The sequence below is a fragment of the Micromonospora humida genome (assembly GCF_016901255.1).
Lineage (GTDB): Bacteria > Actinomycetota > Actinomycetes > Mycobacteriales > Micromonosporaceae > Micromonospora > Micromonospora wenchangensis.
The window spans coordinates 1-57,671 of the sequence record NZ_JAFEUC010000002.1 but is presented as its reverse complement, the minus strand read 5'-3'; the positions used below and the strand labels follow the sequence as shown (position 1 = coordinate 57,671).

Sequence of the window (57,671 nt, the reverse complement as noted above, 5' to 3'; positions counted from 1 at the left end):
GATGTTCTCGAAATACCAGTCGCTGCCGGTGTTGTAGGTGTGGTTCCGGAAGTTGTAGCGGCTGCTCGCGTTGCCACCCCAGCGGGCCACCGGCGTGCCGAGTTCGGCGACGAGCGCGGGATCCCCGCCGTTCATGCCGTAGATGTCGGGGCTGATCCGGTGCCGGGCGGCAGAGACGTCCACGGTCAGGGCGGGCCCGTCGGTGGCGGCCGCGGCCGGGCCGACACCCGCCTGGGTCGCCAGCAGACCCACCACGAGGGATCCGGCCAGCCCGATCACCATGGCCGGTCGTGGCTCACGCCGTCGTCGCACACCCATCGGAGCCTCCTGTCACCGATCGGCCGCCAGGCCGAACCCCCACCCACATTACGGGTCACCACTATCAAGTCAATCGATTCCTTGCATCGACGACCGACGATCTCGATATAGCCGGACGAGCGGGGTGGCATTTCATCGACATCGATGCAAAGCTGTTCACGTAGCTGCGCGTGTCCACCCGGACACACTGGGCGATGGTGGTGGTTCCGTTGGAACAACTTCCGCTGTGGGGGTCGAGCACCGACGTGCCGCCACCCCCGAGGCCGGTCCTCACCCGGCCGGTGACGCTCCGCCTCCTGATCACCGTGAAGACGGCACCCAACCCCTCCACCAGCTACGGCGAGACGGTCTGCGTCGGCGCGCTCAGCCTGGCCCCGCCCTGGACGGGGTGGATCCGGCTCTACCCGATCCACTTCCGCGAACTCGCCGCCGACAGCAGGTTCCGCCCGTACGACATCGTCCACCTCGACGCGCTGCCGGCCCGTCGGGACCCACGCCGCGAAAGCTGGCGGCCGATCGTGGACACCATCACCACCGAGCAGCACCTCGCCAGCGGGCGGTCCCGGCGCACCCTTCTCGACCCGCTCGTCGAGGACTCCATGTGCCGGCTCAACGAACGGGCCCGTGACGACCACGGCGCGCGGTCGATCGCCCTGGTCCGCGTCGCCGACGTCGCCAGCCTGAAGGTCGAACGACGGGACGGCTGGTCGCCGGAGGACCGCAGAAAGATCGCCAGCTACCTCAACCAGCTCGACCTGCTGGAGCCGTCCAGGCGCAGCCCGCCGGAGGCGCCGCGATTCACCGGCACCTACCGCTACCGGTGCGCGGACCGCCGATGCCGAGGACACCGGCAGACCCTCTGGGACTGGGAGTTCGTCGCCCTGCAACATCGCCTGACGCAGCTCACCGACGCCGAGGCCGAAGACCGGCTCCGACACAGGTTCTTCACCCAGCTCTGCGCCGCCGACCGGGACGTGGCCTTCTACGTCGGCAACCAGGCGGCGAGACCGCAGTCGTTCAGCATCGGCGGCGTCTACGCACCGCGCCGGTCCGCCACCCGGTACCGGCTACGCGTCAACCGATGATCTCGGTCAACACGTCGGCATGGCAGGGGTCCTCCGCCCGGCACCAGCACGCCAACCGCTTCCCGGCCAGCTCCCGCCGCGCCCGTTCCACCAGCTCCGGCTGCCCGGTCAGCCACTGCCGGTACAGCCGCAACGCCTCGGCCCGGCCGTGCTCACGAAGGCTGAACGGATTGGCCCACGGAGAACGCCGCAACCCGAACCCCTGCCGCCCGACGTAGACGGCACCGGCCGGCACCACCGGGTGGTAGAGGTCCCCCTGCACGCGAACCCGTGACTGCGCCACCATCCGCCTTCCCGTCGGGCTACCGGGCGTCGTCGCGCTGACGCCGCACCCGTTCGAACTCGGCGACATCCGCCATCCAGGGACCGTACCGGTCGAGCGCGGCGCAGCCACCACGGATGAAGGCGCTCACCAGCGTCCGGTACCCGCCGATCCCGTCGACCAGGCTGTACTCGACCCGGTACTGCGGGTCCGCCCCGCCGTCACCGAGGCGCACCGTCGTGATCCGGGCGAGGGAGTCCGCGTAGAAGTGCAACTGGACCCCCTCACCGCGTTCCTCGTCCTCGATGGTGAACACCTCGTTGTCCGCGGCGGAGCGATCGGCGACGAACTGCCAGAACTCGGCGGAGGCGGACCGCGAACCGTCCCGCACCCAGGTCTTCTGTCCGCCCTTGTCGTCGGTGAACGACAGGGTCGTCCTGCGCGTACCCCCGCCGGCGTCGGCGTGGTCGCCGACGGTCCCGTCGTCATCGTCGACAGGCGTACTCCGGGCACGGTCCGCGGCCTCCGAGCACATCAGGAAGCTCACCGTACGCACCGCGTCGTCGGCGAGCCCCGGGTACGCGCGACGCACGGCCGCCTCCACCGTCGACGCCAGCCGATCCCAGTCCCGCTTGTCGGTCGCCCGGTTCCCCCGGCGCGGGTCGAGACCGATCCGCATCCCGGCACCCGCCCGCTCGGCGGTGGCGATCACCCGCAGGACCTCCGGCAACAGTGCGGGGTCGACGGCGTCGGGCAGCCGTCTCGGCAGGGTCGCGCCGTGCAGATACTGGCCCGTGTACCGCAGAACCTGCGCGTCGAGCGGCCCGAGGACGACGCCCCGCCCGGCGCGACGACGTTCCGCGTGGTACTCCTGAACCCGCTTCTCGTCCGCCCGCTCCGTCGCCGGGCGCAGCGCCGCACAGAGCTGACCCCGGTCAAGCAGATCGAGGTCGGCCCCATGGGCGACGAGCCGGCCCCGGTCCCACCCGATCCGTCGGAAGAGCGCGTCGACCTCCGCGGGCGGGGCGAGCAGAACCGGATCCAGGAGCGCGACGGCGGCGTTCTCGTCGAGCCGGCCCCGGGTTCCGGCCGCGTCACACAGCGGCAGTACGGCGCTCCACAGCAGCAGGTGTCGGGCCAGGTCCTCCCGGATCACCGCAAGATGGGCCGCGGCGACCGGAAACGTGAAGGTCCGGGGCTCGTGGTTGGCGTCGGCCCCGGCGGCGAGCATCAGCCTCAGCTCGCCGTCCTCGCGAATCACCCGCGGAAGCCAGCCGCTACGCGCGAAGACGACGTCGCTCACGACCACCGCGCACACTCGACCTCGAGGCGCGGATCGGTGCGCACCCACACCTCACCCCCGGTGGCCCCGGCCGGTGCGTCGACCCGCTCCAGACCGAGAAACTCGATCAGTTTCAGCACCGTGGCCCGTTCGGCCCGGTCCTCGTCGACATCATGCGTGTGGAAGAAGACGTAGTACCGGTCGCTCGGGTCGACACAGCCGGAGTCCGCCCAGATCCGGGCGACCTCCTGGAGGGCCGCCTCTTCCGTCGTGATCGTCGCGGCGAAGGCGGCACCCCGGGTCTCCGGCGACACGTCGAGGGCGGAGAGGTCGGAGAACCACTGACCGAAGCGGTCGAGGCCCGCGTAGCCGTTCTCGAAGAACAGCATGGCGCTCGGCAGGTAGCGGTTGGCCCGGCCGGCCCGGAAATGTTCCGCCCGGGGCTGGTCCGCTCCCCTGATCCGGGAGATCACCCCCTGACGGGGCATGAGCACCACACTCTGCCCCGCCTCTTCGTCCCTGATGGTGTAGGTCTCGGCCTCCCGCCCCCGGAAGAACGCGGAGAAGGCCAGGTACGCCTCCTGGGGGTCACCCACCGAGACCTGCTGGTCGTCGCCGTCACCGGCGGTGAAGACGAACTGTTTCGGTCCGGGCTGGTAGGGACGGGCCATGGTTCGTCCTCCGGTTCGGTGCGTACGTCCCGCCAGGCTAGTTGATCAGGGCAGACCCGCCTGCGGCCCTGGTCACAGACGTACCGCGCGCAGGGGTCGAACAGTCGACGTCGGCCATCTCCTCGACCGTCTATGGTCGAACAGCTCACATCCCCGGAGGTAGCGCATGGCCGAAGCCCAGCTCGATTCGTATCGCCGTGCGGCGCTATTCGTCGACTTCGAGAACGTGTACATCGGTCTGCGCAACTCGAGCCCCGACGCGGCTGCGGCGTTCGCCACCGACCCGGGCCGCTGGGTGCGGTGGATGGAGCAGGATCTCGGCCCGTTCCGGGTCGACGACGACGAAGTCCCGCGGATGCTGCTACGCCGGATCTGCTACCTGGAGCCGAGCCATTCCGGCAAGTTCCGTTCGTACTTCACCCGGGCCGGGTTCCGGGTCGTGGACTGCCCGTCGCTGACGAGCATGGGCAAGAACAGTGCCGACATTCACATGGTGCTCGACATCCTCGACACCCTCACCCACCCGACCCGGTTCGATGACTTCGTTGTCCTCTCGACCGACGCGGATTTCACCCCGGTGTTCATGCGGCTGCGGGAGCACGACCGGACTTCGGCAATGCTGGTGAGCGGGCCGACCGCCGCCGCGCTGCAGTCGGTATGCGACTTCGCGATTCCGGACATCATGTTCATCGAGGAAGCCCTGGGCCTGAGCCCCTCGCATGCCGAAGTGGAGCAGGTCCGCACCCCCGTGCCGCAACCACGCGCGACCACCGCTGCGCTGGCCAACCACCACAGCGACAGCGTGCGAAACCGCATCGAGGCGACGGTGCGGCAGCTCGTGGCACAGTCGACGACACCGGTCGACCTCGCCTCCGCAGCACACTACGTCCGCAAGGCCCTGGGACGGGAGGCGACAACAAACTGGGCCGGGGCGGGCGGATTCAAGCAGTTCGTGGCGACGATCCAGAGCGACAGCCTGGTGCTGGAGCCGCGCCATCCCGGCTGGCTGCTCGACCCGGCCAGACACGAACTGGTCAAGCCCGCAAGCGCGCCGGAGATCGCCGAACGAGTGAGCCGAGTCGTCGGAGCGCCGCTGATCGGCACAGACGCCTACCGAGCCCTGTTCCGGTCGATCGCCGACGAGGGCCGCGCCAACCCCGCCCTACCACAGGCGCAGGCGGAGGAGGTGATCCGTGAGGCGTGCGGCCGGCGGGGACACACGGTCACCAGGAGCGCTATTCACTTCGTGCTCATCGGCCTGAAGTACAGCGGGGTCGACTGGCGGGAAGCACGGCACGACGCGGCGCACCTCGCCTCGGAGTTCGCCGGTAACGTACTGCGGCTGACGGTCAACGCCCGGATGGAGTTGTCGGAGGCGGAACGGACCGCGGTGCGCGCATGGATCCAGGACGAACACCCGCCGGAGCGCTGACCTCCACGCCGGCCCCGGCACGGCCGGAAGGTCCACCACCGGCTAATCCATGATCACGGGCCACACATCCGGCTGATCACCCCCACCGGCCGACACCACGCCAACCGGTTCCGGCCGGGCGACCGGTGGACGCCGGTGGAGATCAACCGATGCCGTCGACCGCCGCCCGGAGCGCGTTGATCGACGGATCCCAGGTGAAGTTCAGGACGGGCAGGCCGGAGGCCGCAGCGTTGCTGTCGCCTCCGAGGACCACCGCCCGTGGCTTGGCGGTGCCCTGCGGGACGACGAGATACCAACTGCCCCGCACATTCGCGATGAACACTTCGTCAACCTCCTGGTCCGGTGGGTTCGGGTCGGTGGCGTCCCCGACGTGGTTCTCGAAGTCGACGGTCGCGCCGAAGTTCGTCGGAGAGCCGGTGTTCAGCCAGAGGCTGGTGTGCACGTGCGGTCCCACACCGGACTCGCTGCCGTTCGCCGACGAGCCGGAGTACGCGATCGTCTGGCCGCGGGACACGCGTTGGCCGGTGACGACGGCGATCCGCGACAGGTGCAGGTGCCGGGTGTAGTTGCCGTCGTCGTGGGCCATCCCCACCACGCGTCCGGTCGCGGTGGAGGTGTCGGTCTTCACGAGACGGATCGTGCCGTTCGCCGCAGCCACCACGGGAGTTCCGGCGCCGACCGCGTAGTCGGTGCCCGGCTCCCCCGAGGGCGGCGTGCGGTTCCGGTGGTCCTGCCACGAGCTGGAGATCCGGACGTTCCCGCACGGCCGCTGATAGCTGCCGGCGGCCCGAGCGGTGTCGGGAAGCAACGCGAAGGCGGCCGACACCCCCGACGCCGCCAGCGCGACGCTCGTGATGAACCCGCGTCTCGTGAGCCCTCGCAGGTAGGCGATCCCACTGAGCTCGTCGGGTCGTGGGCCGCCGTGGCAAGGAGGGTCGGGGCACGGCCCCCCACTCGGGATCATCAATGCAACCTACGGCCCCGCCCGGCACGGGGCAAGGTCGCCGCTGGGGTGCGGACCGGACCGTCCGCAGCCGTTACCGACACCGGGCGACCCGGGTCCGCACCGGGTGCGGGTGACGTCCGGGGTTCAAGGGGCGGTTCAAAACTACATAGGTAAACATCAAGGCCCTGCCCAGCTATACGCTGGTCAGGGCCTTTTTGTGGTGCGCCGCCAGGGACTCGAACCCCGAACCCGCGGGTACCGAACGTCACGGCCGCAAACCTGTCATTGATCGTCGGAACCCATCACTGACCTGGACAGACACAGCCGCCAACTTATCGGCTCCTGTCATTGATAGTTGACCCTTGACTGCAGTTTTCGGGGGGTAAACGGGGGCACCGCTGACCGTTGCCGGGAGGCCGTCGGCCCCCGCCGCCCAGCGAACGTAGGCGCGGTACCCGACTACGGTGATCTTGTGGGTCGCGCCGCAGTCGGCCATCGAATGACCGTCAACGAACCTCGCTGAAGCCGTCGGGCTCGACACTGGCGACCCAACCTCAGCGGTAGATGATGCCGTCTGAAATCGTCGCCCTCGGTCGCGTCGGGTCTAATCGTCGTCGACGCACGGCTAATCCACCGCATTGAGCTGATAAATCCGGTTTGACGGGAGCGGAGGTAGGTACCGGACCCAACCCAATCCACTCAAGCGCATCATGCAGCGTTCCTCGATGTCGATGGCGGCATCTCGCCTGGCGCGAAGGGGAGCGAGCTGCGCAGCAGCTCCTCCCGTCGAGCCTACGCCGGTATAGAGTTGCTGCTGTCGATTGATACTGACTTCGCAAACCGGAACCACAGGGGGCCACATGGAGGGTGGACACGGAATACCGTTCCGAACCTGGAACCCGGTCGAACGCGAGTGGATTCTCACCGTTCCCAGCCGTGCGCCGCTCGCCGCCCACACGGACCTGCGGGCGGGCAAGAACTCCGAATGCCCGTTTTGCGATGTCTTCGCGCCGGACGACGCCGATCAAATCCGCGTCGTTCGCAGCAAGCATCCCATGGTTCCAACGATTACCGGGCCAGAGCATCCGCGCGTCAACCAGCACTCGGTGCTGATATACGCCAAGGACCACGACCAGCGGCTCGGCACGATGTCCGTAGGCCGCTGCCGGGATCTCCTGGTGCAGATCGCACTGCTGTCCGACCAATTGATGACGAACAGCAACATCGAGGCGGTGTGCGCGACCGAGGCGGTCGGCGGCCATTTCGGCGTGACGGTGGGACATCCACACGCTCAGGTGATCGGCCTCGAGTTCGAGCCTCGCAACATCTCCATGGACGACGCCGATGGCTGCCGTCTCTGCGCCGGCCGCAGCGGCCGTCACACCGTCAGGGAGCTGCCTTCGGCAGTCGCCGAGGTGCCGCCGTGGGCACGGCTTCCGTTCGAAACCGTTATCTACACCAGGCGCCATGCTCCTTCGCTCGGCGCGACGAACAGCGACGAGCTCGCCGACATCGCCCAATTGATCTGGGAGATACTGGGCGCGTACCGCTCACAGACGCAGGGCGAAGTACAGTATCTACTGGCCGTCATGCAGGCACCGCGCAGTCGCCTGTCGACCCACCACCTGCGGGTCGAGCTCCTACCTCTGCACAAGCCCGACGGCAGTCTGAAGCGACCGGGCGTCCTCGAGACGATGTTCGGTGTCTACATCAATCCAACCCGGGCGTCCGAGTCGGCCGCACATCTGCGCCTGCTGCTCAACGAAGGAGCAGACAGGTGACCCTCAAGCCAGTGAATCGCATTCAGATGATTGGGACCCAGCGGTCCGGATCGAATCTCGTCCGACTGGTTCTGAACGGCACCGACGAAGTGGTCGCGCCTCCCTCAGCTCACGAGTACCGCGATTTCGCCGACCTGTACCGATACTACGCGCCGCACGGGCCAGACAAGCTGCTCCGACTGGCCGACGATATGTCGCAGCTAGTCCGGCTGAACGCACTTCCTTGGCCCGAGGCGGACTTGACCGGAAAGACCATCGCGAGCCACGCGACTGGGCGGACGCTGTCCCATGTCGTCATCGCGATGTACGATGCGCTGGCACTGCAGACCGGGTCCACGGCCTGGGTGAACAAGTGCCTTGAGAACCACCGCTACCTGCTGGAGCTGATTACTGCCCGGCCGGATCTTCGGGTGCTGCATCTCGTAAGGGACCCGCGAGATGTCGCGCTCTCGTTCCGCAAGGCTCCGATCGGCCCAAAGGACCCGTGGGTCATCGCCCAACACTGGCTTAACGATCAGCGTTCCATCCGAGAGCTGCGGGAGAACCTCATGACGAAGGGCGCTCATTGGACCACTGTTCGTTACGAGGATGTCGTCGTCGACCCGGAGGCGCAATTCGAGTCGATCTGCCGCGAGTTGGGTGTCGCGTGGACATCCGCGGCACTGCGTTTCCACTCCTCGAGGGATGCCGTGACAGCCGCCAGCCTGTCACCACTGTGGGAGACGCTGGCCAAACCGATCGCCAGGGACCGGGTCGGTGGGCACAAGAGTCCGAGCCATCGGCAGTTCGTCACACATGTCGAGGAAATCGCGTCGGCCGAGATGCGGACTTTCGGATACGAGCCGGTGTACTGCCGTCATCCCATCACGCTCTCAAAGAGTCAGTTTGCGCAGGCGAAGCTCCGGGACAAGCACCTTCGGCTGTCCGCCACGCGGGCCCGGCCCTTGGCCACTGAGGAGCTCCATACCCGGCGTGATCGTTATCTCGAGAACCTGCGGCTACGCCTAATCGAAGAAGCGGGCTGAAAATTATGGCAGGCCGGTTGCCTATGGATCTCTGTAACGCACCACGGGAGTGGCATTCGTGGATAGATGAACAAGTCGCCGAGAATGATCCTGGCTTCCCCATCGACACTGCGGCGGAATTACACGCGCACGTGGCCCGGCAACTCGGCCCTGAAGCTCTGGAAACGCACGACTGGTTCTACACGGCCGGCAGCGGCGCCGTAATCGACCGGCTGCTGACGGAGGTGCCGACCGGCGAGCGCGGCACCGTCCTCCCGGCGTACCAGCGAGTCGCCGCTGCGCTCGCGGACACCACGACCTCGATAACGATCGAACCGTCGAACTGGTCGAACGCCACATTCGAGGCGCCGAGGCTGAATGCCCGGGTGTTCGTGGTCAATCCCCTGCACGCCAATCCGTTGGCCGCCACCCTCTCGACCGCGTATATGGCCGCGATCGCAGGATACGCGGCCGACACCCGGACACTGCTCGTGGAGGACGATCCGTTCCGCGGTCTGGATGCCACCGACGGTCTCCGGCCGTCACTGCTCTCCTTCTATCCCGAGGGAACCGTCTACCTCGGGAGTTGGACGAAGGTGCTGGGATGGCCGGCCAAGCTCGGTTTCGCCGGCTGGCCGAGAACGCTCCGGCCCTTCACGCGGCCATGGCCGGTCCCGGCCGGACGAGGACGACCGCATGGCCCGGTCGGGCTGGCGTCGTTGCTGCGCTCGGGCCACGACGGGAACATCCGCGCTCGGCGGCATGCGCTGCTGACACGACGCCGCGCTGAACTGATCGCTCTCCTGCGCGAACTCGGCCTGTCGTTCGTCCCGCCGACGGGCGGCGCGCACCTCGCTGTGCTCAGCAGCGATACCGAAGGTCTGCGGCGGCGGCTGGTCCACGCAGGCATCGGCGGCTTGGCGGCGGACGACTTCTATCCACGCAGGGTACTCGGACCGGTGCAGCCGTTCGTGCGTCTTGCTTTCTCGGACGTGCTTGCAAGCGAGTGGCCCGGCCTGCTCGCCCAGCTGAGGAATGTCTTGTCAGTGGTGGACAGGTGATGTGGGCGCTGCGCGCCACGCGCCTCTTCGACGGAGAACGCGTAATTGAGCGCCCACTCCTCCTGGTGGCGGGCGGCGCGATCATCGCCGTCCGCGAACGCGGCATCGCACCGGTGGGAGTGCCCCTCACCGACCTCGGTCACGTCACACTCCTTCCCGGGCTGGTCGACGCCCATGTCCACCTCGTCCTTCCGGGTGACCCGGATCCGGTCGGCGCCGTAGACGTCTCCGCCGATGAGCTGATCTCGAACGCGCGCCGCGCCGCGAATGCCTGTCTCGACGGGGGTATCACCACCGTCCGGGACCTCGGCGATCGCGACTACGTGACGGTAGGCGTGCGCGCCGAGTCGGCTCGTGACCCGATGGCGGGCCCGCAACTGCTGGTCTCCGGTCCGCCGATCACCACGGAGGGCGGCCACTGCTGGTTCCTCGGCGGGGCCGTGACTGGCCGATCGGCTCTGATCGAGGCGGTTCGAAGCCGGGTAGCCCGTGGTGTGGACGTCATCAAGATCATGGCGAGTGGCGGGGAGATCACCCCGGGCAGTCGATCGTGGCAGGCGCAATACACCGTGGACGATCTGCGGATGGTGGTCACCGAGGCGCACCGTTCCGGCCTGCCCGTAGCGGCGCATGCGCACGCCGTGAGCGCCATCGAACGCGCGCTGGCTGCCGGCGTCGACACGATCGAGCACGCGACGTTCCGCACCCGGGACGGCGTCCGCCCCGACCCCGGGTTGATCGATCGGCTGGCAGCGGCCGGCACGCCGGTGACCGTTACCACCGGGTTCTCGCCGGAAGGTCCGCCACTCGACGCCGCCGTCCGGCTTCGCACGGCGGCAGCCCTGAGGGCCGCCGACGACATGAGGCGCGCGGGGGTGCGGATAGTGCTGGCCAGCGACGCTGGCATATCAGACCAGAAGCCACACCGGCTGTTGCCCTTCGGGATCATCCGCCTGGTCGAGGCCGGCTTTCCACCGGTCGAGGCGTTGCGGGCAGCGACCGCGACCGCAGCCTCCGCCTGCGGTCTGCCGCGCAAAGGTCGCGTCGTTCCCGGCGCCGATGCGGATCTGCTCGCCGTGGACGGTGATCCGACCCGTGACATCCGTGCCGTTCTTGCCGTCCGGGCGGTCTACCGGGGAGGCCAGCAAGTACGTTACTTCGATCCAGAAAAATGGCACGATACCCGATCCAGGCGCTCGGGATACTGATCTTTGCTACGTGCCGAACGCTCGCGAGCGGTGTGGGCGCCCGGCAGGAGGACGACCGTGTTGTGATCGTTTCATATTCGAGGGGTTTCGTTTTCGTGTCCAATCCCAAAGCGGCGTCGACCAGCATCGAGTCCGTCCTGGAGGTGTTTCAGGAGAGACCCGACCTAAATGCGCGGAAAAGGCCCGGTTTCTACACGGCCCGCCATATGCCAGCCACGGAGATTCGAGAGAACCTCGGCCAGAGTGTGTGGGACGGTCTGTTCACCTTCGGAGTGGTCCGGCATCCCCATGATTGGTTCGTCTCCCAGCTCACATACAACTATCGCCGGTTGAGTCGCCCGGTGCCCCACGACCGGCGGATAACGGGGCGGGATGTGTGGCAAGTGCACTCGCTGCTGACCGACCGGCGCGGGCAGCCCGCTAGCGCCAGCGCAAGCCAGTGGGCGTTTCTCTGTTCGGCCTCGCAACAGCCGCTGGTCGGGCATCTGACGACGCTCGACGACCTCGACGACACCTGGGCCGAGTTGACCCGCTTGACCGGGACGGTCGTCCCGCGACCGGCCCGGCTCAACCGCACCCGCCATCCCGCTTGGAACGACTGGCTCGATCCCGGCGCCTGCAAGGTCATTGAGGACGTGTGGGAACCGGACTTCGCGCTCTACCGGCAAGCGGCTACGAAGCCTTCGCTCTAGCGTGTCCCTTGGTCGCCGGCCAGCGCGCGGGCCACGGCCTCGCCGGCCGCCCGTACCTCATCGTCCGGCCAAGGCTGCAGGACCTGAGCCCACGTGCTGAGGAAGGTGCCGCGGAACTGCTGGCGTCCCAGCGGCCGGGCGAAGAACCACGTATGGAAATGGGCGTGCCCGTCGCCCGACCGATAGAGATGCACCCGGGCGACCGTGCCTAGGCTGAGGATCGCGCTTTCTATGCGAGCGCAGAGGATCCCGAACTCGGAGGCCAACTCGGCGGGCATCTCGCTGAGCGACTCCCAATGGTCCCGAGAATGCAACATCACGGTTCCGGGCAGAGAGCTCGGAGAGTGCAGGCGAAGGCGCCAGTGGGTATCCGTCCAGAGGAACCTGCTGTCGTCCGCCGTGCAGAACTCGCACGTCGCCGGCCCTTCATCCCCGGGCCGGCCGAGTTCCGGGCGCTCCGGCTCCAGTTCCTGCGCGACCGTAGGCGGGCGGAACGGAAACGTAGGGTACGACGTCAAGTCGGACAGATCACCCTTGATCCGGAACCGTTCGTTTCGCGAGCGGTCACCCGTCTGCATGACCGGCTGAATCGGGTGAACACCGGCCACATCGTGGCCGGCGCCGTTCAAGTCGTGAGACATGCCGCTCTCCAATGGTCGAGCGAACGCGCTGTCGCCTGTACGGTGGTTTCCTTGGACTTGAAGCAAGCGTTCATTATCGCGAAGAAGCCGAGTCGTCGCATAGAGGAGCCATGGTGAACCAGCGTCGCGACCACGACTACAACGAAGAGGCGCGCACCTACGACGCAACCCGCGGTGGAGACCTGCGGGCCATCGCCGCGGCAGAGGCGCTGCACGCGCTCCTTCCCGCCGGCGTCCCGGTCCTCGACATCGGCGGAGGCACTGGCATCGTGGCGGACTTTCTCGTCAAGCTCGGCCATCCGACGACGGTGATCGACTCGTCGCCCGAGATGATCCGGATGTGTGAGTCCCGCGGTACGGTACCCACTGTCCTCAGTGACGCCACGGCGATGCCGTATGAGAACGGCTCCATCGACAACGCGATCATGATCTGGCTTCTGCACATCGTCGACGACCCGGCGCCGTTCATCACCGAGGTCGCGCGCGTACTCAAATCGGGCGGCCGCTTCATCACCACTGTGGACAAGCTCATGAGCAACAACCCGGATCACGACCGGGCACGTACCGACGCCCCCGAGCTCATCTCACGCCTCTGCCGGGAGGTCGGCTTCGCCGAGGGCCCTCGGTCCAGCTTCGTTGGCCACGGCCAGCGCAACGACCCGCTGTACCAGCTTGCGGTCTTCGACCGGCTGTAGACGCTGCGGCGGCCGGCGCGATGCCTGACCACGAGACCACTCCTGCGGCCTGGTGGGACACCTTCGTGCCGCCGGTCGGTTCACTGCAAACTCTCGACGGCCTCGGCTCCCAGGTCCGGGGCCGCCGGGTTCTGATTGCCGCCGACATCGACGTGGCCCGGCGGCAGACCAGCAGCGAGTCGCACTTCAAGATCGAGCGATTGGCCCGGACAGTTCGCCGTCTGGTCAACAATGACGCGACTGTACTCATCCTGGGAACGCAGGGCAGTAACTCGGTCCGCGTGCTGGAGCCCGGCAACACCCAGGGCCTCGAGTGGCACCGGCAGGCGATGGAGCGGGTCTTGCCCGGTACAGGCGTTGCCCGCTTCGACGCGATGGACGACGCACTGTCCGCCGACCTTGAGCCCGGCACGGTCACGCTGTTGCCCAATCTGGCCGAGGTGAGCCGGGAAGACACCGCCTTTGCGACCAACTATGCGCCGCCCGGCGACGCGGAGGCTGAGATGGTCCGGCAGCAAGCGTGCGAACGCGCGCTGCTGCCGACGCTGCTACGGGACCGGTTCGACGTGTTCGTTCTCGACGACTTCCGCTCGGCCGTCTGGATGCTCCCCTCCAACGTCGGGTTGGCCGCCGGCAAACCATGTGCCGTGGGGCTCGGCCTTCAGGAAGATCTCGAGAGCCTGGTGCGGCTCGTTGAGCACAGCCGCGCCCTGAGGGAGGCCGGCAAACTTGGCCGCATCTGCTACGTCGGCAGCTCACGTCCGCAGGATGTCGCGACCGCCTGCATACTCCTCGCCAACGGCCTCTTCGACCGAGCGCTCTTGGGCCCCATGCCGTCTCTCATGGTCTACCGCGAGCTTGGCTTCGCGTTGGGCGCGGGACCAGCCGCCGACCTCGAGTCGCTCCTGCAGACGCACCGTCCGATCGAAGTGGCCGCGGGGAGAGACATCTCCGATCTCATTAACCGCCATCTCAGCGACCTTGCGCTGCCGACCGATTATCTAGTGGCGAACCGAACCGGCTACGGCAAGTCGCGACGCGTAACGCCGGAGGGCCTGGAAGCCCTGGCCGACGACGACCGGATCATGTCGATCGGTCCCGAGACGCTGAAGAAGTTCGCGGCGGAGACCAAGCGGGCCCGCCTGGTCTTCCACTTCGGCATGATGAGCGCGCGTCACCGGCCGTACGTGTCGTACACCGAGGAGGTCATCCGAACTAATCTCACCTCGTCGGCTCCCTCGTACATGGCAGGCGACCACATCCTGGAGATCGCGGACGACCTCGGCCTGTCCTCCGCGCTGCGCGGCCGGACCACCGGCGCGCAGACCGGCAGTTCCGTCCTCTGCGGGGTTCCGATGCCCGGCCTCGCTCCGTTCCGGATCCCCGGCGACGCTATGACGACGCCAGCCTCCTGACCGCATCAGCCGCGTTCCGCACCGCCGGATCCGGGTCGTCGCTCGCGCGTTGCGCCACCACCGTCCGAGCCGCATCGTCGTCGGCCCAGTGGTAGGCGAGCGCTTCCACCCCCGCCATACGCACCGCAGAGTGGGAATCGTCCTCCGTCAGCCTCAGCGCCAACTCACGTGCCCCATCGGCGCTGGCGGCGGCGAGACCCCGCAGTGCGGCCCGGCGTACCGTCGCACTGCCATCCGACCGAGCCGCGGTTTCCAGGGTCGCCGCCATGCCCGCATCAGCCGGAAAGGCCATGACGAGTGCCCGCAATGCTGTTTGGCGGACCTCCGCGCTAAGATCGGCAGTCGCCCGTTCGGTGAGCATTGGAGCCGTCTCCGCGCGCCCCGGCCACCTCTCGGCTATGAGCACGACCGCAGCTTCACGCACCGCCCAGTCCTGGTCACACTGGGCAGCCGTCGCGACCAGGTCACGCACCTCCGCATCGGCGGACCAGGTCGCGCCCACGGCTCGGAGTGCCGCCAGCCGGATCGCGGCATCCCGGTCGCCGACGGCGTGTGCGCGCAGTGCACGACGCGTGTCCGGGTGGTCGCGCCACTGATCGGCCATGCAGCCCAGGGCTGTCATTCGGACGGTGTCGCTGTCGTCGGATGACGCTCGCTCTGCTATGAACGACAAGAGGTCCGGCGATGAAGGCCGGGCACCGGCGACGCAGAACAACGCGGACCGCCTGACGTCCTCATCCGGGTCGTCGACGGCAAGGTCACGGATGACCTTACGTACGTCGGGATGGTTCGGCCATTGCACGTTCGCGGTGATCACCGCGTGCTCACGAACTGACCAGTCGGCATCGCTCATTGCCCACTGCAGGATGTGGCCGCGGGCCGTTGCTTCATCGTGGTCGGTGTCGGCGAGCATGCTCACCACAGCCCGGCGTACCGCGTCGCTGGTGTCGGTCTCGTACGCCGCCACCAAGAGGTCGAAGGCATCCGCGTCGTGATGCGGTGAGCTGAGGCCGAGCAGCGCGACGACCCGGACGTCCTGATCCTCGTCGGCGCTCGCTCGTTCGGCCAGGAGCGGCAGCGTCTCCGGATGGTGTGGCCACATGTTGGCCAGCGCCCGCAACGCCGCTCGCCGTACGAGCCAATGATCGTCCAGGACGGCGCACCGGGCAAGCAGCTTCCGCGTATCGCCTGCCCGCGGTCGCTCCTTCACCACAGCTTCCAGGGCGATCTGCCGGACGGACGCGTCCGTGTCAGCGACGATGCGCTCGGCCAGAAGCGTCAGTGTGTCGCCCCGGTTCACCGCGGACGCCGCGAGGGCCTGGACCGCCGCCTGCCGTACGGATCGATGAGGGTCGTCTATTGCTCTCTCGACAATCAGGTCGTACGAGTAAGCGAGGCCCACGCCGGCGGTCGTCATGCCGTCGATCGCCGCCTGTCGCACCGTAGCATCGCCGGCTGTGCGGAGACACGTACGGACATCGGCGTCGATCTCCTGGTCGCCAGTGCCGCACCACTGGCCCAGCACCCGCATCGCCGCGGCGCGAACACGCGGGTCGGAGTCGTCCGCAGCCCGTCGCCGCACGATGACGGGAAGCTCCGGGTCCGCCGGCCACCTAACGTTGAGCAACTCCACGCAGGTCCGCCGGACCAGCGGATCGGCGTCGTTGACAGCACGCTGTTCCAGCAACCCCCGCACATCGTCCCCGACGTCCCGCCGAGCGACCAGTGCGCCGATGACCTTTCGGCGCACGTCGCCCGCGGGATCGGTCCCAGCTCTCCGCAGCAGATCCGCGTGGACGGCGACGTCGTTCTCCGGATGGCTCGCGAGGACAGCTATCGCGGCGCCGCGCACCACCGGGTCATGATCGATCTGTACCACCCGCAACAGAGCATCTTGGCTTGCCAGCCGCATGCCGAGCTCGGCGGCCAGCACGGCCACCGACCCGGACAGATATCTGCCAATGTTCGAGTACCAGGTGAGAAAGGGCCGTGCGCCTTGCCAGCGGTGGCCCAACGTCGCGAATGTCGCGAGCGTTGCGTCCCGCACCGCAGCCTGGAGAGCGCCGTTCGGGTTGGCCTCCAACTCCAGCAAGATCTCGAACAGGCGGGTCAGGACCGCCTTCATCTGCGGAACGAGGCGCATGCTGGGGCGGACCTCATGCAGTGCCCGCATGCACAGCAGACTGCGCGCCGGGAGTCGCGCCTTGTCGAAGCGCCAAGCCTGGTCAGCGTTGAGGAGTCTCTCGATGATCGCCTCCGCGAACCGCTCCTTCATCCGGATCACCAGCAGGAGCACCTCCGACCACGCCGGATCTGCGCCGTGCTCGTCGAAGATCGCGAGTAGCGTCGCCTCGTCCATCAACCGGTCGTCGAATCGGCCCACGATGTCGAGGGCGGCCAGGTACTCGAGGAAGGTCCGGTGCACGAAGCCGTACATCCCGGCGCCGAAGCGCGAAAGAATGTAGTTCCGGGTCCGCAGCTGGTTGATCATCGAGTGCGCCGCGGTGCGCGCGACGGGTGGGTCGTACCCACGCTCCACTTCGAGATAGGTCTCGAACGCGCCCTGCAGGTCCTGCTCGGTGATGCGGTTGCCGCCGATGCTCCCCTCACCGGCCAACATCAGGCGGGCCAGAACTCGCAGGAGGTCGAGCTTGTCCTCGTAGAGGAGTCCCTCGCGGTCGGGAAAGCTGTGTGCCTCCACCTCCCAGTGCTCCACCAGGAGTGACACCGCGAACTCGTAGACGTGGGCACGGTCACGTGGCAGCTCACGCCGACGGCCCATGATGCACAGCAGGGTCAGCAGTAGCGGGTTTCCGGCCAGCTCGTTGACCGCCGAGAAGCTGTCCACCGCCGAGGTCATCCGGATGGTGAGCCGCTCTGCCTCGGCCCGGTCGTCAGCGCAGGCGATCTGGTACCACGCCGCGATGAACGAGGCGATCGACCCCGGCTCGAGGTCCTGCAGTTGGTAGAGCTTGAAACCGGCATCGTCGAGGGTCTGCCGGTTGTATCCGACCGGCCGCGACGTCACGACCAGGCGGGCGTGGGGGAACCGGTTGGCGAACTCCCGAATCTCGCGCGTCACCGCGTTGCGCCGGTACCGGTCGAATACCTCGTCGAGTCCGTCGAAGATTACGAGCACCGGCCTGCCGCTATTCAGGAGCTTAGTCAGCACCGTCTCCGGCAGACCTAGACCCTGGGTGTGATGAAGGTGGTCGAGGAAGTCGACGAACGAGGCGTCGTTGCCTGCCGTGTAGTGGCGCAGCTCCACCAGCAGGGGCAGCGTCCCCGAGAGGCTGTCCAGCGGTGTCGGCATCGGCCCGGCACCGCCACCACCGGCGAGCTGAGCCAACCGCAGCACCACGTACCGGGCGATGGTCGATTTCCCGGCGCCGGGATCGCCGAGGAGTACCACTGCGGAATGGCCCGGAGCAGCGAGAAGCCCGAGCACCGGCCGGGCCGGCTGCTGAAGGAGTGCGTCACGGGCAGGGCTGACCATCTCTGCGGCCAGGTCGCGCGGCATTGCCTGCGGGTCAGCTTCGTCCCCGCGCAACAGCCGCCGACGGAATTCGCGAGGAAGCTCCATCACCGGCGGGTCGGCACGGGCTGTCGGAGGCGTGAACAGGCGTTGCAGCGGCACCCGCAACCGCTCCTCGATGTTCACCATGGTGAGCAGCATCTCGAGGTTCAACTGCTGGAAATAGTTCTGGACGCGCCGGAGGTAGGCGTCTAGCGCCTCCTGGTCCGCACCGTCGGAGCCGCCGGGCCCATCCGGCTCGGCGGTGGAGGCCCGCTCCCAGGCCGCCAGCCACTGCGGCAGGTCCGAAGCAGGCACCCGGCAGACCGCCAGGAATGTGTTCAGCTTGGCCCGGGACGGCAGGCGCTTGCCTGTGACGATCTCACCAACCGTGCTCTTGCCCAGCAGTTCCCAATGCTTACCGTCGGCGCGCGGCGGGAGTGCGGCGGCACTCTTCTCCATCTGTTGGTATGACAGGCCGCAGCGGCGGCGAAGGCCGTCCAGGCAGTCCGCCAGCTGCCCCGGGGTTTGTACGGTCGTCGGGTCGACACCAGGCATCGGCATGTCGTGTCCGTTCCCTTTTGCTCCGCACTGACGTGGGCACCAGCCTCCGACTGGAGCGTCGGACGGGCCGTGGAAGACGGCCGGACGCGCAGCCCACCGTCGCCCTGTCCTCCGACATGCTTCCGGGTCCCTCCGAGACCATGGCCAGTCCGAAGCGTCGCACGCTGCACTGGGAGCCGTCCACCACGAAAGCCGGCGCCGGCCTTCTTCACGAGGCAAGAGACCAGGAGATCCAAATGCAGCACCTGCTCCAGTTCCTGCCCCTGGCCGGCGGCGTACTGAGCCTCGCCGCAGCCCTCACCAATCTGGCCACCGCTCTGATCAACCGGTCGGCGCACCGCCGGCCCGACGGCGGCGTCTGAGGAGAGGTGCGGCTGCCGGTGTCGTGAGCGCCGGCAGCCGCACCCGGCGTCTCCAGATACTGGGCACCCTATGCATTCTCGTCCGGCGGGTCGAGGCGAGCCGCACGCCACCGAGCAGGTCACCAACAAGCACTACATCGTCAAGCCCGCCCTCGCCTCCGACAGCTCCGACATCCTCGAACAGCTTGGGGCAGGTCCGGAGATCACTGGCCCTGCGCCTCAAGATCGTGGGAAGCGGCGGGCCAAGTAGACCCTGCACGCCCGCTGGCAGGCGCGTTGAACCTGGTCGCCGGTAGGCGTCTCCGAGGTTTTCGGGGGGCGATTGAAAACCTCATCGATTAAAATGAGGCCCTGACCAGCGAGCCCGCTGGTCAGGGCCTCACCCTGAGCCGCCTGACGGAATCGAACCGTCGACCTACGCTCCCCGACCACCGCTCTTATCGACTTGTCATCAAACGGCAAGAATTGGCGTTGACCTGCACAAACGCCAAAGCAAAGTGATCATCATGTGTCAGCGCCGGCCAGCAGTACGCAGGGGTTTTCGGGGGGTAAACGGGGGCGGTTCTTGTGTCAGCGCAACCACAGCCGGCTGGGGCCAACTGGACTAAGTGGGGCACGGTCGCTGACGTTCGCCAGCCGGACAGCTCTGACACCATCGAGGATGCACTTGCCGCTCCAGCGCGGGATCCGCGATGGGACCGACGGCGCGGAGTCGATCTTCCTCTCCGGCGGATCACGATGATGTGAGGACTACGGTGACGAGCTCTCGCGATTCCGCTCTACGTACGATTAATCCAGTTTTTGATCTTCTGGGTGATATGGCCACGCATCAGATCAGCTGGAGGAGTACCTGGAATCAGCTCGTCGAAACATTCGCCCGGGTGCTTGGCGAGCAACGGCATGATGTTGCTGCCTCCAGGTGCGGGGAAGGCGAGTGTGCACTTGCCCGGTCCCATCTCGGAGGCAAGGCCGATAAATTCTCTACCAACTCGTAGCCTCGGCGATGCCGAGTAGTGTTTTGCCTCCACCGCCGCAACGAGGTTACGACTGCGCGGGTGCACAGATCCGACGCGGCTACGCTCAGCTTCTTCCTGATCCAGAACCGCCACGTCGCATTCATGCAGGACGCCGGATTTCCCGGCGACATAGACGCCCAGGTGAATCTCTACCTGCCGTCCTCCGGAGAACGACGCTAACACGTACGTGAAATTTCCGGCGTACAGGTTGCCGGGCTGCGTGCGGAAGACGGCGCTGCTGGCCGTCGAGACGCCGTCGTTGGTGATCAGGCAGGCACCTCCAGCAGCCTCAGCGGCCTCCGTTGCGACGGCGAGCAGGGCTGCCTCGTACAGATCAGCTTCCCTTGCCGCGTCCGTGTATACCGTACGCAGCGCGCCTATCGCCTCCTCGATTGCGGCGATCAGTTCCTCTTTGGTCAGTGCCATGAACCGACCTCCTCACGAGCCGGTGCGATGAGGCTCTTTACTCGACCGAACATCACCTCTGCCCGTCCGGCTTCCCCCTCGACTTGCAGACTGCTTGGTTCGGCCGTTCGCGTCTCATCCGGCTGGGCGAAGGTAACGTGACCGCTGTGGACGCCGTGATCGACAAGCAAGCCGAGCAACGCTCGCCGGTTCGCTGTCAAGCTGTGCGCCAGCGTGAGGAGTGTGTCGCAGAGTATGGCAAGGCTCTCGTCGTCGGTGTACGGCACTTCTGCAAGCTCGTCCTTGCCGATGCGCCCGAGGCGCTGCGCCGTGAGGGCATCTTGCCGATCCTGCCGGATACTCTCGGGCAGCTTCGATCCCTTCACCATGCGACCTCGGGTAATCTCCTCCCGGATCTGCGCTGCGATGTCCGGTAGTTCCCGGTCAAGGGTCCTCAAAATCTCGTCGACGACCTCGGCACTTCCCTGCACCACGACCTCGCTCCCTTCCGCCCGCTAGTCCGGCTCCGCCGGCGCTGGACCTTACCTATATCGCATGTCGCTCGGGGGGCGTGCCACAAGCTGAGCCCTCTGATCCTCGGCCAGAGGCACAGCCAGTTGTTAAGTAAGGTGGAGAGCCTGGTGGGGTTCCGGACGCCGCCTCCCGGGGCGCGGCTGCGCGTACCGCATCAGCGTGAACGACCCGTCGCGAACTGCTTGGCAACGCCAGTCGTGTTGTACCGGAACCGGGCCATCTCCACGGTGACTGAGTACTCTTCAGCGATGGCGTCGATGCTGGCCCCGCGGCGGGCGGCAGAGATGAGCAGGTCGCGCGGAAGCAGGAGCGTTCCGCCGAGCGCAGTCGCTTCTTCCTCTTCGTCCGGTTTGCAGGTTCTGAAAGGCATGCCAGCGAGCTCTCGGACCTCGGACAGGTCGTGTTCCAGGATGATATGGGCGAGCTCGTGGGCGATGTCGCTGTTCTGCCGGCCGCGTCCGCGAATGGGATTGACTACGATGATCTTCCGGCCGCGCACCTCGAACGTCGCCGCTGAGAAGGCGTACGCCTGGATGCGCTCCAGTTCCTCGAGGTCAGCCAAGGGCACGAGCGTTGCGGCGTCGACGATGGCCACGTTGAGATGGCGTGCTAGGGCACGCGGGTCGAGCTGATCGGCCGCAGAGAGGGAAAGTTCCTGGCGATAGCGCTTGGCCGTTCGTTCCGCGTTCGCCTTGAACCCGTGCTTGAGAGTCAAAGTCTTCCCGAGTCCACCAGTCGTTCGAGCTCCGAGTTCATCGTGCTCAGCATTGTGTTCAGGCGCTCGGGAACCCCGGGGCGAAGGACGCTGGCTGCACGCAGATGGCAGGCGACAACCGGCTGACCGGTGATGTTCTGAGCAAGCGCGTCGTACATAGTTCGAAGCATGTCGGCGATCTTCCCAGCGGCGGCCGGCGGGAGTCGCGGGTCAGAGGACAGATGGGAGATCGCGGCGTCGATGCTGCTTTGCTCACGCGGTGCGATGGGAGCGAAGAAGTCGCTCGGAGGTACGCCGAGCCACGCGCACAGAAGCATGAAAGACGTGAGGTCGGGCTGCGACCCGCCCTCAACCCGGGAGAACGTGCTGAAGCTCACGTTGGCGTCTGCGGCAGCCTGGCGGAGGGACAGCGAACCCCGGCGTTCGCGCAGCATGGCGCCAAGACGCGCCAGGTCGAGGCGTTCGATCTCTCTGGCGGCGGCTCGAGGAAGGGCCTTGTCGCTCATCTCCGTCGTGCTCGGTAGGTCCAAGGCATGGGTTCAGCATAACGCCGAGTGACGCTTCGGTGAAACACCCACACGCCCCTCAAGGTCGACACTGCCGCTTTGCTGATACAGTTGATGTTCACGGCGACCGCTCGCACCGCGGGCAGAGAGGAGGCGGCCATGAGTGCCACCGACGTCCACACGAAGTTCCAGATCTCGATCGACGGGAAGGAGTACACGACCCGCGACGGCGACCAGGAGGCGGCAAGCCTGCTTCGCCTCGCCGGGCGCGACCCCGAGAAGTACGATCTCGCCCGCCTTCGTCCGGGTGGCGAGCCGAAGGTCGTTAAGGACACCAAGGTCCTCGACCTCAAGGATGGCGACGCGTTCATCTCCATCAAGCAGCGCACCAAGATCACCTTCACGATCGACGGAGTCGGCTACTTCACCAAGGACGATGACCAGGAGGCCGCAGCTCTTCTTCGCCTCGCGGGTCTCAACCCCGGCGAGTACGACCTCGCCCGCATCCGCCCTGGGCAGGACCCGAAGGTCTTCAAGGACGAGAAGGTCCTCGACCTGCGGGAGGGCGACACCTTCATCTCCGTCAAGCAGAGCAGCCCCGTCGCCTGATGTCTCCCGAACTGAGCGCTCCGGTCGCAGCCTTCATCGCCGACCTCGCCGACCAAGGAATCCAGGCCAGCGTCCAAGGGTCCGCCGTCGTCTACTCGGTGTACGCCGTGGCCGGAGCGCTCGCGGGAAAGGAAGTTCCCACGGCGGTCAGCGTGGTCGAGCTCGCCGGATGGCCCGCCGCACCGCCGCACTGGCTGCACTTCGAGAGCACGGTGCGATTCGCGACCAGCAACACCGACACCATCGAGTGTCTCGACGGCTGGCTCCGCCACTCCCGTGACATCGGCGCCTGGAGCACCGACCGGCCGCCCATCATCAACTGGCTCGCACACGTGCGCGGCGTGATCAAGGACGCAATCACATGAACCTCTCCATCGCCATGACCGCAGAGGTAGCAGCCGAACTCGACAACCACCTCACCCGCGAAGACGGCCAGGAAGACGTCTGCATCGCCACCTACGTCTGGTCAACAGGCGCAGAGCGCACAACTGCACTGATCCGCAACGTCGTCCTCCCCCGCGACGGCGAACGATTCGTGCACGGCAACGCCGAGTTCACCGGCGCCTACGTCGTCCGGGTCGCTACCGAGGCACGAGAGCGAGGTGAGGGCATTGCCCTTCTCCACTCGCACCCAGGCGCACGCGGCTGGCAAGGGCTCAGCGGCCCCGACCACAACACCGAGTCCGAGTACGAACGCGTAGCCCGGGCAGTCACCGGCATGCCCCTCCTCGGGATGACCCTCGCCGCCGCTGAACAGGAGTGGTCAGCCCGAGTTTGGTATGACCGAACCGCGCCGACCGCCGCCGAATCCGTGCGCGTCGTCGGAGAGCGGCTCAATGTGACATGGAACGACAGGGCTCGTCGCCGCCCGATGGCGACCGCCTTCCAACACCGCACGGTCGCGGCGTGGGGCGAACGACGCCAGGCGAGCATTGCACGCCTCAAGGTCCTCGTCATCGGAGTCGGCAGCGTCGGACTCGACGTGGCTGCACGCCTCGCCGCCACAGGCATCGAACACATTGGCTTAATGGACATCGATGTCGTCGAAGACCTCAACCTCGACCGCATGATCGGCGCCACGCGCGAAGATGCACGCCTCGGGCGGCGCAAGACCGAGGTCGCCGCCCGTGTCGCTCGACAGGCCGCGACCGCTCATAACTTCACGGTGGCGGTACACGACCTGAGCATCACGACACCGCAGGGGCTCGCCGCAGCCCTCGACTACGACGTCATCTTCTCCTGCGTCGACCGCCCCTGGCCTCGCGGCGTCCTCAACGTCGTCGCGTACGCCGACCTCATCCCGGTCATCGACGGAGGCATCGCCCTAGATACGCTGCCGAGCGGGGAGATGCGAAGCGGCACTTGGCGAGCCCATGCACTCGTCCCCGGGCGACCCTGCATGGTCTGCAATGGGCAACTCCGGGTCAGCGAGCTCAGCCTCGATCGAGCCGGCCTCCTCGACGACCCCGAATACATCCGCCAATCCGGGATCAACACCGGGACAGGCAGTCCGAACGTCGCAGCGCTCGCCGCGTCCGTCAGCGCCGGGCTCCTCGCCCAGTTCGTCAGCCTGGTGGCCTCACCCGCAGGCATGGGTGTATCGGCACCGCTCCGCTACATGCTCGCCGCCCACCAGCTCGAGCACTTGCCCATCAAGAGCGGCGCGTATTGCCCGTACGAGAACGCGACCGCGCACGGTGATGCACGGCAGGTACTCACTGACGACAAGCACGCCCGCCAGGCATGATCGCCGGGTTCGTCTCAAGACCACGGACTCCACCCGCTGCTCCGCACGTCGTCTGACGGCGGTAGCTACGCAGGTGTACGGGCGGGCGGAAATGGCCCAGCCGAAGAAGCGCTCCGCGCCGTAGAGTTCATACCTTCCGAGTGAGGAGTGAACGGTGGCCGACGCGGCGGAGCTGGACTTTGGGCAGAACCTGGCCGACTTCGGGTCGGCGAGGTTCACCCAGCTACGGCCCGGTCAGCATCAGGTTCTCACCACCTACGCGGACCACCACCTCGATACTGCGGACCTGGCCATCGAGATGCCTACGGGCGAGGGCAAAACTCTGCTGGCCCTGCTGATCGCCGATCATGCCCTCAACCGCGGTTGGTCGGTGGCCTACTTGACCGGTACCCGCCAGCTCGCCGAGCGGGTTAAGGAGGAGGCCGAAGATCTCGGACTGGACGTGGTCCGCTTCGCCGCGAAGGACTACGGCGGCGCGAAGCTCGACGACTATCACCAGGCCCAGGCCGTCGGCGTAATGAACTACTGGGTCTACTTCAACAGCGATCCGAAGGTCGGAGCCGCAGACCTGGTCATCTTCGACGATGCTCACCTCGCAGAGCAACCCCTCAGTGGGCTTCAAACCTTGCGCATCCCTGACAAGCTCGGCCCTGCCCGCCAGCTCTATCGGACGGTCTGCGAACTTGTGGTGGCGCACACCGATGCCTACCCCGGCCTACGCGCAATGCTGGACGGCACCGCGCGGCCCGATACCCCTCCTGAGCTGCTGTCCTTCAGCGACTGGAACGCAATCGTGAGCCAAACGCACGACGCAATCGCGGCATCGCCGCTCGTCACGGACGGCAACATCAAGAACGAGATGAGATACGTCTGGCCGACGGTCCGTGACCACCTCACCCAGTGCGGCGTCCTCATCGGCCCCTCCGGCATCGAGATCCGCCCCTACCACCCTCCGACCACGCTCAACCCGCACTACAGCCGCGCCAAGCAGCGGATCTACCTGTCGGCCACCCTGGGATCAATGGATGATCTCCAGCGCCGAATTGGAGGCAGGCCGATCACCCGTCTCACCACCGCCACACCACTGCCGCCTGGCGCAACGGGCGAGCGACTGCTGGTACTCAACCCCAGTGCCGAACCCGCCTTCGACCAACACGTCCTCGGCTGGGCTCTTACCCAAAGCCAGGCAGCCGGCGGTCGTGCAGCCTGGTTATGTGCCAGCCACGCCGAAGCTGACACCCTCCAGGAGGCGCTCAGCACCCACGGACAGCAGGTCTACCGTCTTCGCCCTGGTGATGACTCAATGGTCGACACTTGGAGCCGCGCCGCCAACGGGCATTTGATTACCGCCGGCCGCTACGACGGGCTCGACCTCGCAGGTGACCTGTGCAAGCTAGTCATCATCACCACCGTTCCGCAGGCCAGCAGCGAGTTCGAGCGCTTCGTCGTCGCCTACCTCGGCGATGCCAGCTTCATGCGCCACCGCGTCGGCCAACGCGTCACCCAAGCACTGGGCCGCGCCAATCGCGAAAAGACCGACCGGTCCCTCTACCTCGGACTCGACCCAAGCTTCGCGCGAATGCTCGCCGACCCTGCCGTCCGCAAGTCGATCCCCGCAGGCACCGAACCCACAATCCGCACCGCATTAGAGATCTACGATCAAGGCTGGGAGGGCACTCTGCACGCCTGCACCTCGTTCTGGCAGCCAGCCACACAAGCCCCGACCACCACGGAGACCGCCGCGCCGAAGAGTCCTCGCCGCAAGGCGCGGCCCGGCCGCAGCATCGGCGGAACCAGCGACGTCTCCAGCGCCAACGCGGAAGTCTCCGCAGCGACCGACCTGTGGCTCAGCGACCACGCAGGAGCGGCCAAGAAGGCGAGTGAAGCTGCCGCTCAACTGGCCAAGGCAGGGGAAACCGAACACAGCGCATTCTGGCGCTACGTGGAAGCCCATGCCCACTTCGATCGCGGACGCCCTCAAGACCTGGCCGCCGCACGCAAGGCACTCGAGGACGCCACCGATGGCGGCCCGCGCACCACCTGGTTTCGCCGACTAGCCCGAACCGTCGCCGACCTCGAGGGCTACGAACAGACCGCCGACGACACCGACCGGTTCTTTCTCGCCTGGGATGAGTGGCGCCGCGAGACCGGTTCCCGACTTGATCGCGTCCTTTCCGATGGACGAGCCCTGCTCACCGGCAACCACGACCAACAGTGCGAAGCCCTGATCAGGCTCGCTCGCCTCGCCGGGGCCAGCGGAGAACGCCCGCCCAAGACCGAGCAGAGCGCGACGGACTGCCGCTGGACCTGGTCCACCGTCAAGCGTGCCGAGCGCCGCGTCTGGGAGGTAAAAACTGTCCGGAAGGGCGAACCCAAGCCGCTGATGCGCGACGACGTAAACCAATTGCTTGGCCAGATCGAGGTCGCGACCAGGCGATCGGCGAAGACCCGCGTGTTCGGCTGCCTACTAACTCCCGCCACTACCACCAAGGACGACGCCGCCGAAGCGGCTTATGACAAAACCGTGTTGGTTAACCACGGCGCGGCCGTACGGCTTTACGACATTCTCGCCGACCGCCTTCGTCAGTACGACGCGTTGTGCGGCGACAACAACGCCGAAGCACGCGGTGCGGCTCGGACGAGGATCGAGGCGCTCCTGCCTCAGGAGGATGGTTGGCTGGGCAAGCTACTCGCACCCTCTCGTGGACGGCTCATCACCGCAGACGACGTAGCCGCCATTTTCCCACCAAGGTGACGGCAGACAAACTGCTCAAACCGTACTTCGACACAGGCGCAGCCGGTCTGCGCACGCTCATGAGATTGGCCTTGAACATGGCCTGCTCGTTAGCCATGGGTTAGTTGTACCGGTCGGAGGTGACACCCATCCCGACGCGGCTGCCCTACCGCGATTCGGGCCGAACCGGGTCGTCACGCACGTTGCATGTCGGTGGCCGTGTGTAGCGTGTGCGCAATCTCTTACCGGCGGTAAGGAGGATCAGCTATGGGAGACGCTGCCGCATTTCATGATCAGCTCCTGGATTGGGTGTACGACAAGGCGAACGGCACCTCCACCGAAAATGTGCCCATCATGGAGTTCGCTGAGAGCGTCGGCCTGGATCTCGATGGCGCGTACACGCTGCTCTGGTACTGCCGCGACGAAGGGCTCCTCAGTGACAAGGGCTCGGGCATGGGCGACCCCTGCGGCATCCTCACCGCCTTCGGGATCGCCTATGTGCGAGAGCAGCGGCACCGTCGGGCCGACCCTGCGCTGCGGGCGCGCGCGTGCCGGTCGAGTCTGCTGAACTGGTTCTACCGGCAGCGAATCGCCCAGGTGCACATGCCGATCACCGGGGAGTTCGGCAAGGACGACAGGTCGGTCTGGGAGGGCGTCCGATTCACGGACGTCGAGATCCAGGAAGCGGCTGAGTACCTATCCGCCAAGGGGTTGATCAAGGGGACCGAGGTCGACCAGCTTCGCGGTCCCGTGCGGGCGGAGATCACCGCTGACGGCATCGACTGCGCGATTGACTGGGAGGGTAATGTGGCGGACTACCTGCGCGACCAGAAGGGATACGGCCCGACGATCAACCACGGACCGGTGTTCCATGGCGTTTCTCAGGGTGGCCAGTTCTCGTGGGGCAACCGCGATGTGACGCAGCAGCAGAACATCGCGGAGCAGGTCTCGCCGGAGTTCCAGCCGCTCGTGGAAGCGGTGGTGGCGATCCTTCAGCAGCTTCCCGGCTACGGGCTAACGCCGCGGGATCAGCAGGACATCGAGGCCGCGGCGAACGAGGTCCTCGCCGAGATGCAGCAGGAGCAGCCCGAGCCGGGCAAGCTTCGTCGCGGCGTTGCCATGCTCAAGGGCTTTCTGTTCCCGATCGCGAAGGAGGCAGCGACAGAGGAAGCGCGGCAGCTGGCGCAGCATGGCCTAGACCAGGTCACGGCGGCGATCGGCTCGGTTCTGTGAGGCTCCCTCACGTAGCACGGCCGGGGCGGGGGTGGCTCCTTGCGTAAACGGCCACCCGAGGCAATGTCGGTGAATCGCGCGAACGGCGGCCCGCTGAGCTTTGGGATCGAACCGCCGGGGTCGACTGAGACGGCGCCGCTGCGGCTGATCGAGGTGCTGCGCCCGCGCATGTTCGATGACTGCCCCATCTGCGGTGACCCGGCGACGACACAGGAGCACGTACCACCACAGCGGCTCGGCGGTACGCGGATGACCCTGACCTGCGCTCAGTGCAACAACAGCCTCGGGACTCTCCTGGAAGCCGACCTGGTCGACTGGTTCGACGAAGCCTGGTCGACGTCGTCCTTCCAATCGGACGCGGTCCCCGGCAGGCGGCAGACGAGCCGACTGCTGAGACGCTGGACATCCGACGGACAGTTCGTCCTCCTGCCGGAAGGACGCTGCGATCCTGCCGTCGGCGAGATCCTGGCGGCTGGCGGTGATGTAACTCTGGAAGTCTCGCCACCGAATCAGAATCGCTGCCGCCTGGCGCTGCTCAAGTCGATGTACCTCGCGCTGTGCATCAAAGCCGGCGTTCCCGAAGGCGAACCAGCGGATCGACTGCGGGCCGAACTGCTCGCAGCGCGCGACGCGAAGCACAAGGCGGACGTGCCGGTCAGTCCGATTGCGCTGGGACTGACTGTGCTACGGCACTGGGGAGACCCGATCACCAAGGAGTCTGTGGTGTTGGCTGAACTCCAGCCGAAGACCGGGCCGGTACTGGGGTTCCTCCTCGCAGGCCGGGTGTTCGTCTCCGCATCGTCCTCGTGGAGCGAAGCGACGGTCACGCCCGGACGTCTGGTAAACCAACTCCAGGTCGGCGCTTCGGTACGCGGCGAAGTAGCGTCCGTTCATCCCCAGCCGCCACCACAGGCTCGCCGGCGTCAGGCGTAGCCAGGCCGCCCACCAGTACCAGTCCGCTCCGCTTGAAGAGGTTGAGCCGGCGTTGACAGCGGGACGCCGTCCCGGCGCATTGTCATCGTCGCTGCTGGAGCTGCCCGAAGCGGATCGCCACCCGATCATGCGGGATATCGGCGGGTCGGACGGCGCGGGGCATGACACTTCCCCCGGCCGTCGAACGCCGCCGGCTCGAACGGATTGGCTGAACCGGCAGCGCGGCCGGGGAAGCTCCACCGACGACCGAGACAGCCGCGCCTGAAGCCGGCATCCGGCGACGGCGCAGCCGATGCAGTCGATACTCTTCGAGGACCGTTTCTTCTCGATTCTTCGATACGCGATGGAGGCGAGCGTGGGGTACCAGGATCCAGGTGCAGCAGAGGTCATCAGACGCACTACGGTCCGAATGCCCTACCTGCCCGACGCTCAGCTGGCCAAAGCCGACCGCCTTGGCGGCAGCATCGTCGTCGATCCGAGCAGCCCGATCGCGTTGCGGCGCGCTGCGGCGCAGATGGCAGTACAGTTTCGCCGTGAGACTGGCTATGACTTCGCCCCCTACGACGCCGGGGAGCCAGACGGCGTCGTCGTCCTGATCCCAACCCGTCGGTTTCTCATCGCCTACGGCAGCCTTATCGCTGGCGCGATCGGTATCGATCCAACCGCGTTCTACGAAGGTCTGCCTCAGCCCGTGCCCCGCGCTACCTGGGTCTACCTGCATCCCTACGAACGCGGCAGAGCGGCCGTCACCGATGTATGGCCAGCATTGGCTCAACGCTGGCCTGGGCTCAGTCTCGCCGGCCCCTTCACTCCCGCCGGGAGAGCCCTCGTCGACCGCCTCATCGAGCAGGGCCAACATCCAACCCATCTCGGCGAGACGCCGATCCACGATATCGCGACATAACCCATCGGATCCTCCAGAATTTTTAGGAACCTTCGCCAGGTAGGCGTCAGACCCAGTCCCGGTGGACTACCTCTGGGAAGGGCTCGTAGTTCAGCCGGGCCTGCCTCTGCCCTCGGGGGGACACGCCAACCCCTTTCGTGCTTGTCGGCGGCCCGCCAGATGTGCCGTGGCTCCACGCATTCATCAATCAACTAGGTAGTGGGCTTCGATGTACGCGACGGTGGAGTCATACGGCTCCCCCACTGGCTTCAGCATGTACCGGCGGAAGACCGCAGCGGTAGCACGGCGGACGCCTCGGTTGCGGGCGTCGGCGTTGTCCCACGACTGGGCGAGGGTGCGAGTGACCACTTGGTCGATCTCCTCGGCCAGGTTCCTTTCCGTGATGGTGAGGCCGGCGGGTGCGTGGTCGTGGATAATCCGTGACAGGACGCCCACGTGGTCATCGTCCAGTACGACAGCTTCTTCAGGATGCTTCCCGGCGTTGACAATGGCGCGGGCGATCCAGAGTGCCTCCGAGAGAAAGTCCAGGGCGTCCTGGGCGGTCTGGATGATCCGGTCCCGCAGGAGCCTGATTCGTTCCGCGAGGGCGGTGTACTTCGCAGACCCGGGTTCAACTCCCTTGTCGAGGGCGGCCTTGATCCGGTCCAGGATCTCCGCTGCGGACGGCGGCTTCTCGTCTTCACCGTCGTCCTTGCCAGGCTTGGAGCGGACGAGGGCCATCAGCTCCTTGAGGATGGCGATGCCCTGGGCGTCAAGGACAAGGGGTTCCTCCTGGGAGGCGACCACGGCGAAGGAATGGACGTGGGCGTTGATGATCTCCAGGACCATCGGCCCCAGCTCGGCCAGCCGTTCCTTTCGCTCCTCGTCAGAGGACCTCTTGAACAGGGTCATGTACACGGACCCGAACAGCCCAAAGCCGTCCCGGTACTTGGCGATCCGCTTGTCGCTGCTGATGAGGGAGTACAGGCGGGCCAGCAGGCGGTAGTCCCTGCTGAAAACCTCGGCGGAGCCGGGGTTAGCGTTCAGGAAGACGTTGATGGCTCGCACGGACTCATATCCGTGGACCGTGAGGTCTAGGTCGTCCACGTCGGCGAGGAGGTCTTCGATGCGGGCGAAGGTGGTGCGGAACTCGGCGACCAGCTCGGACACGTCGGTGACGAATCCGCCGCCCTTGCCGGACCCTTCCGGGGTGGGGTCGACGACGGCCCGTTGGACCTCTTCGGCCAGCCCGATGTAGTCCACGACCACGCCGGAGGTCTTCACGAACCCGGTCGGTGACACCCAGGTGCGGTTCGGGCGAGTGATCGTCTGGAACAGGGTGTGGGCTTTCAGCGGCTTGTCCAGGTAGAGGACGCCCTCGTTGGGGGCGTCGAATCCCGTCATCAGCTTCGCGGTCACCACCAGGAAGCAGAGTGGGTCGTCCGGGGTGAGGAACCGCCGCTTTTGCCCCTCTTCCTCGGCCTCCGAGAGCCGGTATGGCCGCATGGCCGGGTCTTCGTCCTTGGAGTCCGAGACGGAGATGTTCACCTCGGCCGTGATTCGGTCGTGTTTGCCCACTTCGGCGAGTACCTGCGATGCCGCGAAGCCGGCCAGCAGCTCGTTGATCTTGTCGGTGTATGCCACGGCCAGCTCACGGTTGTAGGCCACGACTTGAGCCTTCATGCCGTTGCGGTAGGCACCAGTCAGGTAGTGGTCCACGATGTCCTGGCAGACCGCGTGGATACGGTTGGGGTTGGCGAACACCGAGGTCAGGCGCCCGAACTTGCGAGACAGTGCCTCACGGTCGGGGTCGTCGAGGTCGAAGTCGTCGGCGAACTGGTCGAACTCGGCCTGCAACTCCTGGTCGTTCATCTCGAAGGACACCGGGTGCGGGTCCAGCATGACCGGGACGGTCGCCTCGTCCCGCAGCGACCGGGACACCGAATACCGGTGTAGCACTCGCCCCGGGTCGGCCTCGTCACCGAAGAGGGCGAAGGTGTCGGTGGCGAGGTTCCGCAGAGGGGTGCCGGTCATGCCGAAAAACTTCGCCTGAGGGATAGCGGCGCGCATCTGCCCGGCCAGGGACGTCGACTTGGCGGACTGGGTCCGGTGCGCCTCGTCGACCAGCACGATGATGTTGTCCCGCTTCGACAGGTTCCTGCCGGCTTCGGCGAACTTGTGCACGGTCGTGGAGATGACCCCGCGCACGTCGTCGGCGAGCAGGGACCGCAAGTCCTGACTGGTCTTCGGCTGGTGGAAGTAGGCGTCTCCCATCGCGGAGGTGAACACCCCGGAGGTCTGCCGCACGAGATCGGTCCGGTCCGAGAGCAGAATGATCGTGGGTGAGTCGGTCCGGGAGTCGGCCAGCAGCAGCGAGGCGGCGAACACCATCAGCAGGGTCTTCCCGCTGCCTTGGTGGTGCCAGATCAGGCCCTTCTGGCCGCCGGCCAGGACTCGCTGGTGGATCAGGTGGGCGGCTTCCCGCTGCGGGTAGCGGGGCAGGTACTTCTTATCCACCCCACCCCCCGCGGTGTCGAACAGAGCAAAGTTGGCGAGCATGTCCAGTACGGTCGCCGGGTTGAGTAGCAGCTCCACGGAACGCTGCACGTCAGCCTGCCCGGACAGGTTCTCGTCGTCGGCGGTGGACCGGAACGGCTGCCACAGGTTCAGGGGCGCACCAACGGCGCCGAATCGCAGCTTCAGCCCGTCGGAAGCGACGGCGAAGACGTTCGGGGTGAAGAACCACGGGTACTCGGCGGCGTACACATCGTTGATCTCGCGCGCAGCCTTAGCCCACCCAGACTTCGCGGTCGGTGACTTGACCTCGACCACGACCAGCGGCAGTCCATTGACCCAGTACACGAGGTCGAACCGGCGGGAGGTCTTCCCGGGGACGGTGATGGTCACCTCGTCCGACACGACCAGCGTGTTGGCGGTCGGGTGCTCGACGTCGATGACCCTCAGGGCGTGCCATACGCCGTCGGCGTCTCGGAACTCCTTATGCCCGCGCAGCAGGCATAACACCTGCTCATTGGCCCGGACAAGCCCGCCTTCAACAGCGTTGACCGTGGCGATGATCTCCTCGACCACCGCGTCCACGTCGAACCCGTCGATCACCTCCGGGTTGAGTCGGACGATAGCGTCCCGCAGTTGGCTGACGACCACCGTCTGTGTCGTCTCACGCGGAAGCGACCTTCCTGCCGCGAAGCCCCACCCCATCGGGAGGGACCACTCGATCATCAGGTTCTGGAACTCGCGCTCTCGAATGCCCTTCGCCACCGCTCAGACCCCCAACTCGGCCGGCTCTATGTCGATAGTGCGGTTCAAGATCCCCGATAGCAGTGCACCACGGACGCTTCGGAGGCAGTCGACCTCGGCGCGAATCGCTGCAATCTTGGCGTCGACGGCCTTCACCGTTTCAACCTGAACCTTGCGCACCTCAGCATCGGGCCAGGGAATGTTGAGCGTCTTCAGCCACCGAGCAGCGAGATTCCCAAGCCCAGTACTACCGCTGGCAGCGCCACTCATTTTGTTCTGAACTCTCGGGCTGCGTAGCACGAGGTACAGATAATCCCTCGTCTGAACATCAGTAGCATCCAGGATGAACTGAAAGGCAGACACCGCCGCACCATACACTTCCTCCGGCGGGAGGTAGACGTTGCCGATCCGCGTGCGGTTTCCGTTGGTGCGAATCATGACCAAAGTCGTCGGACCGATGACCCTTGTGCGGGCCGGCAACCCCTTCACATAGGCGAGTTCACTTAAATCGAAGGAGCCATTAGGCTTCGTATTGGTGATCTTCACGACCGTCCACGCTCCTTCTGACGGAACCGAGGACTCATCCTTGGCTGCCCAAGAGGGCCCTGAGCCGATCGCAGCACATAGTGCCCCAAGCGGCTTCGTGCCACTAGGAGCGACAGCTGTGAACTCGCCCAACAGCCCGTCGCGGACCCGCATCGCAGCCTCAGCCTCATTGTCGAGTGCGGCAATCTGCTCATCTACCGCACGGACAATTTTAACAATCCACCGCTGAATAGGCAGCGGAGGGATATCCATAACGATATTGAGGAGATCTGCAGGTTTCACCCGCTCGCGTCTTCCACCCATTCCCTTCGATACCTCTTGGAGGGCGTCCCACATATTCTGCATCGTGGTGAGGATACGGAAAAAGTTGGCGTCCGCACCTGACGTGAGTGCGAAGGTGGGGAACTCCTGAGACGCGAATGATTCCGGCAGGTCATTGGGAGTAACCGTGATTGCACCTTCGAATGCCTTGAGCCGACTATAGACAAGCACGTCGGGGCCGATGCGGTTAAGCTGCTTGTAGGCCGTAGCGCTTCCTGCCATCGGTTCGCGGTAGAGCAGCCCCCTCCCTCTATTTAAGACTCCGACGGTCGGATAAGTCTTCTCCGGATCCACATCGACGACTTCCACGTTGAGCGAGAGGAACCGCGAGAGCGGTGCGCGGGCCCAATCCCCCTGCGCGGCAAATGCCGGAGCGCCGCTCGTCAGCTCACTCATCGAATCCCTTTATTCCAGCGCTCGCAAGGACGGCGAGCATTTGCTGCTCAGCCTTCTGCCGTTTGGCTCGCGCAAGGTTATAGGCCTCGATGAGGGTGCCAATGTCTTCGGCCTCAGCGGCAACCTGCTTGATGTAGCGGCCGACATTGAGGTCATACCCGTTCGCCACGATTTCCGTGCTGGGGACAAAGCGCGCCGAGAGGCCGGTCTCTCCGTCGAGGTTCGCCGGGTTGCCGGCAGCGTGGAAGCTGGAGTGGTAGATAGTCACGACGTCAGCGATGTTGGCCTCAGTGAGGATGTTGCGGTTCTTGGCCTTGGTAAACCGCTTGGATGCGTCGATGAACAGCACACCGTCCTGCCGCTCTAAGGACTTGGTACCAGGCGCCCGGAGCACCAGGATCGCCGTAGGAATGGTGGTGCTGTAGAAAAGGTTGGGAGGCAAGCCAATGACCGCTTCGAGCAGGTCGTCGTTCAGGACGCGCTGGCGGATGGCGGCTTCCTGGCCGCCTCGAAAGAGGACGCCGTGGGGCAAGACGACGCCGACCCGCCCCTTCTCCGGGTTCATCGACGCGATCATGTGCTGCACGAACGCCCAATCGGCCGACGACTGCGGGGCGACACCACCGATGGCGCGCGGGTCTTTGGTCCAGGGTTTCCACTTCAGGCTGTAGGGTGGGTTGGCGAGGATCACATCGAACTGTGCGATGGACCCGTCCGGCTTCGTGAAGCGGGGGTCCTTCAGAGTGTCGCCGACCTCGACCTGAAACTGGGTGAGGTTGTGCATAAAGAGGTTCATACGTGCCACACCCGCAGTGTCTGCTACGGCCTCCTGCCCGTACAGGCGGAGCGTATAGCCACGCCCGCCGTGAGCTTTTAGGAGGTTCGCGGAGGCGATGAGCATGCCGCCCGACCCGCAGGTCGGGTCATATACCGACTCGTGGCTTCTGGGAGCCAGGACTTCGACGATCAGCTCGACGACCTCACGTGGGGTGAAGAACTGGCCGGCGCGGGTGCCGGACCCGTCGGAGAACCGCTTCAGCAGGTACTCGTACGCCCCACCGAGCACGTCGTGGGACATGTTGCCCTCGTGCATCTTCGGGGTGCGGTCCATCGCCTGCATCACTGCCGCCAACACTTCACCCGACAGCACCTCTTCCGAGGTCCATGCCATGGACCCGAACAGCCGGGAGAACTTGTCAGGATTGGCCGTCTCGATGGCCTGCAGAGCGGCGCGGACACGTTTACCGAGGCCAGGCTGGGTAACAGTGGCGAGGATGGACGACCAGGAGGCGCGACGCTGCTGGACGGTGCCGGGATGGATAAAAGGAATCTCGAACGACTGGTAGTCGCGGTACTCGATCTCATGGGCTTCCTCGGCAGAGAGGTCGCTCAGCTGGTCCTTGTTGTCGTCCAGGAACTCCTGGTGGTGGTGTTCCCAGGTGTCCGACAGGTACTTCCAGAACATCAGCGGGAAGACGACCGAGGAGTACTGCGCTTCGGGCATCGCCACGCGCAGTTCGTCGGCGGCGTCCCACAGCCGGTTCTCGATCTCCTGCTGAGTCACTGCCATCAGTCGGGGTGTCCTTGCTAGTCAAAGGGCGGCGATCCGAAGGTCGCGCGATGTTCCTGCTACTCACCAGCTTCGGGCATGCCCGGTAGGCACTTGCCGGACCCGCCCTGCCGCGTCGGACGTACGCGGGGGATCTTAGTCGCCCGAGCGGACGGCCCGCGCAACGCACTATCTAGGCTCTGTCTCACATTCGTTTCACAGATCCCTGCGCCGTGACGAACTCAGTCACAGACGCCGCCTTGCTGGCGTGGGCCTGCATACGGCGGGTCAACCCGGCGAAGCGTAGAGAGAGCCCTCCCGGATCGGATGTCCCGGCTACCTCCGCCTCTGCGAGCGCGATGCGACCGGCTTCGTCGAACTCGCCGGCGTACAGCAGCGCTTCGGCCAGGCTGAGCTGGTCGAGGACGCGGCTGCGGGCCAGAGACACACCGCGGAGGTCCAGGGCTTCGTTGAGTCGTTCGATGGCCGCGTCGGCGTACCAGTGGTTGGTACGGGCCAGGTCGGTGTAGGCGGCACCGGAGAGGCTGTAGAGCTCCGCCTCGGTCACGTGCTGCGCTGCCCAATTCGGCGTGCCCGTGTTGTCGACACGCGTGAACGCGTCCTCAGCGTTGCCCACGGCACGACGCACCATGTCGGCGTCACCGACCTGCGCGTACGCCCAGGCACGGATACACGACTGGTTGGCGCGGTCGCCCGGGGTGAACAGGTCACCGGCCCGCTTCGCGGCTGCGTCCAGCAGCGACAACGTCTTCTCGGGGTGGCGCAGCTCGATGTTGTGGCCTGCCATCCGGACCACAGTGTGGCCGCCCAGCGCGGTGTTGCCGGCGGCGGTGGCGGCGGACAGGGCCAGCCAGGCGTGCTCGTCTGCGCTGCGGTGATCTCCGATGTCGCGGGCGACGTAGGCGCCGAGGTCGGCGATCGCGACGAGCAGCGCGGTGCGGACCTTCGGCTCGGAGGCAGCGGTGTGCATGGCGGCGGCCCGATCGAGCAACTGCGCGGCCGGCTGTTGAACGGCGGCTCCGCCGTGGCGGGACACCCAGCCTCGGTAGACGGCGGTGGTGTCGGCGATGTCTGCGACATGTTGCATGCCGATCCTGCGGGGCGTTTCCGCCGAGGGGAGGGGCCAGCCAGCTACCGCCATGCCGGCCGCGCTGAGGGCCTGAAGTACCCTTCGCCGCCGCATGTCCTCACCGCCTTCCTGTTCTTCGCCCGCCAGGGCAAACAACGCGCCGTTGGCGCTGAGGGCCTGTTCCAGGCTGGCCGTCATGTCCGGGCCGGGCCGTCGGTGGCCGTTCTCGATTTTGCTCAGGTACCCATGGTCGCAGGGGACCAGCTCGGCGAGCTGTTGCAGGGAGAGGTTGGCTTCCAGCCTCCGGCGGCGCAGCTCCGTGCGGAAATGTCGCTCACGATGCTTCGCCCCTCCCTGCGAAGGCGCAGACCAGGGCCGGGATTTACCAGGGTACGGCGAAGGGCCCAGTAGGCGCATCACTAGAAGTGAATATTGACATTAGAGCCGACGGTCCTGCGGCCGGAACTCCCCTCGAAGTTCTGGAACTTACCGTTCTTGAAGGACTTCGACAATCGCGCATAGACGCCAAGGTCGATACCGCTGAATCCTAGGCGCAGAAACAAAGCGCCCTCGTACCGGAATCGGTACGAGGGCGCCCTACCCTCCTCGACTCGGTTCAACGATGAATCGATTCAGGATCGTGTTCGGCACTGCGGGCTACCACTCCAAGGGCCGTCGCTGGAAGAAGAGCATCCCGGTGGGGCCATCCGAGGGCAGTGTGGCAAGCCACACGAAGGTATCCGCAGCCTCATCTGGCGTACAGTTGGCCTTTCCGTAGGCTAGGCGGGTGTCGACCTTTCCCGGTGAGGCGGCATTCACCAGAATGCCGTCGTCCTTCAACTCAGCCGCAAGAATGCAGGTCAGGGCATTCACTCCCACCTTTGACACCCGATAGGAAACGCTGCCCGGTCCCATCTCGCCAAAGGTGCCCATGTGGCTGGATACGTTGACGATCCTGCCGTATTTGTTCTTCCTCATCTCCGGGATGGCCGAAGTGCAGCAGCGCCAGGTTCCCATGATGTTGGTGTCCAGGGTTGCTCGCACCTTCTCGATGTCGGCGCTGGCCGCCGCCTGGCCACGGTCGATGGCGATGCCGGCGTTGTTTACCAGGATGTCCAGCCGGCCGTACTGGTAGCCCACGTCGGCCATCGCGCGAGCGACGCTGGCTGGGTCGGCGATGTCGAGCTGATGGCCGGATGCGGAAAGTCCCTCCGCGGATAGTTCGTCAGCGGCCCGCACGGCGGCTTCTTCGGTGCGAGCCGTGACGACCACGTGGGCGCCGGTCCGGGCTATGCCCCGGGCGATGGCCTTCCCGAGCCCACGGTTGGAGCCGGTGATCACAGCGACGCGCCTGGCCTCACTCATGCGAGCAGAGTACGTACGCGCTCGTCCAGCGCGGTTACGGCGGGGTGTCGATGGACCGTCAGGCGACCGCGGATGTCCAGTAGTCGGCGGTGGTTGCGCACCGAGCGGCTGGCGGCGACGTCGGGGGCTGCCTCGGCCACCAGGGCGCACGCATGGTCGATGTCTCCGAGGTTGAAAACGGAGTCGGCGCGCCAGATCAGGTAGGTTGCGCGGTCTCGGCTGCGCTCGGCGGGTTGGAGAGCGAGCGTCTGCTGAAGCCATTGGTCGCTTGCCTGATGCCGTTGCAGGAGGAGGTAGCACGCGGCAACCTGGGCCGAGTACTCCGCGTGATCGAAGTAGCTGGCCCACGCGGGACTGGTTTGATCATCGGCACGGGACATTTCCGTGTCGGCTTCTGCCAGCCGTCGTTCGCACGCGACCGATTCACCGAGCACCGCATGGGCGCGAGCCAGGCGAGTAGTAAGCATCGCTCGTACCCGCGCGGGCGCGTTCTTCGCCCCAGCCCACGCAGCGTCGGCAAGGCGAAGCGCCTCGGTGGGGCGTTCCGTGTCGACTCGTTGCAGGCTCATGCACTTCAGGATGTTGGCACCGGCCGCGCGGTCGGATGCGGAGTGTGCAGCGTGGAGGGCGGCCAACCAGTAGCGTTCGGCGGCAGCGTGGAAGCCCGCGTCGAAACTTGCCCAGCCGGCGATCCGACCCAGTTCGGCGGCGACTGTCAAAAGCCGGTTGGCGGACGCCTCCGAGTAGCTACTTTGGCGCAGGAGATCCGTGACCAGGCGAAGCTCCGCGTCAACCAGGGAACGCACGCTCCCGCCGCCAAGACTGGCGTCCATGCGGCGCAGCGCCGGTAGTCGCTGTTCAAAGCAGTCAAGAAGATCCGCGTCGACGCGGCCTCCCTGGAGCGCCGCGTTGATTCTGGGAGACTCGGCCGCAAGCCACCGCTCGGCTATCGCAACAGCCAACCCGGCATGCATGATCAGAAATCCTCGGCGATCTAGCACCGCTGGCCCCGCAGTATCGTCAAGCAGGTCCACTGCTCCATCGAACGTCCACGGTGTTGCGGTACTGATCGTCGGGCCGGTCGGGAGCCAATGAGGCCATCCGAGCGCTTTGACTGTCTGCCGATCGACGCCAAGCTCGTCGGCCAGTGCGAGCTGTGTATCTTCATCCGGCACCACGCCCCATCGCTCCCAGCGCCACGCCTTCTCCCGCCGTGCGGCGGTGTTCAGGCGGCGCGCGATGACGTTGACAAGGTCTTGCTGCGTCCAGCTTCGCTGTTCTCGAACATAGCTCAGCGGATGCACCAAGAGTTGGCTCCGTGGCGATGGCGCTCGCGTCATCCTGCCTCCCCGGTCATCGCCGTCACTCTAACCCGAAGCAGCCGGCAAGATGCCCGCTCAACTGCGGAAACCACTCGATCCCGACCAGAAGACAACAGCGAGACAACACAACGATCGTCGATTTACTCTGGTCATTCGGTTTTCCTGAACAGGCGATCTGCTCCGGCGTCAGCCGGTCACCTCCGACCTGACACGACTGCACCGATTGCTACTTCCAGGCGACCTCAGCGGCGTCATCTTCCAACCGAAGCAGCAAGCCTCGCATGTGAACCCATGTTTGGACTCCGCAGCGCTACAGCTCGGACCTTCACACCAAGGAGTTGGCACATGACGGTGATCGAAACACGTCCAACTGCGCCCGTTCAGGTGGTGGGCGCAGACGTCGCTACTGCGGTTGCCGCGGCTGAGCAGATGCTGGTCGCGCTCGGCGTCGACACCCACGTAGAGCACCTTCGGCGGACGGCGGAACGGTTGGTGCTGTCGTACGGCGAGATGCTGACGCCGACGCCGTTCGAGGCGACAGACTTCCTCAACGAGGCAAAGCACCAGGGCTTCGTCATCGTGCAGGATGTGGCGTTCGCCGCGATCTGCGCTCATCACCTGCTGCCGTTCGTCGGCTCGGCGACCGTCGGATATCTCCCGGGTGCTCGGCTGTTGGGGTTGTCGAAACTGGCGCGGCTGGTCGAGCACACCACACGCGGCGTTCAGGTCCAAGAGAACGTCACGCAGCAGATCGCCGACGGACTGCAGCGGGTCGTCCCGGACCACGGTGGCATCGGGGTGTTCGTCGAGGCTGAGCACCTCTGCATGACTCTCCGAGGTGCGAAGGCGCGGGGTGCCTCGACGGTGACCTCGACGTGGCGCGGCGCGCTGGAACGCGACGCCACGCTGCGGTCGGAGTTTCTCAGTGTGGCCGGGCTGAGGTCGCGGCCGTGAACACCCTCGCACTGCCGCTGGTCACTCCGGTGCCCACGCACGTCGTCGTCATCGTCTCCGGTGGCATGGACAGCACGGTTCTGGCCTATGCCCTGCATCGCGCCGGGTCAGCGGTGACGCTGCTGTCGTACGACTACGGGCAGCGACATCGCCGCGAGCTGGGCTACGCGGCACGGACCGCTGAGGCCCTGCGCGTGCCACACGACGTGGTTGACCTGACAGGCATCGTCGGTGTGCTGTCGGGATCGGCCCTCACTGACGTCCGCGTGGATGTACCGGACGGGCACTACACCGACGCGTCGATGCGCGCCACGGTCGTGCCCAACCGCAACGCGATCATGCTCGATGTGGCCGTGGCGCGCGCCGTCTCCGCCGGTGCGGATGCGGTCGGGTTCGGTGCCCACGCCGGTGACCACCCGATCTACCCCGACTGCCGCCCGGCGTTCCTGGCCGCCTACGAGTCAGCTGCCCGGATAGCGAACGAAGGATTCCTGCCCGCAGGCTTTCGCGTCGTCGCGCCGTTCATCGGCTGGTCGAAAGCCGACATCGCCCGACTCGGTGACGTCATGGGCGTGCCGTTCGCCGCTACCTGGTCCTGCTACAAGGGCGGGCAACGACACTGCGGAACCTGTGGCACCTGCGTCGAGCGGCGCGAGGCGTTCGAGGTAGCCGGCGTGACGGACCCGACCGCGTACGTCACCACACCGGAGGTGAGTTGATGCACCGCATCGGCAAGCAGTTCCGGTTCGAGGCCGCGCACTCGCTGCCCGACCTGCCTGAAGGCCACCAGTGCGCGCGCGTTCATGGGCACAGCTACACCGTCGAGGTGCACCTCATCACCGATGGTGAGCTGACCCGGCCAGGGTTCGTCGTGGACTTCGCCGAACTCGGCCCGTTCGGCGCGCATGTCCGCGACCACTTCGACCACCGCGACCTCAACGCCGTCCTGGGCGCGCCGCCGACGAGCGAGCACCTCGCCGCCTACTTCTACCGGTGGTGCCGGGACCACCTGCGGCTCCCGACCCCCGTGCGGGTGGAGAAGGTCCGGGTGTCGGAGACGGCATCCACGTTCGCCGAGTACGGGCCGGGCCTGTCATGACCGCGCCGGCCACGCCCGCCGTGCCGCTAGCCACGACCCGTTCGCCGGTGTTGCCGTTGCTTGTCGCGGAGACGTTCGGCCCGACCTTGCAGGGCGAGGGTCCGAGCGCCGGTCAGCAGGCGGTGTTCCTGCGTCTGTCGCGGTGCAACCTGTCCTGCCCACGCTGCGATACCCCGTACACCTGGGATGTCTCCCGCTTTGATCTGCGCGCGCACACAACCCAGCGCACCGCCGAAGATGTCGTCAGGTGGGTGTTGGCGCAGCCGACGCGGCTGCTGGTCATCACCGGCGGCGAGCCGCTGTTGCAGCAGGATCGGCTGCTGCCTGTGGTGGAGGCGGTCAGCGAGGCGGGGCGACGGGTAGAGATCGAGACCAACGGCACGGTCGTTCCCCTGACGGATCTGGTCGCGTCGACGGCCTCGTTCAACGTGTCTCCGAAGCTGCCCGGCTTCGCCGGGGCGAGGGACAGTCGGCGGCGCATCAACCCGGCCGCACTTTCCGCGCTGGTGGCCTCGGGGCGGGCCGTGTTCAAGTTCGTGGCCACCTGCGCAGCGGAGTTGCACGAGATCGCCCGGTTGCAGGAGCGGTTCGGGCTGGACCCGGTGTGGGTGATGCCCGAAGGCACCAACAGCAAGGAAGTCTTGGGCGGGATGCGGGACCTCGCGGACGCGGTCATAGCAAGAGGCTGGCACCTGAGCAGCCGCCTGCACGTGTTGCTGTGGGAGGACACCCGTGGCCGCTGAAGCACCGGGCTCACACCTGCTGGATGGGCTTGGACGGGGCCGTCGTTCCCGCCGTGACCAGCCGCGCGTGTTGGGGAGCGGCCCTGCGATCGTCGGCGGCGGGATCGTTCCTGCCGTCCAAGCGAACCCCACGATAGCCCAACCCGCCTCACCTGTGCAGGCCCCAGCGCACTCACTCATGCCCTTCCTGGTAGACCTGCCGCATCTGGTGGCGGCGGCGCGGCTGTGCATGCGTCGCGCTGCCGCACCGGGTGCTGACGGGCTTACCTGGGCCGGCTACCGCAGTGGTCTGCGAGCGCGTCTCGGTGACCTGTCCGGCCGGCTGCGGACGGGGACGTGGGAGCCGGGCCCGTTACGGCATGTGGAGATCACGTCCTACACGGGCAAGGTGTTCCCCGCGGTTATCCCGACGGTCGAGGACCGCATCGTGCACCGGGCAATGCGCCGCGCGGTGGAGCCGATCCTCGAGCACTACGTCTTGGCGGACTGGGTATCGGCGTACCGGCCGCGCCGCAACCGGGTCACCGCCCTGCGCCAAGCCGAGCAGCATCTGGCGGCGGGACGGCAGTGGGTCGTCGATGTCGATGTGGCCGGCGCCTCGACGGGCGGCAGCACCGAACAGTTCGTGGACTGGCTCGCCGTCTACGTGGCCGACGGTTCGTTCCTGCGTCTGTTCCGCCGCGCCGTCGAGGCGTTGCCGGGGCCGCTCGTCCCGGGCAGCGGCCTGTGGCCGGTGCTGTTTCACCTGCGCCTATCCCAGGTTGACGCACTGCTCACCGACTGGCCGGCTGTGCGCTTCGCCGACAACTACCTGATCTTCGCGGCGGACGAGCCCGGCGCGATCGTCGCGTTCGACGCCCTCAGCGCCGCCCTCGCCACGGTGCAGTTGCAACCGCACCCGCGCAAGAGCCGCGTCCGGCCGCCGCACCAGGCGAACACCGAAGACCTGTTCCTCATCGACGGATGAAGGGAACCCACCGATGACCGTCACACCGACCGGACTGCCCGCAGTCGTCGGTGCCGTGCGCTGGGTACACGTCCCTGCCGGTACCTGCCTTTACGGCGACGCCCGTAAACCCCGCCCCGTGCCGGCGCTCCTCGTCGCGGAGACGCCGCTCACCGTCAAGCAGTGCGGCCTCGGCGACACCGACCTGCCGGTCACCGGCATCAGCTACGACGATGCCGTCCGGCTCGCCGCCGAAGCTGGCGGGCGCCTGCCCACGTCGCTGGAGTGGGAGTGGATCGCCGCCGGATCGAGTCGCCGCCTGTACCCGTGGGGCGACGAACCGTGGACCCCTGACTATGCCCTGCTCACGGGTGCCGGACAGTCACCATGTGCTCCCCAGCCGGTCCGACGGCACCCGGCGGGTGCCACGCCCCAGGGCGTGTTGGGGCTGGCGGGCAACGTCTGGGAATGGACCAGCAGTACCGCCATGGGCCAGGGAAAGATCATCCGGGGTGGTTCGTACGCCTCGCCGCCGCTGTATGCCCACACCACCTTCCTCAACGCAGTGCCCGTCGAACGCCGCAGCTCTGGCATCTCCGTGAGGCCGGTGCGCATCCCATGAATCTCCGACGCCTGCGACTGGCCCATCCCGTCGACGCCCTCACCAATTCCGCCGATACGGCCCACACCCATCCGGCGGAGCTGGTCATCGTCGGCTGCTCCGCGGAGAAGACGCCAACGACCACGCCGCTGCCTGCCCTCGACCTCTATGACGGTGGCTGTGTCCCAGACCTGCGCTCCCGGGTCGGTCACCTGCCGCGCCAGCGCAGCCGGGTCCGCTTCCTGTCCGCCGCGCACGGCCTCGTCACCGCCGACACCCGTCTGCACACCTACGACCGCCCTCTCGACCCGGCCCGCGCCGCCGAGCTGCGCCCGCGCGTCTGGGCACAGCTGCAACCCGACCTGTTCAGCGACCACACCCCCGACGACATCCTCGTGGTCGCCGAACCGCTCTACCTGGTGCTGCTCGCCGATCTCCTCTCCGACAGCCGGCGGCCGTGTATCCACTGGATCGCCGACCATGCGGGCGGTTGGCCAGAGGCCGCCGCGATCCTGGACGCGTGGGGGTGGTGAGCGTGCCCGCCACCCTCAACGAGGCGATCGCCGCCACCGGCAACGACCACCGCCACGTCACCACGGCCTTCACCGACCGCACCGGCCTGGACTGGCATGCCCCGACCCCGCCGCAACTCAGCGACGGAGCCCGGATCAGCGTGGTCATCCCCGCCTGCAACACCGCCTACAGTCTGCCGCCGGTCCTCGACGCGCTTGCCGAGCAGCGCACTGCGGCGTCCGTCGAGGTGATCGTGGTCGACGACGCGTCCACCGACGCCACCACCGAGCTGCTCGCCGCGCATCCGCGCATTGACCGGGCCGTCCGCCTGCACGCCCGCGCTGGGGCGGGAGCGGCCCGGAACGTCGGCGTGCACCTCGCCACCGGCGACACGATCGTGTTCCTCGACGCCGACGTGGTCGTGCGGGATCACGTCCTGGCCGACATCGCTGCCCGCGCCCGGCAGGACACCGTCCTCGTCGGCTTCCGGCACAACATCCCGTACCGGCCCGACGCCAACGGCTACCCGCTCGTGCCGCCCGGTGAGCCCGACCTGGATGCGGATCACCGGGTGCGATGGACCCCACCGGCAGGTGTGCCGATGTTCTACACCGGCCAGGTCTACCCAAAGGTGTTCGTCGGCCGGCCGCTTGAGGACACCCGGGAGTTCCTTGACCTCGGTCACGGTCGCACGTACTACGACTGGGACCTGCCCCGCATGGTCGTCACCTCCCTCGTCGCCGCACCTCGGCGCGCGGTGCTGGAGGTCGGCGGCTTCGCCGACGGGTTCGGGGCAGATGGCTGGGGCGCCGAAGACACCCACCTCGGCGCTGCGCTCATCAGCCACGGTTGCCTCGTCATCCCGCTGCGGCAAGCCCGAGGCTGGCACATCGACCCACCCGATCCCGCCGCCGTGTGGAAAGCCAAGCTCGCTGGTGTAGCACCCCGGATCGCCCTCTACCGGCAGCTCTGCGAGCAGCCCGCACCCACCGCCCGCGCCGCGGACTTGGCCGAGCGCGCCGAAACTCTCCTGCGGAAGGCAGAGCCCCTGCGATGATGCGAACCTTCGCCGCTGACGGCGACCTCATCCATGACCCCGCATCCGGGATGACACACCGCGCACCCACCCCCATCGGCAACGGCCGGATCACCCTGGCCCAGGCCACGGTGACCGGCTGGCCGCCTGTTGCCCTCGGCGACCTCAACCGGTCAACCCCAGACAGCATCTGCTGGTCGCCGATCGTTCGGTGCAACCTGCACTGCCCGCAGTGCCTCGACGACACCACGGTGGAAGAGGCGGACACCACTGAACGGCACCGGGTTGCCCACGTCCTTGCCAATACCGACGTCCTCGGCGTCGATATCTCCGGCGGTGAGCCACTGCTACTGCGAGACCTGCCCAAGCTGCTGGACATCATTCGGAGCGGGGACCGCAGCGCCGCGTCCATCACCACCAACGGTTGGCACCTGACCCGCCGCGCCGCCGAACTGGCCGAGCACACGGACGCCGTCCGGGTCAGCCTCGACGGCCCCGACGCGGACCGCCACGACGCCATCCGAGGACCGCTCAGCTTCGCCAAAGCCGTCGAAGGCATCCAGACCGCCGTCGCGCTTGGCATCCCCGTACAGATCCAGACCGTGCTCATGCGCCGCACTGCCGGCTATCTGCAAGAGATGGTGGACCTCGCCGCCGGACTCGGAGCCTGCGGTTTCAGTGCCCTGCAGATGCTACCCATCGGCGCTGGTTCCGCTCTGCCCGACGAACTGCTCAGCGATGACGAGGCCCTGACGCTGTTCAGCGCGCTGAACGTTCCCGAGAGGATCAACATGCGACTGCGCACCCGCGATCTCGCCGGCAACTTCACCGTCATCCGTGCTGATGGCCGAGTCTGGCGTAACGACAGCACCGCCATGAACATCGGCGGCCTACGCCCTCTGCGCAGCACCGCCGACCTCGTCCTCACCACCCCGGACGGCACCGCGTGACCCCCCAACCAGCGCACCGGCCACCTGTTCAGCCACGCCAGTTCCGCCACCGACGGCTCCTCCGCATCCCGGCCGACGCCTACGACTGGGCGATCGAGGTGCTCGCCGACGCCGCCCGGCAGCGGTACCGGCCGATCACCGCCACCATCGGTATCGCCAACGGCGGCCTCGCACCGGCACGAGCCATCAGCGACTTCCTCCGCCTGCCGACCCACCAGGTCAATGCCAAGCACAACCCCACCGATGCCACCTACACCGAAGCGACCGGAATTGTCACCTACGACCTCGGCCCCCTCACCAGACGACTGGCCGCGCACGACCTGACCGGCACAGTCCTGGTCGTTGACGACATCTGCGGTACGGGTGCCACCTTCGCCGCCCTCCTGCCCGAGCTCGCTGCATACCTCGGCCCGGACGTCACCCTGCGCACCGTGGCGTTGTGCCGCAACGCCGGGAGCGCCCTCAATCCGGACCTGTGGGTCTGGACCGTCGACGACTGGGTCCTGTTTCCCTGGGAACGGCCACCCGCCGCCGCGACGGTCGAGGACCTGCCGGCCCCGAGCCAGGTCGAGACCGCATGACCATCGCGTTCGTCCTCGTCTCCTGGCGACCCGATGTGCCGGCCGGGATGGAGCGCGCGGTCATCGCGCACGCCGCCGGCCTCCAGGACATCCAAGCCGGAGCGGTCATCGTCACCGCCGACCCGGCCGCGCCATCGATCTACCACAACGTGCCCATCGAGCGACTGCGCAGCCTCGACGTGCGGTTTCCCTGCGACGACGCCACCCTGCGCGCGGCGATCGACGCCTCCGCCGCAACGATCGGCGAGGAGCTTGGGCGGCTGTTCCGGCAGCGCCAGGTGCACTCGGTCGTCTACGTCGACGCCCTGTGGGGCCTCGGCCGGATCATGCCGACCTACCCGGGCATCCGCAACGTCCTCGCCGCACACGTAGTCGGCCACGACGCAGACCTGCAAGCGGCGCTGTCCCGCAACCCCGACGCCGTCATCGCGCCCTCGGCCACGGTGCTGAACGAGGCTGCGGCCCGCGGCTACGACAGCAGCGGGTGGAGCGTGGTACCGAACACCCTGCTCACCCTGCCCGGACCACAATCCCCTGACGACCGCTACCAGCTCTGGGCCACCGGCCCCATTCGCGTCCTTGCCCGGCTCGGACCGGAGAAGGGCATAGCCGAACTGCTCGACTCGATCACCGGATTCGACCGGCCCATCGAGGTCGCGCTCTCCGACGCACCGTTCGAGGTGGCCGCCGGCAGCCAGGAACAGGTACACCTCAGGTGCCGGGCCTTGGCCGCCGAGACACCCGGCGTGGCACTCCGGCACGGCCTGGCCTGGCACGAGGTGTCGACCTGGCTCGGCGGCGCCAGCGTGGTGATCGTGCCGTCCCACGCCGAAACCTTCGGCCTCGTCGCACTGGAAGCCATGGCTGCGGGCACCCCGGTCGTCGCCTACGACGTCGGGAACCTGCCCAGCCTGATCGGCGACGGCGGCGTCGTCGTGCCGTACCAGCCCCGCCCAGAGAACCTGTGGCGTGCCGCCCAGCACCTGCTGGCCGACCCGGTAGGCTACGCCGCAGCATCACGGGCCGCGTACTACCGCTCGCGGGACTATTGGCCCGCCCTTGTCGCTAACCAACTCTTGAAGGTGGTGAGCTGATGGGCGGCTCCGTCCTGCCATCTGCCCCCGAGCCCTGTCCACTCCTGCTCATCGACGGGCACAACCTGCTCTGGGGTGCCACCTTCGGCTTCCCCGCCGAAATCCGCTCCCGCGACAAGACCCGCCTGCTCACTGGCGTGTTCGCGTTCTTCGCCCTGCTCCGCGTTGCCATCCGTGAAGACCTCACCGAGCAGCCCGAGGTCATCGTCGTCTTCGACGGCCAGTACGGCGGCAGCGACCGCAAGGAAATCGACCCCGCCTACAAGGCCCAACGGCCCACCGATGAGGCGTCCCTGGCCCCGATCCAATTCCTGCCCGATGTCAAGCGTGGCCTCGACCAGCACGGCATCGTCTGGACCGAACTCGACCACGCCGAAGCAGACGATGTCATCGCCACGCTCGTCCACACCACCCCGCCACCGCGCCAGATCGTGATCATGTCCCGCGACCGCGACTACTACCAACTCGTCACCGACCGCGTCCGCGTCCTCAACACCAAGATGCACCCCGGCAAGCGCTATATCGGCCCAGCCGAAGTCTTCGCCCGCCACCAGGTCGCACCCGCCCAGTGGGCCGACTTCCGCGCGCTCACCGGCGACCCCGCCGACAACATTCCGGGCGTCCACGGGATCGGCGCCAGGACCGCCGCCACTCTCCTCGCCGGTGGCGTCACCCTTGACGACCTGCCGGGCACTGGCCGGCTAGACACCGGCCGTGGCCGCCTCGTACGCGAACAGCTCGACATCGCTCGCAAGTGGCGCGACATGATCCGCCTCAACCACGAACTGGACGTCCCCGTCACCCCGACCGGAAAGCCGAATCAACTCCTGCCCGCACCGGCCGCCGTCGTCGAGGAACTCGGCCTGTGGTGACGCCCGCCTCCGTCCTACTCACCGTCATGGCGCACCCAGACGACGCCGAACTCTGGGCAGGAGGCACCATCGCCCGCCATGTCCACGACGGAGGTGCGGCCATCATCGCGGTCCCTCACCGCGATGCGGTCCGCGACGCCGAGGCCGCAGCTGGCGCAAGCATCCTCGGGGCTGGCCTCTACCTGATGGAGCAACTCTCCGTCTCGATCGTCGCCACCATGCTCAGGGAAGTCCGCCCCGATGTGCTGATCACCCACCCGGCCAGCGACATCCATCCCGAACATCGCCAATGCGCCGAGGCAGTCCTCAGCGCCCTACCCGACGTCGTCATCGCCACCGGCCACCCGAAACGGGCCTACCACAGTGACGGCTACAACAACCTCGACCAGGAAGGGCACCCCCTCCACCTTCCAACCATCATCGACGTCAGCGCCCATTGGCCCGCCAAGATCAGTGCCCTTCGAGCGCACGCATCCCAACCGATCATCGATCACTTCGGCCCGATGGCAGAGGCCCTCGGAAGGCTGCACGGCCGACGGATCAACTCCGCACACGCGGAGGCGTTCCGCGCGGTGCCGATCCTCGGCCAACTGCCGGCAGCGGCCGGTCTTTGACTTCGGGTCGCAGGGATTAGCGACGGCATGCAAACTCGCGCAGGGATTCCGGGGGTCGAACGGACATCGTAGGCCCTGCTCAATCCGGCCAGCTCGTAGCCGAGAATCACCGCGTACCTGGGACTCCTCCGTAGCTTCCCGATATAGGGTTGCGGCCGGGCCGGCGTCGAACAGGGATCGCAACGCCTCGGCCGGGACCAGGTGCAGCGGGCTGTAGCTGGTCGCGCATCACACCTGGAGAGATCGCAACTTGTCACCGGTGTACGGGCGGCATCACAGCCGCTCGCCCTCCGCCGACTAGCAGAGCAACATTGGTGGAACGCTAACCGAAGCTGCTGGTCGTTTATATGGCCTCTTGGATTCCTACTTGACGCGGCGCGCTTGTCGGCGCGGACCGCCGTCGGAGGAAGGGACGGCCAGTCGGCGGAGGGCGTGTCTGGTCTTATTCGCTTGCTTCCACCATGCAGTGAACTTCTTTGACATCAAGCATCTGCTGGTCGGAAGCGCCGCTATGTGGTGGATGACCGAGGGCCATCAATCCGATTGATCTTAGGTTGCCGGCGGCGATGTCACCGTTCTTCGCCGGCAGTATCGCATCCGCGGTGATCGACGACTCAATCGCATCAATTTCGACGGCCACATTGTGGAGTTGCCCATCTTCTTCTTGGGTGATGAGCACCTCCATGAGGCGCGCGGCTTTCTGACGCAGCACTTCTGCGGGCACCCTGTCTTCGCCTCGATCCCGGGTGACGACATGCCAGGTGATGCGGACCCGCACTGTGACACCTCGATCCTCTTATCGCTATCGGGCCGCCCGCACTCTAGCTTGTTAGCCCATGTCAGCAATTCCTGCGCATAACGCCCGGGGAAGAAAGGCCGGTAATGAGCTTGGCGGGCATGATTCCCACATGGGCAGATGACGTACCAGTACTTTGACGCACTCTCGAAAGTGAAGCCTCGCAAGGAAAGGCTCACGAGGACGTCTTTCACAGCGGACGGATGCTGGGACGCAAAAGGGTCCAGGGAGGACACAATAAACTCCTTGTCCGAGGGGGACAATACCTCCGTATCAACGAAGCAGATGACACAAGGGATTCGTGTTGCGAAAAACACATTTCTGGCCGCGTGTCGCTTCCATTGCCGACCAGATGATCATGCTACCGGACACGCAACCATGTTGCTCAACCATCCCCGGACCGCAACGGACACCCTGTGCGATTCCCACAGGTCAGGAAGCCGACACTACACGTTTCCCACGCGCCTCCACCCGGGCCGCCGAGCCAGAGTTACCGCTACCCAACAACCACATATACGAACTTTTTCTGACCCCCTGCCCCACCTTCTTCCAGGAGCAATGGAATCAATGCTCATCTGCTTCCAACGCATTCTGTCCCCACCCACCAGCACGTTTGTGATGTAGCCAACCTGTCCAACCTGCCGACACCGCGCCCGAAGCAGCGGCAAGCCGACCCATACCGCAGCAGTGTGCGCCCACCCTCTGCTCAGCGGCAGAGGCGCAGCAGCGTGGGTCGGTCTGTATAGCTGCTTGCCTCGCAGAGGCGACCTGCCGCGCCGCACCCAACACCCCATCGCGCGCCACCGATGGGTGAGTGATGTTGGATCTCCGTAGGTGGGACCAAGAGAGGTTGGTGCGCTGGCACCAAAGCAGCCTGATCGAATCACCGTGCGCGCCGTGTTCCGCACGATGATGTAGTCGCAGCTTCCGCTTGGTTGGACGGGAAGGCTCGGTTCAGGTGCGCTGCGAACGTCGGTGACATCGGCCGGGGTGAAGCGACTGGTGCCGGCTTCGACAGGGGTGACGGATCCGTGCCGGCTGACGGGTTGGGCCGGGCGGGCTAGGGTGTCGCCGGTATCAGCGCCGATCTGCAGCACCCGCTGGTTATTTCTGATGTCGCGTCGGTCCGGGACCATCTGGATTTTGATCAAGTAGCCGGCCCCATCGGCCCGCGGACTGGTAGTACGGCCGTCAGCGCTTTGCCTTGGTGGTGTGGGTGGGGTGTATGCGTAGGGTGCAGCTGATGCGGCGGTGGTCGGAGGGCCAGGTGGTGGGGTTGTTGTCGGGTGGGATGTGGATTTGGTAGGTGCCGGGTACGACGGTGGCGGTGGTGAGGAGGGCGTGGTTGGCGAGGAGGTAGTCGATGTGTAGGCCGTGGGGGCCGTTGGTGGTGGGTGGGAGTGAGGTGGGTGTGTGGGGGTCGAGTTCGGCGAGGTGGTGGTAGCCGGCGCTGTTGACGCGGTGGTTGGTGGTGGTGTTCCAGGTGCCGATGAGTCGGTCGATGGCGCGGGTGTCGGCGTGCCAGGTTCCGTTGTGGTGGTGGGCTTTGTGGTCGCGGGTGCTGGTGGGGATGCAGGTCCAGTCGGGTGTGGGTAGGTGGGGGCCGGAGCTGGTGGAGTTGAGGTCTCCGGCGATCAGGGTGGGGGTGGGGCTGGTGCCGGAGGTGGCGAGGAGGCGGGCGCGGGCCAGGCGTTGTTCTGGGTCGGCGTAGGGCCAGTGTTCGACGTAGACGTGGAGGCGGTAGGTGGGGTCGGCGCGGAGGCTGAATCGGGTGAGGTTGCGTTTGTCGGGGAACTCGGGTTCTTCTGCGGCGTCGAGGCGGAGTACACGCGGGTCGTAGATGACCGCGGTGGCGAGTGCTCCGGTGTGCAGCTCACCGACGTAGGGGCGGCCGGTCACCTCGGCGAGGTGTGCCATCGCGGTGTGCAGCGGTCGCCTGCCCCGGGCATGCCAGAACTTCGCTTCGCAGAGCATCAGCAGGTCAGGGTGGGGTCCGTCGAGGAAGGCACGGGCCAGGGGTGTGAAGTTGTAGGAGCCGTCGGGTTGGAGTCCGCCGGCTTGGAAGTTGAACAGGGACAGGTCGAGTTCCACGCTCATCGGCTGCTCCCGGGTGCGGTGTTTCGGGCGGTGGCTGGTGATGCCGGCGGCATCACTGTGGAGTGCGTCCAGGGGAAGCCCAGGGCGTCGAGGGCGTCGATGCGGTCGCGGGGTACGAGGTCGCGTTTGCGTTGGTTGCGGAGGTTGTGGGCGATGCTGCCGAGGTTGATGTCGCCTTCGCGGTGGTGGCGAGGCACCCGGAGGTGTCCTTCGCGGTGGTGAAAGGTGGTGAATGCGGCGAGGTGTCGTTGCCAGCGGGCGTCGAAGACTCGCCAGGTGATGCCGAGCTGTTCGAGGGTGAGGATCTGGTCGGGGGTGAGTTCGCCGCGTCGGTGGCGGCCTCGGCAGTTGTGGATGAAGCTGCCGAGGTCGATGTCGCTTTCGCGGTGGTAGCGGGGTACGTCGAGGTGGCCTTCGCGGTGTCGGAAGGCGTGGGCGGCGGTGATGCCTGCGGTCCAGTCGGCGGTGGGGTGGGTGGGTGTTCTGCCGGTGGTGGCGTGGTTGAGGATGCGGATGGTGATGTCCCGCAGGAGGCTGTCGGTGAGGTAGCCGTCGGGCATGCGTAGGAGGACCCGTTCGGGTAGTTGTGGGTGTCGGCTGCCGGTGCGGGCGTGGTGGTGGCGGGTGTCGAGGTCGGTGGCGAGGGTGTCGTCGTGGGCGCGCATCGCCCACAGCACCTGCAGGGCGGCCATCCATTCGTCGTCGGCGTGCGGTAGCCGGGTGGGGTCGTCGGGGAGTAGCAGGGGGACGAGGATGGTGGCGATGCCGGTGCCTCGGGGGTTGCGGCGGAGTGCTCGTCCGACGGTTTGGACGGTCTGGACGGTGGAGCGCATGGGTCGGGTGAGGACGACGGCGTCGACGGCGGGGACGTCGATGCCTTCGGTGAGGGCGCGGGCGGAGGAGATGACGGTCCATCCGTCGTCGGGGGGTTCGGCGAGGCGGTCGAGGTGGATCTGTCGTTGGCGTAGGTTTTGCTGGCCGTCGACGTGGCCGGTGGTCAGCCGGCCTTTCGGCTGTTCGGCGGCAGGGAGGCGGGCGGCGGTCCGTGCGAGGGTGGAGGCGAACTCTCTGCTGTCGGCCACGCGGGGGGTGAACACGAGGACCCGGCGGAGTCCGAACTCGGCGGCGGCACGCAGCAGGGCGGTCTGCACGACGGCGGTGCGTAGTGGGGCTTCGCCGATGGCGGTGACCCGGTCGTCGTCGACGTCTTGAAGCACCTGTAGGGCGTCGTGGGTGCGGATGCCGACGACGACGATGCGGAAGTCGTCGAGCCAGCCGTCGGTGATGGCCTGGCCGAACGGGTACCGGTGCCATACGGGTCCGAACACGCTCGGGTCGTCCATTGATAACGCCTCGTGCGGCTCTCCGTGACGGCGGCCGGGGGTGATGATGCGGGGTGTCGCGGTCATGTTCACCCGGATGGTGGCGGGCAGGTGGGTGTCGTCGTGGATGCGGGCGAACGTCTTGCCGACGAGACCGGCGGTGCGGTGTGCTTCGTCGATGATCACCAGGTCGGCCGTCACACCGGCCACCAGGAGCGCGGCACCGACCCGGTCGGCGGAGGTGTTGGTCACCGCGAGCAGCCGCATCCGCCCGTGCGGGGCGTGGTGGAGCCATGCGGTGATCTCGTCGGGGTCGGCCAGTACGGGGCAGCTCGTGGGGTCGGTGTGGCCGGCGACGTCGGCGACGGAGTCGTCGCTGCACACCGCCGCCGTGTAGGCGCCGAGGGGCCGCCACACCCGCAGGGTCTGACCGACCAGGGCCAGTGACGGACACACGATCACCACCAGGCCCTGTGGGCAGCACCGTACTGCCGCGTGTGCGGCGATCAGTGTCTTTCCGGTCCCGCAGGCGGCGATGACCTGTCCCCTGCCGTCGCGGGCGGCACCCTCAACGATGGCCTCGACTGCTTCCTGCTGATATCCGCGCAGCGGCGGCAACGCCTCCGCCAGCAGGGATCGCCGGTCGAGGGCATCGGGTCGCTGTCCGCCCGCATTGCCGCTTGCGGCCGTGTCCGGGGCGGTCATGCCCGCACCGGGGCGGGAAGGTTCACTGCTGCTCCTGGGCTGCTGTTGTCGTGGTGGGTGGTGTGGTGGTGCCGTAGCTGGTCGAGGTGTGCGGTCATGCGGGCGGTGGCGGGATGCCCAGGGTGGGCGCGGTGGTGGCGGTCGATGGTGTCGGTGAGGAGGGTCTGGGCGGCGTGGTGGTGGCCGAGGTCGTGTAGGACGAGGGCGGTCGTGGCGCGGACGGCGAGGGTGGGGTGCGCGTCGGGTCCGGTGGTGGCGGCCAGGTGGTCGGCGAGTTCCCGCAGGAGGTGGTAGGCGCGCTGGTGGTGGCCTACCTGCCGGTGGGCGGTGGCGAGAGTGTGGGCGGCGGTCAGGGTGTGCGGGTGGGTGGGGCCGTGGAGGTGGGTGAGGCTGCGGTGGGCGTAGTCGGCCCAGCGGATTGCCGCCTGGCCGTGCAGTAGTGGGGCGAGCAGGTGTGCGGCGTCGGCGTGAACGGCCTCGGTGGCGGTGGTGGTGGGGTCGATGCCGGCGAGGATGTTCCGCAGGATGGTGCGGGCACGCTGCGGATCGGTGCCGGTGAGTTTGCGGGCGAGGTGGAGGTGTCCGGGCGGGACCGGTCGGGGTGGGCGGGTGGTGGGCCAGGTGATGCGCAGGTCGGTGGGGTGGCTGCCGGCGGTGATCCGGGTGATCAGCCGGTCGGCGTGGCCGGCGGCGTTACTCGCCGCCTTGGGGTGGGTGAGCGCGGGTACGAGGTGCGCGGCGTGCCGCAGGACCACCAGCCCAACGGCGTTGGCGACTGCTGTCGCGTTCAGTACAGGTCGGCGGCAGGGTGGTGGACAGTCATAGACGAGACCAGCCCAGGTGAACACCGCCGTCATGGGGCGTCGGCAGAACCGGCAGTGCAACAGCCCGTCGGGCAACAGGACCGGATCGTCGCTGGTGTGTGTGTTCGGTGTGGTGGGGGGTGGTGTTGCGGTGGCGTGGGTGCGGGCTTTGGTGACCCAGGTTTGCAGGAGCCGGCGGTCGAGGTGGAGTTCCCGGGCGACGGCGCTGATCGGGCCGCGTCGTCCGGCGGCGCGGGCGGCTTCGACCTGGCGTACGGCGTCGGCGATGACGTCGGAGGTGTAGGTGCGGGGCAGAGCCATCAGGAAGGTCAGTCCCTCGGCAAGACGAACGGGCAGGGAAGCAAGCAGGGCGTTTGCGGGCCGGCTGTAGCGATCACCAGGCCGGCTGGTGGTCAGGGCGTGGGGTGGTGGCGGGCGCGGTGATGCGGGGCACGAGTGCGGCGGCGGCGTCGATGACGTCCTGCTGGTGGTGGGTCAGCGGACAGGTTCGGACTGCGGTGAGCAGGTGCGCCGCGACGCGGGCAAGCCGGGACGCGGGCAAGCCGGGGCTCGGGCAAGCCGGGGCTCGGGAGAGCCGGGGCGGCGGGGTGGCAGGCAGCGGTCAGGGGGTGCCGATGCCGGCGGTGGGTGGAGACGTTCGCCGGGGTCGGGGGATGGGCCTCGGCAGGTGTGGGTGATCCGGGCCTGGGTCTGAATCCGGCGCGGTGGCGTCGGTGAGGTCGGCGATGAAGGCGTCGATCTGGCCGTGGGTGATGCCGGGCATGCAGATGAGGTGGCTGACGTCGGCGTCGGTGGCGAGGAGCCACTTCGCCCGTACCGGGGTGGGTGGGGTGGGGAGGACGACGGTGAAGGCGTGGGGGTGTCGCCAGGCGGGCCAGCCGGCGGTGGTGAGCTGGTCGACGGTGTAGGCGGCGAGGCGGCGTGCTTCGCTGACCCGCCATCGGTGTCCTTCCCGGCCGTGGGTGGCGATGGCGTGCCAGAGCAGTGCGGCGGCGAGTCCGCAGCGTGATCCGGTGACGGTGGAGTCGAGGGTTGCGGTGTAGGTGACCGGGGCGCCTTCGCGGCGGAGGCTGTCGCGGATGAGGACCACCCCGCACGGCGTCGGCACCCCGAGGAACTTGTGCCCCGACACGGTGATGCTGCCGATGCCGCTGTCGTCGTCCAGGCGCAGCTGCCCGTCGAGGGCGAGGGGGATGCCGGACAGGGCGGCGTCGACGTGCACGTGCCGGCTGGGCACGTCGTGTTCGTCGAGGATGGTGTGGATGTGAGTGGTGTCGTCGACGGCTTCGGTCATGGTGGTGCCGGCGGTGGCCACCACGATCGCCGGCCACCGCCGGTGCCGACGTACCCGCACGGCGAGGTGGTCGTAGTCCATCTCCCCGTCCGCGCCAGCGTTGACCACTACACCCCGTGCTCCGAGCATCTCGATGATCTTCGGGATGGAGTAGTGGGCGGCGGTGGAGTAGTAGATGCGGGCGGTGGGGAGGCGGCGGCGGGCGGCGTGGAGGGCGGAGAGGTTGCCTTCGGTGCCGCCGGTGGTGACGTAGCCCCACCGGTCGTGGGCGGGCATGTGGAGGGTGTCGGCGAGCCAGGCGATGACGGCTTGTTCGAGGATCCGGGTGTGGGCGGTGCCGCCGGTGTCGGTGGGGTCGCCGATGTTGTTCCACAGGCGGTGACCGAGGCGGGCCATCACCTCCCGATGGTCTAGGTCGACCGCGCCGGGGAAGCCGATGCTCGTCGGCGCGGCCGTGTCGGCCTCGGCGACCAGGTGGTCCAGGACCGCGGTGACGTCGACCGGCGTACGACTGAGGTCCGCGGCCTCGGTGAGA

53 protein-coding genes (1 of these 53 running past the window's edge) are annotated in these 57,671 nt (G+C 66.9%); 30 read left to right on the top strand and 23 right to left on the bottom strand.

Going from position 1 to position 57,671, the window contains the following annotated elements:
• Positions 1–318: the 5' portion of a glycoside hydrolase family 44 protein gene (locus tag JQX11_RS04170; RefSeq protein ID WP_204923673.1), read on the bottom strand. Its footprint begins 1,341 nt before the window's first position; the window shows 318 of its 1,659 coding nt (coding positions 1–318); the start codon lies at positions 316–318; its stop codon lies off the left edge, out of view.
• A gap of 194 nt (positions 319–512) precedes the next feature.
• On the opposite strand from JQX11_RS04170, the gene JQX11_RS04165 reads away from it, so the two are divergent.
• Positions 513–1,403, top strand: a complete 891-nt coding sequence (locus JQX11_RS04165; RefSeq protein ID WP_204924126.1) for a DUF8757 domain-containing protein — start codon at positions 513–515, stop codon at positions 1,401–1,403.
• Here JQX11_RS04165 and JQX11_RS04160 read toward each other — a convergent pair.
• The 3 genes from JQX11_RS04160 to JQX11_RS04150 are packed head-to-tail and all read right to left on the bottom strand — an operon-like array spanning position 1,393 to position 3,618.
• Positions 1,393–1,689 carry a DUF4326 domain-containing protein gene (locus JQX11_RS04160; RefSeq protein ID WP_204923672.1) on the bottom strand — a complete coding sequence of 99 codons (297 nt, stop codon included), beginning with the start codon at positions 1,687–1,689 and terminating at the stop codon, positions 1,393–1,395. The genes JQX11_RS04165 and JQX11_RS04160 overlap by 11 nt on opposite strands.
• 16 nt (positions 1,690–1,705) lie before the next feature.
• A complete protein-coding gene (locus JQX11_RS04155; RefSeq protein ID WP_307826056.1) occupies positions 1,706–2,968 on the bottom strand; it encodes a DUF6357 family protein in 1,263 nt (420 codons plus the stop codon).
• Positions 2,965–3,618, bottom strand: coding sequence for a hypothetical protein (locus JQX11_RS04150; protein ID WP_204923670.1), 654 nt, complete (start codon positions 3,616–3,618; stop codon positions 2,965–2,967). Before JQX11_RS04150 ends, JQX11_RS04155 begins: the two co-directional genes overlap by 4 nt.
• A 166-nt stretch (positions 3,619–3,784) precedes the next feature.
• Between JQX11_RS04150 and JQX11_RS04145 the strand changes: the two genes are divergently transcribed.
• On the top strand, positions 3,785–5,050 hold the full coding sequence (locus tag JQX11_RS04145) for an NYN domain-containing protein (protein WP_204923669.1): 1,266 nt from the start codon (positions 3,785–3,787) through the stop codon (positions 5,048–5,050).
• Between the two features lie 142 nt (positions 5,051–5,192).
• On the opposite strand, the gene JQX11_RS32125 is transcribed toward JQX11_RS04145, so the two are convergent.
• Complete coding sequence (locus tag JQX11_RS32125; protein ID WP_232377237.1) at positions 5,193–6,014, bottom strand: M23 family metallopeptidase; 822 nt, start codon at positions 6,012–6,014, stop codon at positions 5,193–5,195.
• Between the two features lie 842 nt (positions 6,015–6,856).
• Here JQX11_RS32125 and JQX11_RS04135 point away from each other — a divergent pair.
• The 5 genes from JQX11_RS04135 to JQX11_RS04115 all read left to right on the top strand — a co-directional run bounded on the left by JQX11_RS04135 (position 6,857) and on the right by JQX11_RS04115 (position 11,742).
• Positions 6,857–7,777 (top strand): HIT family protein, encoded by a 921-nt coding sequence (locus JQX11_RS04135; protein WP_204923667.1) that lies wholly within the window; start codon positions 6,857–6,859, stop codon positions 7,775–7,777.
• On the top strand, positions 7,774–8,802 hold the full coding sequence (locus tag JQX11_RS04130; RefSeq protein ID WP_204923666.1) for a sulfotransferase family protein: 1,029 nt from the start codon (positions 7,774–7,776) through the stop codon (positions 8,800–8,802). The genes JQX11_RS04135 and JQX11_RS04130 overlap by 4 nt, the downstream gene beginning before the upstream one ends.
• Before the next feature lie 131 nt (positions 8,803–8,933).
• Entirely contained in the window at positions 8,934–9,842 is a 909-nt protein-coding gene (locus JQX11_RS04125; protein WP_204923665.1) for an aminotransferase-like domain-containing protein, read from the top strand.
• Positions 9,842–11,050: an amidohydrolase family protein gene (locus JQX11_RS04120; RefSeq protein WP_204924125.1), complete on the top strand. Its 1,209-nt coding sequence runs from the start codon at positions 9,842–9,844 to the stop codon at positions 11,048–11,050. The genes JQX11_RS04125 and JQX11_RS04120 overlap by 1 nt, the downstream gene beginning before the upstream one ends.
• Positions 11,014–11,742, top strand: a complete 729-nt coding sequence (locus JQX11_RS04115; RefSeq protein ID WP_204924182.1) for a hypothetical protein — start codon at positions 11,014–11,016, stop codon at positions 11,740–11,742. The genes JQX11_RS04120 and JQX11_RS04115 overlap by 37 nt, the downstream gene beginning before the upstream one ends.
• Here the strand turns inward: JQX11_RS04115 and JQX11_RS04110 are convergent.
• Positions 11,739–12,383 carry an HIT family protein gene (locus tag JQX11_RS04110; protein ID WP_204923664.1) on the bottom strand — a complete coding sequence of 215 codons (645 nt, stop codon included), beginning with the start codon at positions 12,381–12,383 and terminating at the stop codon, positions 11,739–11,741. The two genes, JQX11_RS04115 and JQX11_RS04110, sit on opposite strands and share 4 nt — an antisense overlap.
• A gap of 113 nt (positions 12,384–12,496) precedes the next feature.
• Here JQX11_RS04110 and JQX11_RS04105 point away from each other — a divergent pair, with 113 nt between their 5' ends.
• Both JQX11_RS04105 and pgk read left to right on the top strand, forming a co-directional pair.
• Positions 12,497–13,078, top strand: coding sequence for a class I SAM-dependent methyltransferase (locus JQX11_RS04105; protein WP_204923663.1), 582 nt, complete (start codon positions 12,497–12,499; stop codon positions 13,076–13,078).
• 20 nt (positions 13,079–13,098) lie between these two features.
• Positions 13,099–14,493 carry a phosphoglycerate kinase gene (gene pgk / locus JQX11_RS04100; RefSeq protein WP_204923662.1) on the top strand — a complete coding sequence of 465 codons (1,395 nt, stop codon included), beginning with the start codon at positions 13,099–13,101 and terminating at the stop codon, positions 14,491–14,493.
• On the opposite strand, the gene JQX11_RS04095 is transcribed toward pgk, so the two are convergent.
• Positions 14,471–18,469: a HEAT repeat domain-containing protein gene (locus tag JQX11_RS04095; protein WP_204923661.1), complete on the bottom strand. Its 3,999-nt coding sequence runs from the start codon at positions 18,467–18,469 to the stop codon at positions 14,471–14,473. The genes pgk and JQX11_RS04095 overlap by 23 nt on opposite strands.
• A 338-nt stretch (positions 18,470–18,807) precedes the next feature.
• On the opposite strand from JQX11_RS04095, the gene JQX11_RS32930 reads away from it, so the two are divergent.
• Positions 18,808–18,933 (top strand): hypothetical protein, encoded by a 126-nt coding sequence (locus JQX11_RS32930; protein WP_269756781.1) that lies wholly within the window; start codon positions 18,808–18,810, stop codon positions 18,931–18,933.
• Between the two features lie 779 nt (positions 18,934–19,712).
• Here JQX11_RS32930 and JQX11_RS04090 read toward each other — a convergent pair.
• The 4 genes from JQX11_RS04090 to JQX11_RS04075 form a co-directional block, all read right to left on the bottom strand.
• Positions 19,713–20,375, bottom strand: a complete 663-nt coding sequence (locus JQX11_RS04090; RefSeq protein ID WP_204923660.1) for a hypothetical protein — start codon at positions 20,373–20,375, stop codon at positions 19,713–19,715.
• Entirely contained in the window at positions 20,366–20,848 is a 483-nt protein-coding gene (locus JQX11_RS04085; protein WP_204923659.1) for a hypothetical protein, read from the bottom strand. Before JQX11_RS04085 ends, JQX11_RS04090 begins: the two co-directional genes overlap by 10 nt.
• Positions 20,849–21,042: 194 nt before the next feature.
• Entirely contained in the window at positions 21,043–21,603 is a 561-nt protein-coding gene (locus JQX11_RS04080; protein ID WP_204923658.1) for an ImmA/IrrE family metallo-endopeptidase, read from the bottom strand.
• Entirely contained in the window at positions 21,600–22,109 is a 510-nt protein-coding gene (locus JQX11_RS04075; protein ID WP_204923657.1) for a helix-turn-helix domain-containing protein, read from the bottom strand. The genes JQX11_RS04080 and JQX11_RS04075 overlap by 4 nt, the downstream gene beginning before the upstream one ends.
• A gap of 159 nt (positions 22,110–22,268) precedes the next feature.
• On the opposite strand from JQX11_RS04075, the gene JQX11_RS04070 reads away from it, so the two are divergent.
• From JQX11_RS04070 to JQX11_RS04040, 7 genes are all read left to right on the top strand, one after another.
• Positions 22,269–22,718 (top strand): hypothetical protein, encoded by a 450-nt coding sequence (locus JQX11_RS04070; RefSeq protein WP_204923656.1) that lies wholly within the window; start codon positions 22,269–22,271, stop codon positions 22,716–22,718.
• Positions 22,718–23,083, top strand: a complete 366-nt coding sequence (locus JQX11_RS04065) for a hypothetical protein (protein WP_204923655.1) — start codon at positions 22,718–22,720, stop codon at positions 23,081–23,083. Before JQX11_RS04070 ends, JQX11_RS04065 begins: the two co-directional genes overlap by 1 nt.
• Positions 23,080–24,465, top strand: coding sequence for a ThiF family adenylyltransferase (locus JQX11_RS04060; RefSeq protein WP_204923654.1), 1,386 nt, complete (start codon positions 23,080–23,082; stop codon positions 24,463–24,465). Before JQX11_RS04065 ends, JQX11_RS04060 begins: the two co-directional genes overlap by 4 nt.
• A 154-nt stretch (positions 24,466–24,619) precedes the next feature.
• Complete coding sequence (locus JQX11_RS04055; protein ID WP_204923653.1) at positions 24,620–27,220, top strand: DEAD/DEAH box helicase family protein; 2,601 nt, start codon at positions 24,620–24,622, stop codon at positions 27,218–27,220.
• A gap of 246 nt (positions 27,221–27,466) precedes the next feature.
• Complete coding sequence (locus tag JQX11_RS04050) at positions 27,467–28,432, top strand: hypothetical protein (protein WP_204923652.1); 966 nt, start codon at positions 27,467–27,469, stop codon at positions 28,430–28,432.
• Between the two features lie 69 nt (positions 28,433–28,501).
• Positions 28,502–29,365: an HNH endonuclease gene (locus JQX11_RS04045; RefSeq protein ID WP_204923651.1), complete on the top strand. Its 864-nt coding sequence runs from the start codon at positions 28,502–28,504 to the stop codon at positions 29,363–29,365.
• 292 nt (positions 29,366–29,657) lie between these two features.
• Positions 29,658–30,269: a hypothetical protein gene (locus tag JQX11_RS04040; RefSeq protein WP_232377235.1), complete on the top strand. Its 612-nt coding sequence runs from the start codon at positions 29,658–29,660 to the stop codon at positions 30,267–30,269.
• Between the two features lie 183 nt (positions 30,270–30,452).
• On the opposite strand, the gene JQX11_RS04035 is transcribed toward JQX11_RS04040, so the two are convergent.
• The 6 genes from JQX11_RS04035 to JQX11_RS04010 all read right to left on the bottom strand — a co-directional run bounded on the left by JQX11_RS04035 (position 30,453) and on the right by JQX11_RS04010 (position 40,077).
• On the bottom strand, positions 30,453–33,527 hold the full coding sequence (locus JQX11_RS04035; RefSeq protein WP_204923650.1) for a type I restriction endonuclease subunit R: 3,075 nt from the start codon (positions 33,525–33,527) through the stop codon (positions 30,453–30,455).
• 3 nt (positions 33,528–33,530) lie between these two features.
• Entirely contained in the window at positions 33,531–34,769 is a 1,239-nt protein-coding gene (locus JQX11_RS04030; RefSeq protein WP_232377234.1) for a restriction endonuclease subunit S, read from the bottom strand.
• Positions 34,762–36,339: a type I restriction-modification system subunit M gene (locus tag JQX11_RS04025; protein WP_204923649.1), complete on the bottom strand. Its 1,578-nt coding sequence runs from the start codon at positions 36,337–36,339 to the stop codon at positions 34,762–34,764. Before JQX11_RS04025 ends, JQX11_RS04030 begins: the two co-directional genes overlap by 8 nt.
• A 184-nt stretch (positions 36,340–36,523) precedes the next feature.
• Positions 36,524–37,825: a helix-turn-helix domain-containing protein gene (locus JQX11_RS04020; protein ID WP_204923648.1), complete on the bottom strand. Its 1,302-nt coding sequence runs from the start codon at positions 37,823–37,825 to the stop codon at positions 36,524–36,526.
• 240 nt (positions 37,826–38,065) lie between these two features.
• Positions 38,066–38,773: an SDR family oxidoreductase gene (locus JQX11_RS04015; RefSeq protein ID WP_204923647.1), complete on the bottom strand. Its 708-nt coding sequence runs from the start codon at positions 38,771–38,773 to the stop codon at positions 38,066–38,068.
• The gene (locus tag JQX11_RS04010) at positions 38,770–40,077 is read right to left on the bottom strand and encodes an NsdA family TPR-like regulatory protein (RefSeq protein ID WP_307826091.1); all 1,308 of its coding nucleotides are present in this window, start codon (positions 40,075–40,077) and stop codon (positions 38,770–38,772) included. Before JQX11_RS04010 ends, JQX11_RS04015 begins: the two co-directional genes overlap by 4 nt.
• Positions 40,078–40,440: 363 nt before the next feature.
• Here JQX11_RS04010 and folE point away from each other — a divergent pair, with 363 nt between their 5' ends.
• From folE to JQX11_RS03945, 13 genes are all read left to right on the top strand, one after another.
• A complete protein-coding gene (gene folE, locus JQX11_RS04005; RefSeq protein WP_204923645.1) occupies positions 40,441–41,049 on the top strand; it encodes a GTP cyclohydrolase I in 609 nt (202 codons plus the stop codon).
• On the top strand, positions 41,046–41,768 hold the full coding sequence (gene queC, locus JQX11_RS04000; protein WP_307826055.1) for a 7-cyano-7-deazaguanine synthase QueC: 723 nt from the start codon (positions 41,046–41,048) through the stop codon (positions 41,766–41,768). The genes folE and queC overlap by 4 nt, the downstream gene beginning before the upstream one ends.
• Entirely contained in the window at positions 41,768–42,148 is a 381-nt protein-coding gene (locus JQX11_RS03995) for a 6-pyruvoyl trahydropterin synthase family protein (protein WP_204923643.1), read from the top strand. Before queC ends, JQX11_RS03995 begins: the two co-directional genes overlap by 1 nt.
• Positions 42,145–42,891, top strand: coding sequence for a 7-carboxy-7-deazaguanine synthase QueE (locus JQX11_RS03990; RefSeq protein WP_204923642.1), 747 nt, complete (start codon positions 42,145–42,147; stop codon positions 42,889–42,891). Before JQX11_RS03995 ends, JQX11_RS03990 begins: the two co-directional genes overlap by 4 nt.
• 178 nt (positions 42,892–43,069) lie before the next feature.
• Positions 43,070–43,858 (top strand): reverse transcriptase family protein, encoded by a 789-nt coding sequence (locus tag JQX11_RS03985; protein ID WP_204923641.1) that lies wholly within the window; start codon positions 43,070–43,072, stop codon positions 43,856–43,858.
• A 13-nt stretch (positions 43,859–43,871) separates the two neighbouring features.
• On the top strand, positions 43,872–44,459 hold the full coding sequence (locus JQX11_RS03980; RefSeq protein WP_204923640.1) for a formylglycine-generating enzyme family protein: 588 nt from the start codon (positions 43,872–43,874) through the stop codon (positions 44,457–44,459).
• Positions 44,456–44,971 (top strand): DUF6884 domain-containing protein, encoded by a 516-nt coding sequence (locus JQX11_RS03975; RefSeq protein ID WP_204923639.1) that lies wholly within the window; start codon positions 44,456–44,458, stop codon positions 44,969–44,971. The genes JQX11_RS03980 and JQX11_RS03975 overlap by 4 nt, the downstream gene beginning before the upstream one ends.
• Positions 44,959–46,008, top strand: coding sequence for a glycosyltransferase (locus JQX11_RS03970; protein ID WP_204923638.1), 1,050 nt, complete (start codon positions 44,959–44,961; stop codon positions 46,006–46,008). Before JQX11_RS03975 ends, JQX11_RS03970 begins: the two co-directional genes overlap by 13 nt.
• Positions 46,008–46,937: a radical SAM protein gene (locus tag JQX11_RS03965; protein ID WP_232377231.1), complete on the top strand. Its 930-nt coding sequence runs from the start codon at positions 46,008–46,010 to the stop codon at positions 46,935–46,937. The genes JQX11_RS03970 and JQX11_RS03965 overlap by 1 nt, the downstream gene beginning before the upstream one ends.
• A gap of 98 nt (positions 46,938–47,035) precedes the next feature.
• A complete protein-coding gene (locus tag JQX11_RS03960; protein ID WP_204923636.1) occupies positions 47,036–47,518 on the top strand; it encodes a phosphoribosyltransferase in 483 nt (160 codons plus the stop codon).
• Positions 47,515–48,612, top strand: coding sequence for a glycosyltransferase family 4 protein (locus JQX11_RS03955; RefSeq protein WP_204923635.1), 1,098 nt, complete (start codon positions 47,515–47,517; stop codon positions 48,610–48,612). The genes JQX11_RS03960 and JQX11_RS03955 overlap by 4 nt, the downstream gene beginning before the upstream one ends.
• On the top strand, positions 48,612–49,484 hold the full coding sequence (locus JQX11_RS03950) for a 5'-3' exonuclease (RefSeq protein ID WP_204923634.1): 873 nt from the start codon (positions 48,612–48,614) through the stop codon (positions 49,482–49,484). Before JQX11_RS03955 ends, JQX11_RS03950 begins: the two co-directional genes overlap by 1 nt.
• Before the next feature lie 26 nt (positions 49,485–49,510).
• The gene (locus tag JQX11_RS03945; protein WP_232377230.1) at positions 49,511–50,098 is read left to right on the top strand and encodes a PIG-L deacetylase family protein; all 588 of its coding nucleotides are present in this window, start codon (positions 49,511–49,513) and stop codon (positions 50,096–50,098) included.
• 442 nt (positions 50,099–50,540) lie between these two features.
• On the opposite strand, the gene JQX11_RS03940 is transcribed toward JQX11_RS03945, so the two are convergent.
• The 6 genes from JQX11_RS03940 to JQX11_RS03915 form a co-directional block, all read right to left on the bottom strand.
• Positions 50,541–50,876 (bottom strand): hypothetical protein, encoded by a 336-nt coding sequence (locus JQX11_RS03940; protein ID WP_204923632.1) that lies wholly within the window; start codon positions 50,874–50,876, stop codon positions 50,541–50,543.
• Between the two features lie 1,209 nt (positions 50,877–52,085).
• Complete coding sequence (locus JQX11_RS03935; protein ID WP_204923631.1) at positions 52,086–52,991, bottom strand: endonuclease/exonuclease/phosphatase family protein; 906 nt, start codon at positions 52,989–52,991, stop codon at positions 52,086–52,088.
• Positions 52,988–55,018: a DEAD/DEAH box helicase gene (locus JQX11_RS03930; protein ID WP_204923630.1), complete on the bottom strand. Its 2,031-nt coding sequence runs from the start codon at positions 55,016–55,018 to the stop codon at positions 52,988–52,990. Before JQX11_RS03930 ends, JQX11_RS03935 begins: the two co-directional genes overlap by 4 nt.
• Complete coding sequence (locus JQX11_RS32925) at positions 55,015–56,142, bottom strand: tetratricopeptide repeat protein (RefSeq protein WP_204923629.1); 1,128 nt, start codon at positions 56,140–56,142, stop codon at positions 55,015–55,017. Before JQX11_RS32925 ends, JQX11_RS03930 begins: the two co-directional genes overlap by 4 nt.
• Positions 56,143–56,215: 73 nt before the next feature.
• Positions 56,216–56,383 (bottom strand): hypothetical protein, encoded by a 168-nt coding sequence (locus JQX11_RS03920; RefSeq protein ID WP_204923628.1) that lies wholly within the window; start codon positions 56,381–56,383, stop codon positions 56,216–56,218.
• A 60-nt stretch (positions 56,384–56,443) separates the two neighbouring features.
• A partial coding sequence (locus JQX11_RS03915) for a histidine decarboxylase (protein WP_204923627.1) occupies positions 56,444–57,671 on the bottom strand: 1,228 nt, incomplete at its 5' end.

Excerpts from the sequence above, each read along its gene's own strand:
- JQX11_RS04165 (WP_204924126.1), top strand. The coding sequence starts at position 513 with ATGGTGGTGGTTCCGTTGGAACAACTTCCGCTGTGGGGGTCGAGCACC.
- JQX11_RS04160 (WP_204923672.1), bottom strand. The coding sequence starts at position 1,689 with ATGGTGGCGCAGTCACGGGTTCGCGTGCAGGGGGACCTCTACCACCCG.
- JQX11_RS04150 (WP_204923670.1), bottom strand. The coding sequence starts at position 3,618 with ATGGCCCGTCCCTACCAGCCCGGACCGAAACAGTTCGTCTTCACCGCC.
- JQX11_RS04145 (WP_204923669.1), top strand. The coding sequence starts at position 3,785 with ATGGCCGAAGCCCAGCTCGATTCGTATCGCCGTGCGGCGCTATTCGTC.
- JQX11_RS32125 (WP_232377237.1), bottom strand. The coding sequence starts at position 6,014 with ATGATCCCGAGTGGGGGGCCGTGCCCCGACCCTCCTTGCCACGGCGGC.
- JQX11_RS04135 (WP_204923667.1), top strand. The coding sequence starts at position 6,857 with ATGGAGGGTGGACACGGAATACCGTTCCGAACCTGGAACCCGGTCGAA.
- JQX11_RS04120 (WP_204924125.1), top strand. The coding sequence starts at position 9,842 with ATGTGGGCGCTGCGCGCCACGCGCCTCTTCGACGGAGAACGCGTAATT.
- JQX11_RS04115 (WP_204924182.1), top strand. The coding sequence starts at position 11,014 with ATGGCACGATACCCGATCCAGGCGCTCGGGATACTGATCTTTGCTACG.
- JQX11_RS04110 (WP_204923664.1), bottom strand. The coding sequence starts at position 12,383 with ATGTCTCACGACTTGAACGGCGCCGGCCACGATGTGGCCGGTGTTCAC.
- pgk (WP_204923662.1), top strand. The coding sequence starts at position 13,099 with ATGCCTGACCACGAGACCACTCCTGCGGCCTGGTGGGACACCTTCGTG.
- JQX11_RS04095 (WP_204923661.1), bottom strand. The coding sequence starts at position 18,469 with ATGGAGAAGAGTGCCGCCGCACTCCCGCCGCGCGCCGACGGTAAGCAT.
- JQX11_RS32930 (WP_269756781.1), top strand. The coding sequence starts at position 18,808 with ATGCAGCACCTGCTCCAGTTCCTGCCCCTGGCCGGCGGCGTACTGAGC.
- JQX11_RS04090 (WP_204923660.1), bottom strand. The coding sequence starts at position 20,375 with ATGGCACTGACCAAAGAGGAACTGATCGCCGCAATCGAGGAGGCGATA.
- JQX11_RS04075 (WP_204923657.1), bottom strand. The coding sequence starts at position 22,109 with ATGAGCGACAAGGCCCTTCCTCGAGCCGCCGCCAGAGAGATCGAACGC.
- JQX11_RS04070 (WP_204923656.1), top strand. The coding sequence starts at position 22,269 with ATGAGTGCCACCGACGTCCACACGAAGTTCCAGATCTCGATCGACGGG.
- JQX11_RS04065 (WP_204923655.1), top strand. The coding sequence starts at position 22,718 with ATGTCTCCCGAACTGAGCGCTCCGGTCGCAGCCTTCATCGCCGACCTC.
- JQX11_RS04060 (WP_204923654.1), top strand. The coding sequence starts at position 23,080 with ATGAACCTCTCCATCGCCATGACCGCAGAGGTAGCAGCCGAACTCGAC.
- JQX11_RS04050 (WP_204923652.1), top strand. The coding sequence starts at position 27,467 with ATGGGAGACGCTGCCGCATTTCATGATCAGCTCCTGGATTGGGTGTAC.
- JQX11_RS04040 (WP_232377235.1), top strand. The coding sequence starts at position 29,658 with ATGCAGTCGATACTCTTCGAGGACCGTTTCTTCTCGATTCTTCGATAC.
- JQX11_RS04030 (WP_232377234.1), bottom strand. The coding sequence starts at position 34,769 with ATGAGTGAGCTGACGAGCGGCGCTCCGGCATTTGCCGCGCAGGGGGAT.
- JQX11_RS04025 (WP_204923649.1), bottom strand. The coding sequence starts at position 36,339 with ATGGCAGTGACTCAGCAGGAGATCGAGAACCGGCTGTGGGACGCCGCC.
- JQX11_RS04020 (WP_204923648.1), bottom strand. The coding sequence starts at position 37,825 with ATGCGCCTACTGGGCCCTTCGCCGTACCCTGGTAAATCCCGGCCCTGG.
- JQX11_RS04015 (WP_204923647.1), bottom strand. The coding sequence starts at position 38,773 with ATGAGTGAGGCCAGGCGCGTCGCTGTGATCACCGGCTCCAACCGTGGG.
- folE (WP_204923645.1), top strand. The coding sequence starts at position 40,441 with ATGACGGTGATCGAAACACGTCCAACTGCGCCCGTTCAGGTGGTGGGC.
- JQX11_RS03995 (WP_204923643.1), top strand. The coding sequence starts at position 41,768 with ATGCACCGCATCGGCAAGCAGTTCCGGTTCGAGGCCGCGCACTCGCTG.
- JQX11_RS03990 (WP_204923642.1), top strand. The coding sequence starts at position 42,145 with ATGACCGCGCCGGCCACGCCCGCCGTGCCGCTAGCCACGACCCGTTCG.
- JQX11_RS03985 (WP_204923641.1), top strand. The coding sequence starts at position 43,070 with ATGCCCTTCCTGGTAGACCTGCCGCATCTGGTGGCGGCGGCGCGGCTG.
- JQX11_RS03980 (WP_204923640.1), top strand. The coding sequence starts at position 43,872 with ATGACCGTCACACCGACCGGACTGCCCGCAGTCGTCGGTGCCGTGCGC.
- JQX11_RS03975 (WP_204923639.1), top strand. The coding sequence starts at position 44,456 with ATGAATCTCCGACGCCTGCGACTGGCCCATCCCGTCGACGCCCTCACC.
- JQX11_RS03965 (WP_232377231.1), top strand. The coding sequence starts at position 46,008 with ATGCGAACCTTCGCCGCTGACGGCGACCTCATCCATGACCCCGCATCC.
- JQX11_RS03955 (WP_204923635.1), top strand. The coding sequence starts at position 47,515 with ATGACCATCGCGTTCGTCCTCGTCTCCTGGCGACCCGATGTGCCGGCC.
- JQX11_RS03950 (WP_204923634.1), top strand. The coding sequence starts at position 48,612 with ATGGGCGGCTCCGTCCTGCCATCTGCCCCCGAGCCCTGTCCACTCCTG.
- JQX11_RS03945 (WP_232377230.1), top strand. The coding sequence starts at position 49,511 with ATGGCGCACCCAGACGACGCCGAACTCTGGGCAGGAGGCACCATCGCC.
- JQX11_RS03935 (WP_204923631.1), bottom strand. The coding sequence starts at position 52,991 with ATGAGCGTGGAACTCGACCTGTCCCTGTTCAACTTCCAAGCCGGCGGA.
- JQX11_RS03930 (WP_204923630.1), bottom strand. The coding sequence starts at position 55,018 with ATGACCGCCCCGGACACGGCCGCAAGCGGCAATGCGGGCGGACAGCGA.
- JQX11_RS32925 (WP_204923629.1), bottom strand. The coding sequence starts at position 56,142 with ATGGCTCTGCCCCGCACCTACACCTCCGACGTCATCGCCGACGCCGTA.